This window comes from Ruegeria sp. CF8 (genome assembly GCF_056537285.1).
This window is the reverse complement of record NZ_JBQFRG010000012.1, coordinates 1-56,616: the sequence shown is the minus strand read 5'-3', so window position 1 is coordinate 56,616 and position 56,616 is coordinate 1. Positions and strand designations below refer to the sequence as shown.

General features: G+C 56.7%; 55 protein-coding genes. 30 read left to right on the top strand and 25 right to left on the bottom strand.

What is annotated here, in order from left to right:
* Positions 1-28: 28 nt before the first annotated feature.
* Together ACR0EV_RS21350 and ACR0EV_RS21345 are read left to right on the top strand one after the other, a co-directional pair.
* On the top strand, positions 29-352 hold the full coding sequence (locus ACR0EV_RS21350) for an ArsR/SmtB family transcription factor (protein WP_480801941.1): 324 nt from the start codon (positions 29-31) through the stop codon (positions 350-352).
* A 3-nt stretch (positions 353-355) separates the two neighbouring features.
* On the top strand, positions 356-820 hold the full coding sequence (locus ACR0EV_RS21345) for an SRPBCC domain-containing protein (protein WP_480801940.1): 465 nt from the start codon (positions 356-358) through the stop codon (positions 818-820).
* A 212-nt stretch (positions 821-1,032) separates the two neighbouring features.
* On the opposite strand, the gene ACR0EV_RS21340 is transcribed toward ACR0EV_RS21345, so the two are convergent.
* Positions 1,033-2,283 (bottom strand): adenylate/guanylate cyclase domain-containing protein, encoded by a 1,251-nt coding sequence (locus ACR0EV_RS21340; RefSeq protein ID WP_480801939.1) that lies wholly within the window; start codon positions 2,281-2,283, stop codon positions 1,033-1,035.
* A 60-nt stretch (positions 2,284-2,343) separates the two neighbouring features.
* On the bottom strand, positions 2,344-2,796 hold the full coding sequence (locus tag ACR0EV_RS21335) for a MarR family winged helix-turn-helix transcriptional regulator (protein WP_480801938.1): 453 nt from the start codon (positions 2,794-2,796) through the stop codon (positions 2,344-2,346).
* A 57-nt stretch (positions 2,797-2,853) separates the two neighbouring features.
* Here ACR0EV_RS21335 and hmgA point away from each other — a divergent pair, with 57 nt between their 5' ends.
* The 8 genes from hmgA to ACR0EV_RS21295 all read left to right on the top strand — a co-directional run bounded on the left by hmgA (position 2,854) and on the right by ACR0EV_RS21295 (position 10,162).
* Positions 2,854-4,209 carry a homogentisate 1,2-dioxygenase gene (gene hmgA / locus ACR0EV_RS21330; RefSeq protein WP_480801937.1) on the top strand — a complete coding sequence of 452 codons (1,356 nt, stop codon included), beginning with the start codon at positions 2,854-2,856 and terminating at the stop codon, positions 4,207-4,209.
* Positions 4,206-4,829 (top strand): LysE family translocator, encoded by a 624-nt coding sequence (locus ACR0EV_RS21325; protein WP_480801936.1) that lies wholly within the window; start codon positions 4,206-4,208, stop codon positions 4,827-4,829. Before hmgA ends, ACR0EV_RS21325 begins: the two co-directional genes overlap by 4 nt.
* Positions 4,830-4,850: 21 nt before the next feature.
* Positions 4,851-6,107, top strand: coding sequence for a fumarylacetoacetase (gene fahA, locus ACR0EV_RS21320; RefSeq protein ID WP_480801935.1), 1,257 nt, complete (start codon positions 4,851-4,853; stop codon positions 6,105-6,107).
* An 87-nt stretch (positions 6,108-6,194) separates the two neighbouring features.
* A complete protein-coding gene (locus ACR0EV_RS21315; protein WP_171096234.1) occupies positions 6,195-7,145 on the top strand; it encodes an MBL fold metallo-hydrolase in 951 nt (316 codons plus the stop codon).
* 132 nt (positions 7,146-7,277) lie between these two features.
* The gene (locus ACR0EV_RS21310) at positions 7,278-8,888 is read left to right on the top strand and encodes an FAD-dependent oxidoreductase (protein ID WP_480801934.1); all 1,611 of its coding nucleotides are present in this window, start codon (positions 7,278-7,280) and stop codon (positions 8,886-8,888) included.
* A gap of 5 nt (positions 8,889-8,893) precedes the next feature.
* Positions 8,894-9,091, top strand: a complete 198-nt coding sequence (locus tag ACR0EV_RS21305; RefSeq protein ID WP_480801933.1) for a DUF2783 domain-containing protein — start codon at positions 8,894-8,896, stop codon at positions 9,089-9,091.
* Positions 9,092-9,102: 11 nt separating this feature from the next.
* The gene (gene maiA / locus ACR0EV_RS21300) at positions 9,103-9,741 is read left to right on the top strand and encodes a maleylacetoacetate isomerase (RefSeq protein ID WP_480801932.1); all 639 of its coding nucleotides are present in this window, start codon (positions 9,103-9,105) and stop codon (positions 9,739-9,741) included.
* A gap of 85 nt (positions 9,742-9,826) precedes the next feature.
* Positions 9,827-10,162, top strand: a complete 336-nt coding sequence (locus tag ACR0EV_RS21295; RefSeq protein WP_480801931.1) for a DOPA 4,5-dioxygenase family protein — start codon at positions 9,827-9,829, stop codon at positions 10,160-10,162.
* Here ACR0EV_RS21295 and ACR0EV_RS21290 read toward each other — a convergent pair.
* Complete coding sequence (locus ACR0EV_RS21290; protein ID WP_480801930.1) at positions 10,159-11,787, bottom strand: acyl-CoA synthetase; 1,629 nt, start codon at positions 11,785-11,787, stop codon at positions 10,159-10,161. The two genes, ACR0EV_RS21295 and ACR0EV_RS21290, sit on opposite strands and share 4 nt — an antisense overlap.
* Before the next feature lie 222 nt (positions 11,788-12,009).
* Between ACR0EV_RS21290 and ACR0EV_RS21285 the strand changes: the two genes are divergently transcribed.
* Positions 12,010-13,401: an aminotransferase family protein gene (locus tag ACR0EV_RS21285; protein ID WP_171096246.1), complete on the top strand. Its 1,392-nt coding sequence runs from the start codon at positions 12,010-12,012 to the stop codon at positions 13,399-13,401.
* Positions 13,402-13,795: 394 nt separating this feature from the next.
* Here the strand turns inward: ACR0EV_RS21285 and ACR0EV_RS21280 are convergent, their stop codons facing one another.
* The 7 genes from ACR0EV_RS21280 to pyk all read right to left on the bottom strand — a co-directional run bounded on the left by ACR0EV_RS21280 (position 13,796) and on the right by pyk (position 21,110).
* Positions 13,796-14,893 carry a hypothetical protein gene (locus ACR0EV_RS21280; protein ID WP_480801929.1) on the bottom strand — a complete coding sequence of 366 codons (1,098 nt, stop codon included), beginning with the start codon at positions 14,891-14,893 and terminating at the stop codon, positions 13,796-13,798.
* A gap of 746 nt (positions 14,894-15,639) precedes the next feature.
* Positions 15,640-16,446 (bottom strand): phytanoyl-CoA dioxygenase family protein, encoded by an 807-nt coding sequence (locus tag ACR0EV_RS21275; protein WP_480801928.1) that lies wholly within the window; start codon positions 16,444-16,446, stop codon positions 15,640-15,642.
* A gap of 200 nt (positions 16,447-16,646) precedes the next feature.
* Positions 16,647-17,012 (bottom strand): 50S ribosomal protein L20, encoded by a 366-nt coding sequence (gene rplT, locus ACR0EV_RS21270; RefSeq protein ID WP_008756009.1) that lies wholly within the window; start codon positions 17,010-17,012, stop codon positions 16,647-16,649.
* Between the two features lie 14 nt (positions 17,013-17,026).
* Positions 17,027-17,227: a 50S ribosomal protein L35 gene (gene rpmI / locus ACR0EV_RS21265; protein ID WP_005981143.1), complete on the bottom strand. Its 201-nt coding sequence runs from the start codon at positions 17,225-17,227 to the stop codon at positions 17,027-17,029.
* Between the two features lie 184 nt (positions 17,228-17,411).
* Positions 17,412-18,962, bottom strand: a complete 1,551-nt coding sequence (locus ACR0EV_RS21260; protein WP_480801927.1) for an alanine/glycine:cation symporter family protein — start codon at positions 18,960-18,962, stop codon at positions 17,412-17,414.
* 13 nt (positions 18,963-18,975) lie between these two features.
* The gene (locus tag ACR0EV_RS21255) at positions 18,976-19,413 is read right to left on the bottom strand and encodes a universal stress protein (RefSeq protein WP_171096253.1); all 438 of its coding nucleotides are present in this window, start codon (positions 19,411-19,413) and stop codon (positions 18,976-18,978) included.
* Positions 19,414-19,664: 251 nt separating this feature from the next.
* Positions 19,665-21,110 carry a pyruvate kinase gene (gene pyk, locus ACR0EV_RS21250; RefSeq protein WP_480801926.1) on the bottom strand — a complete coding sequence of 482 codons (1,446 nt, stop codon included), beginning with the start codon at positions 21,108-21,110 and terminating at the stop codon, positions 19,665-19,667.
* A gap of 141 nt (positions 21,111-21,251) precedes the next feature.
* Here pyk and ACR0EV_RS21245 point away from each other — a divergent pair, with 141 nt between their 5' ends.
* The 3 genes from ACR0EV_RS21245 to ACR0EV_RS21235 all read left to right on the top strand — a co-directional run bounded on the left by ACR0EV_RS21245 (position 21,252) and on the right by ACR0EV_RS21235 (position 22,711).
* Positions 21,252-21,989, top strand: coding sequence for an N-formylglutamate amidohydrolase (locus ACR0EV_RS21245; RefSeq protein WP_480801925.1), 738 nt, complete (start codon positions 21,252-21,254; stop codon positions 21,987-21,989).
* An 87-nt stretch (positions 21,990-22,076) separates the two neighbouring features.
* On the top strand, positions 22,077-22,316 hold the full coding sequence (locus ACR0EV_RS21240) for a DUF6868 family protein (RefSeq protein WP_480801924.1): 240 nt from the start codon (positions 22,077-22,079) through the stop codon (positions 22,314-22,316).
* Positions 22,317-22,396: 80 nt separating this feature from the next.
* Positions 22,397-22,711, top strand: coding sequence for a DUF1244 domain-containing protein (locus ACR0EV_RS21235; protein WP_170469595.1), 315 nt, complete (start codon positions 22,397-22,399; stop codon positions 22,709-22,711).
* Between the two features lie 36 nt (positions 22,712-22,747).
* Here ACR0EV_RS21235 and ACR0EV_RS21230 read toward each other — a convergent pair whose 3' ends face one another.
* The 3 genes from ACR0EV_RS21230 to dgcN all read right to left on the bottom strand — a co-directional run bounded on the left by ACR0EV_RS21230 (position 22,748) and on the right by dgcN (position 25,659).
* Complete coding sequence (locus ACR0EV_RS21230) at positions 22,748-23,608, bottom strand: D-amino-acid transaminase (RefSeq protein ID WP_480801923.1); 861 nt, start codon at positions 23,606-23,608, stop codon at positions 22,748-22,750.
* Positions 23,609-23,618: 10 nt separating this feature from the next.
* Complete coding sequence (gene dgcA / locus ACR0EV_RS21225; RefSeq protein ID WP_480801922.1) at positions 23,619-24,584, bottom strand: N-acetyl-D-Glu racemase DgcA; 966 nt, start codon at positions 24,582-24,584, stop codon at positions 23,619-23,621.
* A gap of 73 nt (positions 24,585-24,657) precedes the next feature.
* Positions 24,658-25,659: an N-acetyltransferase DgcN gene (gene dgcN / locus ACR0EV_RS21220; protein ID WP_480801921.1), complete on the bottom strand. Its 1,002-nt coding sequence runs from the start codon at positions 25,657-25,659 to the stop codon at positions 24,658-24,660.
* Between the two features lie 295 nt (positions 25,660-25,954).
* On the opposite strand from dgcN, the gene ACR0EV_RS21215 reads away from it, so the two are divergent.
* Positions 25,955-26,917 carry an L-malyl-CoA/beta-methylmalyl-CoA lyase gene (locus tag ACR0EV_RS21215; protein ID WP_480801920.1) on the top strand — a complete coding sequence of 321 codons (963 nt, stop codon included), beginning with the start codon at positions 25,955-25,957 and terminating at the stop codon, positions 26,915-26,917.
* 41 nt (positions 26,918-26,958) lie between these two features.
* Here the strand turns inward: ACR0EV_RS21215 and ACR0EV_RS21210 are convergent, their stop codons facing one another.
* Together ACR0EV_RS21210 and ACR0EV_RS21205 are read right to left on the bottom strand one after the other, a co-directional pair.
* The gene (locus ACR0EV_RS21210; RefSeq protein ID WP_171188809.1) at positions 26,959-27,537 is read right to left on the bottom strand and encodes a PA14 domain-containing protein; all 579 of its coding nucleotides are present in this window, start codon (positions 27,535-27,537) and stop codon (positions 26,959-26,961) included.
* 119 nt (positions 27,538-27,656) lie between these two features.
* Positions 27,657-28,109 carry an Lrp/AsnC family transcriptional regulator gene (locus tag ACR0EV_RS21205; RefSeq protein WP_480801919.1) on the bottom strand — a complete coding sequence of 151 codons (453 nt, stop codon included), beginning with the start codon at positions 28,107-28,109 and terminating at the stop codon, positions 27,657-27,659.
* 73 nt (positions 28,110-28,182) lie between these two features.
* Between ACR0EV_RS21205 and ACR0EV_RS21200 the strand changes: the two genes are divergently transcribed.
* Positions 28,183-28,779 (top strand): LysE family translocator, encoded by a 597-nt coding sequence (locus ACR0EV_RS21200; RefSeq protein WP_480801918.1) that lies wholly within the window; start codon positions 28,183-28,185, stop codon positions 28,777-28,779.
* A gap of 81 nt (positions 28,780-28,860) precedes the next feature.
* Positions 28,861-30,375, top strand: a complete 1,515-nt coding sequence (locus ACR0EV_RS21195; RefSeq protein ID WP_480801917.1) for a malonate--CoA ligase — start codon at positions 28,861-28,863, stop codon at positions 30,373-30,375.
* A 12-nt stretch (positions 30,376-30,387) separates the two neighbouring features.
* On the opposite strand, the gene ACR0EV_RS21190 is transcribed toward ACR0EV_RS21195, so the two are convergent.
* Genes ACR0EV_RS21190 through ACR0EV_RS21180 form a run of 3 tightly spaced genes read right to left on the bottom strand, consistent with a single transcriptional unit; the run spans position 30,388 to position 32,446 of the window.
* Positions 30,388-31,185 carry an iron chelate uptake ABC transporter family permease subunit gene (locus ACR0EV_RS21190; protein ID WP_480801916.1) on the bottom strand — a complete coding sequence of 266 codons (798 nt, stop codon included), beginning with the start codon at positions 31,183-31,185 and terminating at the stop codon, positions 30,388-30,390.
* Entirely contained in the window at positions 31,185-31,931 is a 747-nt protein-coding gene (locus ACR0EV_RS21185) for a metal ABC transporter ATP-binding protein (protein WP_480801915.1), read from the bottom strand. Before ACR0EV_RS21185 ends, ACR0EV_RS21190 begins: the two co-directional genes overlap by 1 nt.
* 2 nt (positions 31,932-31,933) lie before the next feature.
* A complete protein-coding gene (locus ACR0EV_RS21180; protein ID WP_480801914.1) occupies positions 31,934-32,446 on the bottom strand; it encodes a transcriptional repressor in 513 nt (170 codons plus the stop codon).
* A gap of 57 nt (positions 32,447-32,503) precedes the next feature.
* Between ACR0EV_RS21180 and ACR0EV_RS21175 the strand changes: the two genes are divergently transcribed.
* Positions 32,504-33,718, top strand: coding sequence for a zinc ABC transporter substrate-binding protein (locus ACR0EV_RS21175; RefSeq protein WP_480801913.1), 1,215 nt, complete (start codon positions 32,504-32,506; stop codon positions 33,716-33,718).
* A gap of 182 nt (positions 33,719-33,900) precedes the next feature.
* Here the strand turns inward: ACR0EV_RS21175 and ACR0EV_RS21170 are convergent, their stop codons facing one another.
* Complete coding sequence (locus ACR0EV_RS21170; protein ID WP_480801912.1) at positions 33,901-34,794, bottom strand: LysR substrate-binding domain-containing protein; 894 nt, start codon at positions 34,792-34,794, stop codon at positions 33,901-33,903.
* A gap of 99 nt (positions 34,795-34,893) precedes the next feature.
* On the opposite strand from ACR0EV_RS21170, the gene leuB reads away from it, so the two are divergent.
* The 5 genes from leuB to ACR0EV_RS21145 all read left to right on the top strand — a co-directional run bounded on the left by leuB (position 34,894) and on the right by ACR0EV_RS21145 (position 42,141).
* Positions 34,894-35,979, top strand: coding sequence for a 3-isopropylmalate dehydrogenase (gene leuB, locus ACR0EV_RS21165; RefSeq protein ID WP_480801911.1), 1,086 nt, complete (start codon positions 34,894-34,896; stop codon positions 35,977-35,979).
* Complete coding sequence (locus ACR0EV_RS21160) at positions 35,976-37,628, top strand: GMC family oxidoreductase (protein ID WP_480801910.1); 1,653 nt, start codon at positions 35,976-35,978, stop codon at positions 37,626-37,628. The genes leuB and ACR0EV_RS21160 overlap by 4 nt, the downstream gene beginning before the upstream one ends.
* Positions 37,625-39,106 carry an aldehyde dehydrogenase gene (locus tag ACR0EV_RS21155; RefSeq protein ID WP_480801909.1) on the top strand — a complete coding sequence of 494 codons (1,482 nt, stop codon included), beginning with the start codon at positions 37,625-37,627 and terminating at the stop codon, positions 39,104-39,106. The genes ACR0EV_RS21160 and ACR0EV_RS21155 overlap by 4 nt, the downstream gene beginning before the upstream one ends.
* A 166-nt stretch (positions 39,107-39,272) precedes the next feature.
* The gene (locus ACR0EV_RS21150) at positions 39,273-40,619 is read left to right on the top strand and encodes an MmgE/PrpD family protein (RefSeq protein WP_480801908.1); all 1,347 of its coding nucleotides are present in this window, start codon (positions 39,273-39,275) and stop codon (positions 40,617-40,619) included.
* Positions 40,606-42,141: a trimethylamine methyltransferase family protein gene (locus tag ACR0EV_RS21145; protein ID WP_480801907.1), complete on the top strand. Its 1,536-nt coding sequence runs from the start codon at positions 40,606-40,608 to the stop codon at positions 42,139-42,141. The genes ACR0EV_RS21150 and ACR0EV_RS21145 overlap by 14 nt, the downstream gene beginning before the upstream one ends.
* Before the next feature lie 123 nt (positions 42,142-42,264).
* On the opposite strand, the gene ACR0EV_RS21140 is transcribed toward ACR0EV_RS21145, so the two are convergent.
* Genes ACR0EV_RS21140 through ACR0EV_RS21120 form a run of 5 tightly spaced genes read right to left on the bottom strand, consistent with a single transcriptional unit; the run spans position 42,265 to position 48,023 of the window.
* On the bottom strand, positions 42,265-43,272 hold the full coding sequence (locus ACR0EV_RS21140; RefSeq protein ID WP_480801906.1) for an Ldh family oxidoreductase: 1,008 nt from the start codon (positions 43,270-43,272) through the stop codon (positions 42,265-42,267).
* A 12-nt stretch (positions 43,273-43,284) separates the two neighbouring features.
* Positions 43,285-43,914, bottom strand: a complete 630-nt coding sequence (locus tag ACR0EV_RS21135) for a DUF3726 domain-containing protein (RefSeq protein ID WP_480801905.1) — start codon at positions 43,912-43,914, stop codon at positions 43,285-43,287.
* Positions 43,911-45,599, bottom strand: a complete 1,689-nt coding sequence (locus ACR0EV_RS21130) for a hypothetical protein (RefSeq protein WP_480801904.1) — start codon at positions 45,597-45,599, stop codon at positions 43,911-43,913. Before ACR0EV_RS21130 ends, ACR0EV_RS21135 begins: the two co-directional genes overlap by 4 nt.
* 4 nt (positions 45,600-45,603) lie before the next feature.
* Positions 45,604-46,578, bottom strand: coding sequence for a membrane dipeptidase (locus ACR0EV_RS21125; protein ID WP_480801903.1), 975 nt, complete (start codon positions 46,576-46,578; stop codon positions 45,604-45,606).
* Positions 46,578-48,023 (bottom strand): aldehyde dehydrogenase family protein, encoded by a 1,446-nt coding sequence (locus ACR0EV_RS21120; protein ID WP_480801902.1) that lies wholly within the window; start codon positions 48,021-48,023, stop codon positions 46,578-46,580. The genes ACR0EV_RS21125 and ACR0EV_RS21120 overlap by 1 nt, the downstream gene beginning before the upstream one ends.
* A gap of 99 nt (positions 48,024-48,122) precedes the next feature.
* Between ACR0EV_RS21120 and ACR0EV_RS21115 the strand changes: the two genes are divergently transcribed.
* Entirely contained in the window at positions 48,123-48,995 is an 873-nt protein-coding gene (locus tag ACR0EV_RS21115) for a LysR family transcriptional regulator (RefSeq protein WP_480801901.1), read from the top strand.
* Between the two features lie 31 nt (positions 48,996-49,026).
* On the opposite strand, the gene ACR0EV_RS21110 is transcribed toward ACR0EV_RS21115, so the two are convergent.
* Positions 49,027-49,926 carry a LysR substrate-binding domain-containing protein gene (locus ACR0EV_RS21110; protein ID WP_480801900.1) on the bottom strand — a complete coding sequence of 300 codons (900 nt, stop codon included), beginning with the start codon at positions 49,924-49,926 and terminating at the stop codon, positions 49,027-49,029.
* Positions 49,927-50,060: 134 nt separating this feature from the next.
* Between ACR0EV_RS21110 and ACR0EV_RS21105 the strand changes: the two genes are divergently transcribed.
* The 6 genes from ACR0EV_RS21105 to ACR0EV_RS21080 all read left to right on the top strand — a co-directional run bounded on the left by ACR0EV_RS21105 (position 50,061) and on the right by ACR0EV_RS21080 (position 56,311).
* Positions 50,061-51,149, top strand: coding sequence for an aromatic ring-hydroxylating oxygenase subunit alpha (locus ACR0EV_RS21105; protein ID WP_480801899.1), 1,089 nt, complete (start codon positions 50,061-50,063; stop codon positions 51,147-51,149).
* A complete protein-coding gene (locus ACR0EV_RS21100; RefSeq protein WP_480801898.1) occupies positions 51,149-51,877 on the top strand; it encodes a class II aldolase/adducin family protein in 729 nt (242 codons plus the stop codon). Before ACR0EV_RS21105 ends, ACR0EV_RS21100 begins: the two co-directional genes overlap by 1 nt.
* Positions 51,874-52,518, top strand: coding sequence for an enoyl-CoA hydratase/isomerase family protein (locus tag ACR0EV_RS21095; RefSeq protein WP_480801897.1), 645 nt, complete (start codon positions 51,874-51,876; stop codon positions 52,516-52,518). Before ACR0EV_RS21100 ends, ACR0EV_RS21095 begins: the two co-directional genes overlap by 4 nt.
* Positions 52,518-53,669, top strand: coding sequence for a CaiB/BaiF CoA transferase family protein (locus ACR0EV_RS21090; RefSeq protein WP_480801896.1), 1,152 nt, complete (start codon positions 52,518-52,520; stop codon positions 53,667-53,669). The genes ACR0EV_RS21095 and ACR0EV_RS21090 overlap by 1 nt, the downstream gene beginning before the upstream one ends.
* A gap of 35 nt (positions 53,670-53,704) precedes the next feature.
* Positions 53,705-54,535, top strand: coding sequence for an alpha/beta fold hydrolase (locus ACR0EV_RS21085; protein ID WP_480801895.1), 831 nt, complete (start codon positions 53,705-53,707; stop codon positions 54,533-54,535).
* A gap of 261 nt (positions 54,536-54,796) precedes the next feature.
* Positions 54,797-56,311 carry a sulfatase family protein gene (locus tag ACR0EV_RS21080; protein ID WP_480801894.1) on the top strand — a complete coding sequence of 505 codons (1,515 nt, stop codon included), beginning with the start codon at positions 54,797-54,799 and terminating at the stop codon, positions 56,309-56,311.
* Positions 56,312-56,616 lie beyond the last annotated feature (305 nt).

The window sequence follows — 56,616 nt, the reverse complement described above, 5'->3', positions numbered from 1 at the left end:
AGTGCAGGATGCGTCATAACTTAACCAAATGGATAACCATTTGCATTTGCAGTTCCACGCTCTTGCTGACCCTACCCGATTATCTGTCGTGGAGCGCTTACTGCGGGACCCAGCCAGCGTCAGCGAACTAGCAGAGCCTTTTGACATGGCCCTGCCGGCATTTACAAAACATCTCGGGGTTCTGGAACGATCAGGTCTCATCACGAGCGAAAAAGTCGGCCGAGTGCGAACCTGCTCGATTAACCCGGCAGCGATGGGCCAGCTTGAAAGATGGTTTTCGGATCGCCGCGCGCTTTGGGAAGCGCGCCTCGACAAACTTTCCGAACATCTCACCCACAGCAAAAAGGACTGACCCATGGATATTCACCACGAGACCGTGTCGCTGAAAAAATCGCTGCCAGCATCGCCCGAGGACGTTTTCCGAGCCTACGCGGACCCGAAAGCCCGCGAGAAGTGGTCCGCACCTGACGACACAACCGAAATTCGAATTCTGGAAAGCAACGTCCAAACAGGCGGTTCGGAGACGGGCATATGCGGCACACGCGGTGAGGAACTGAATTGGCGCATGGATGTCGCTTACCACCTCGTTGAAGAAGGAAGGCTTATCACCTTCACCGAGGAGCTTTGGGAGGGCGATAACATGCTGACCATCGCGCTCATCACATTTGACCTGACCAAAGCGTCAGATGGAACCACTATTTTGCATCTTACTGATCAGGTTACGTCGTTTGTAGGAAAGGGCGGCGTCCAAGGTCATCGCGACGGCTATACGAAGGCACTTCAGAATCTGACCTCGATGCTGACTGAAAAGGTCGCATAATTGCGCAGCAGGAGCTTTGTGGCTGCTCATTCTTCCACGCGGCGGAGCTACAATGGGCCATTCGAGCGGCGTGCAGCAATTAGTAGGTCCGGGCTCAATCCGGCCATTGGTTGAAGTCTGAACACAATCGACAACCCGAGCAATCACACCGCTCACGTCCAGCGAAATTAAGTCGTTCCGCAAGGTCTATCAACTTAGGAATAGGCTCAGTTTCAATCGGTTTCTGATGGCCCGTCGGGACTGTACACCGTAAACAGCTCTTTCGGTTCATTCACACCGCGCAGCATATAGCGACCAACCGAAACAAGCTCTTGCGCGCAGGGTTGCGCAGCACGAGCGACGTCGTCCGAGATCAGAATCCTCTGGCCCAGAGAACGGTGCATCCCTGCAATACGGGCGGCCTGGTTGACGGCCGGGCCGATGACTGTGAAATCCAACCGAGTCTCGGAACCGATATTGCCATAGAGAATTTCGCCCGAATGCAGGGCCAACGTGTAATTGGCTACTGGCTGACCTTGCTCCTGTCGTTGGGTGTTCAACGCATCCATACGCGACTGCAACAGAGGCACGGCGCTCAGCGCGGCGCGGGCGTCTTCGTCTATTTCGCCAAGATCGAACATAGCCATCAGTCCGTCGCCCATGAATTTAAGGATGTTTCCGCCCCGGTCATGCACCACGCCCACGGCCACCGCCAGATAGTCGTTCAGCATGTCGATGATCTCATGCCCTGGAAGGTCTTCGGACAATGTGGTGAAACCCTCGAGGTCGAAATTCCAAATCACCGCATCAATCTGCTGCAAAGACCCGCGCTGAATTTCGCCAGACAGAACCCGACGACCAGCATCCCGACCCAGGTAAACCCGCATCAGATCCTTGGTCAGGTTCTGGTTCTTGGCGGACTTGAGCGCCAGTCCCAAATGCGGCAGTACGGTGTGAATTTGGTTCAGATCGCTGTCGTCAAACCCGGTCGGCGCGTCGCTGGTCCAGGACATCAGAACACCATCGCTGACCTTCTTAGCTCCGCTAGGGCGCAACTGCTGGGCCCCTTCAAAAGATAAGCCCGTCGCGTAATAATCTGTCGCTCCGATTTCCCGCAGATCATTGAGCAAGGGAAAGCGACTGGGTTCATTGTGGTCGACCAGTTTGACCCGAATTTCATCCAGATCTTCATGCAACAGGGCATAGAGCGGGCTTTGCTGCCAAACCTCGCTGGGTTCATCGGTATTTTCAAACCGCTCGGACTCACCACCTGTGCCATTGTACCAACTGTAACCCATACCGCCGTAAACTGGGTGCAATGTGGACTGCGCCGCGTGAAACCGCATCAACGGAATGCCCATATCAACCAGCCGGGCGCAAAAGCCTTCCAGCAATTCTTCCTGCCCGGCACCTTCAAGCCCCTTACTGACCAACCAATCGATCAGATCGTGCGTAGGAACCGAGGAAGAATCTAACGAAGTCATATTTGTGTCCGTATCAAGCATGGGTCCAATTTGGGGATCATACACATCAATTGCCAGTGGTCAGTCCAAACCAGCCAATCTTTGCAGCATCTTACGCAGCAGAGCGGCTTCTTCCGCATCGAACAGGCCCGACAGTTTCGCATCATAGTCTGCGGCGACGCCATGCAAGTCACGATACACGGTTTGCCCAGCGGGTGTTAGTGTCAGCCATTCCGCCCGCCGATCCGCTTCGTCGCGCGTTCGTTTCAAATACCGACGCTGTTCCAGCTTGGCGACCGCGCGGCTGATTTTGGTCTTGTGCATTCTGGCACGTTCGCAAATCTCTTTCGCGGTCATCTCGCCAAACAACCCGAGATGAAACAGCACCCGCCATTCGGTTCTGAGCATCCCGTAACGGCCTTTGTAGACGCTCTGAAATTCCAATGACGCCTGTTCAGCCGCCTGGTTCAGCAGGAAGGGCAGAAAATTCTGCAGATCAAACTCATCATTTTTTTTGGATTCTACGTGTGTCATGCTTGTTAGTTACAAAATCAACTATTACCCGACAAGCAGCAAACGGAGGAAACCATCATGAATCGTCCGAGTGATCCGCACATGCTGACACAGGCTGCAACGCCGGTCGGCACACATGCCGGCTATATGCCCGGCTTTGGAAACGACTTTGAGACCGAGGCCCTGCCCGACGCTCTGCCACAGGGCATGAACAGCCCGCAGCGGTGCAACTATGGCCTTTACGGAGAGCAGCTGAGCGGCACCGCCTTCACTGCGAACCCGCCCGAGCGCACCTGGTGCTATCGCATTCGCCCATCAGTAAAGCACTCACACCGCTACGAAAAAATCGACCTCCCCTATTGGAAGTCTGCGCCGTGCATCGACCCGGATGTGATCAGCCTGGGCCAATACCGCTGGGACCCGGTACCGCATTCTGATGAAGGTCTGAACTGGATGACCGGGATGCGGACCATGACCACGGCGGGGGACGTGAACACGCAAGTGGGCATGGCCAGCCACATCTATCTGGTCACCGAATCCATGGTGGATGACTATTTCTTCTCGGCCGATTCCGAGCTGTTGGTTGTTCCGCAGGAAGGACGCCTGCGTTTTGCGACCGAGCTGGGCATCATCGATCTGGAACCGAAGGAAATTGCCATCATTCCACGCGGCCTGCTGTACCGGGTCGAGGTTCTGGAAGGCCCAGCGCGCGGCTTTGTCTGCGAAAACTACGGGCAGAAGTTTGAACTGCCGGGCCGTGGCCCCATCGGAGCAAACTGCATGGCCAACCCGCGCGACTTTAAAGCGCCTGTTGCCGCGTTTGAAGATCGCGAAGCCCCGTCGACCGTGACGATCAAATGGTGCGGCCAGTTCCACACCACCAAGATCGGGCACAGCCCGCTGGATGTGGTTGCATGGCACGGCAACTATGCGCCCTACAAATATGACCTTCGCAATTACTGCCCGGTTGGCGCGATCCTGTTCGACCATCCCGACCCGTCGATCTTTACGGTTCTGACGGCGCCCTCGGGCCAGCCCGGCACGGCCAATATCGACTTTGTTCTGTTCCGCGAACGCTGGATGGTGATGGAGGACACGTTCCGCCCGCCGTGGTACCACAAAAACATCATGTCCGAGCTCATGGGCAACATATACGGCCAGTATGATGCGAAACCTCAGGGCTTCGTGCCCGGTGGCACAAGCCTGCACAACATGATGATCCCGCATGGCCCCGACAGGGAAGCCTTTGACAAGGCATCATACTCCAACCTGGGGCCGGACAAGCTGGACAAAACGATGTCGTTCATGTTCGAAACCCGCTTCCCGCAGCATCTGACGCCATTTGCCGCCACCGAAGCGCCGTTGCAGGATGACTATATCGACTGCTGGACGTCGCTTGAGAAAAAGTTCGACGGAACGCCGGGTAAGAAATGAGCTTGGATATCTGGTTCACCTATGTGGCAACTGTCCTTCTGCTGATGAGCACGCCGGGACCCAGCCAGTTGCTGATGTTGTCGAACTCAGCCACCAACGGGCTTCGGCGCGGGCTGTTCACCGCAGCCGGGGATCTGACGGCAAACTTTCTGCAGATGTTGGCGGCGGGGCTTGGCCTGGCCGCCCTGATTGCCACATCCGCCACCGCGCTGACAGTCATCAAATGGCTGGGTGTGGCTTATCTGGTTTACCTTGGGGTCAAACAGATCCTCAAGGCGCGCGGGTCTGATGCGCAAACCGCGCCCAAGGCAAGTCGCAAATCGCTTTGGATGCAGGGGTTTATTACCTCTGCCGCTAATCCCAAAGCTGTGGTCTTTTTTGCGGCGCTGTTCCCGCTGTTCATTGACGGAGCACTGCCCTTCTGGCCGCAATTCGCCATTCTGTCGGCCACCTATCTGGTCATGGACGGGTTGTTCCTGACCGCATATGGCGGCAGCGCCAGTTGGCTGGCCCGCCGTTTGCAAGGTCCGGCAAAGCTGTGGCTTGACCGCATTGGCGGCAGCTTCATGATCCTGGCTGCTATCTTGTTGGGGCTGAAATCCCTTCGCCCTTCAACTTAATCAACAAAACAGGGACATCGTATGCCTCTAATGACATCCTGGGTGACGTCGGCCAATGACGCGACACATCCGTTCCCACTGAACAATCTGCCTTATGGCGTCTTTTCGACCGAGGGTGATGAGGCCCGGTGCGGCGTAGCCATCGGCGACATGATCCTCGACGTCACCGCCGCCGAAGCCAAAGGGTTGATCACCCTTAGCGATGAGCCTTTGTTCGACGTGCCGTTCTGGAACCCGCTGATGGAAGAAGGCCCTGCTGTCTGGGCCGCCCTGCGAGAACGTCTGATCAGCCTTCTGGCCGAGGGTTCGGACGAGCAGAGCAAGGTTGAACCATTGCTTGTCCAACAAGGCGATGCCGAGATGCACCTGCCCTTTGCGGTCAGCGAATACACCGATTTCTACGCGGGCCGGAACCATGCCTTCAACGTGGGCACGATGTTCCGCGGGCCGGAAAACGCGCTGCCGCCGAACTGGCTGCACATCCCCATTGGCTACAACGGCCGCGCGTCTTCGGTCGTGGTATCAGGTACGGATATTCGCCGCCCCTGGGGGCAACTGAAATCCCCCGATCAGGACCTGCCCGCCTTCTTGCCCAGCCGCCGTTTTGACATCGAGCTTGAGATGGGCGCGATTGTCGGTACCCCTTCGGATGGCCCGATCTCGGTGCAGGAGGCGGACAACAATATCTTTGGCTATGTCTTACTGAACGATTGGTCGGCGCGGGACATCCAGGCTTGGGAATACCAGCCGCTGGGCCCGTTTCAGGCGAAAGCCACCGCAACCTCAATCAGCCCCTGGATTGTCACCAAGGCAGCGCTTGAGCCTTTCCGCTGCGACACGCCAGCCCGTGAGTTCGAGTTGCTGGATCACTTAAAAGACTGCGGCCCGATGCTCTATGATATCGATCTGTCGATCACCATGGCACCGGCCGGGCAGCCTGCCACGACAATTGCACAGACCAACTATAACCAGATGTACTACTCCGCCGCGCAGCAACTGGCCCATCACACCACATCCGGATGCCCGATGAATGCGGGCGACCTGCTGGGATCCGGAACCATTTCCGGGCCAACCAAACCTGAACGCGGTTCGTTGCTGGAACTCAGCTGGGGCGGAAAGGAACCTCTGACACTGGACAGCGGCGAAACCCGCAGCTTCATCGAGGACGGCGACACACTGACCCTGACCGGCGCGGCCAATGGCGACGGCTATATAATCGGCTTCGGTGACTGTGTTGGCACCGTTCTGCCTGCCCTTACTTCCCCTTTCGAACGATGACGCACTGACTTCATCTTTTTTCCAAATACTCCCGCCGGAGGCTTCCAACCGCAGCCTTCCGCGCAAGCGCAAAAGGACAAAACCAATATGGCCAAAGCATTCGCGTCCCAGGGGGACATGTCGGAGAAAAAGATCAGCTTCACTGAAGTGGGCGAAGGGCTCTATGCCTTTACGGCCGAAGGCGACCCGAACTCGGGCGTCATCATCGGCGATGACAGCGTGATGATTGTCGAGGCGCAGGCGACACCGCGTCTTGCCAACAAGGTGATCGAATGCGTCCGCTCGGTCACCGACAAACCGATCACGCATGTTGCCCTGACCCACTACCACGCAGTACGAGTTCTGGGCGCAAGCGCTTTTGGCGCTCAGCAAATCCTGATGTCAGACATGGCGCGCGCCATGGTCGTGGAACGCGGGCAAGAGGATTGGGACAGCGAGTTCCAACGCTTTCCGCGCCTGTTCGAGGGACACGAAAGCATCCCCGGCCTGACCTGGCCCACCACCACGTTCAGCGACACGATGACCGTCTATCTGGGCAACCGTCGTGTGGACCTGATGCATCTGGGCCGCGCACACACCGCCGGGGACATCGTGATTCATGTGCCGGATCAGAACGTGATGTTTACAGGCGACATCGTCGAGTACCACTCGGCCTGCTATTGTGGTGACGGGCATTTCAGCGACTGGGGTGACACGCTGGACGAAATCAAGTGGTTCGACGTGGATGCCATTGCACCAGGTCGGGGTGACGCGCTGGTTGGCAAAGACATGGTAAACGCCGCAATCGAGAACACCCGCGATTTCGTCAGCAGCACCTACCGCCCGGCCGCCAAGGTGGCTGCACGCGGTGGCAGCCTGAAGGAAGCCTGGGACGCCGTACGCGCCGAGTGTGACCCGAAATTCGCTGACTACGCGATCTACGAACACTGCCTGCCGTTCAACGTAGCGCGCGCTTACGACGAAGCGCGCGGTATCGACACGCCGCGTATCTGGACCGCCCAGCGCGACCTTGAGATGTGGGAAGCGCTGCAAGGCTGACAAAAACGACCCGGTTTGATCCAGATCGTTTTACGCGGCGGGATTCGATGAAACCATAAGCCGAGGCCTCCGGCGCCTGCCGCCAGGGGGCATGATATGCAGCACATTGGTGCATCTGCTTTGGGGGAGCCCATGAACAAGATCTTTGAAACACCGCTTTACGGCTATGAACGCAGCCCGGACCAAGACAGCCCCACGCCCGTCAGGCGCAAGGTCATCGTGATTGGCGCCGGTCCGGTTGGTTTGGCCGCTGCCATTGATCTGGCCCAACACGGTGTCGAGGTCGTGGTTTTGGACGAGAATGACAAAGTCAGTTTCGGCAGTCGCGCCATTTGTTTTTCTCAGCGCACATTGGAAATTGCCGACCGTCTGGGATGTGGACACCGCTTGGTCGACAAAGGCGTGTTGTGGGATCGCGGCAAGGTCTTCTTCGACGATCGTCAGGTCTATGACTTCAACCTGCAACCGGATGAAGGCTACGCCAATCCGGCTTTCATCAATCTGCAGCAATACCACTTTGAAAATTACTTTGTTGAGCGTGTGCGCGAGCTTCAGGCTGAAGGCGCACCGATTGAAATTCGTGGGCGTAACAAGGTCGAGGCTATTGGCACGCACGAAGATCACGTTCGGATGGAGGTCGAAACCCCAGAAGGCCCCTATACGCTTGAGGCTGAATGGCTGATCGCTTGCGACGGAGCCACCTCTCCCACCCGCCGGATGCTGGGCATTGATTTCGAAGGGCGTGTGTTCGAAGACAACTTCCTGATCGCGGATGTGATCATGGATGCCGATTTCCCATCAGAACGCTGGTTCTGGTTCGATCCGCCATTCAATCGGGGGCAATCTGCGCTGTTGCACAAGCAGCCTGACAACGTCTGGCGCATCGACCTGCAATTAGGCTGGGACATCGACAAGGAGCGTGAAAAGCGCCCCGAGAATGTCATCCCCCGCCTCAAGGCGATGTTGGGCGAAGACGTCGAGTTCCAGCTGGAATGGGTCTCGATCTATACCTTCCAGTGTCGCCGCATGGAAAGCTTCCGCAAGGGGCGTGTTCTGTTTGCGGGCGACAGTGCGCATCAGGTCAGCCCCTTTGGCGCACGCGGGGCAAATTCGGGCCTTCAAGATACCGACAACCTGTGCTGGAAACTGAAACTGGTGCTCGAGGGCAAAGCGCCTGAAAGCCTGCTGGACAGCTACAATTCCGAACGGGTGCAAGGCGCGGACGAGAACATCCAAAAATCCAGCCGGTCGACCGATTTCATCACACCAAAATCCGAGATGTCGCGGGTTCTGCGCGATGCGGTTCTGGATTTGAGCGAACAGTACGAGTTTGCCCGACCTCTGGTGAACTCGGGCCGGTTAAGCCAGCCCTGCACCTATGACGGGTCCTCGTTGAACTCGGCCGATGCGCTGAACGGCCCGGCCTGCACACGCCCTGGATCGGCCTGCCCGGACGCTCCGCTGGGCGATGAATTCCTGCTGCCCAAGCTGGCCGGCAAGTTCACCTTGCTGACCATTGATGCCGATGCCCCAGACGCTCTGGAAGAGGATGGGGTTGAAGTCACCCGGCTGGCACTGTCGGTCAAAGACGACCTGACGTTGGCGCTCAAACGTCGTTACCTGGGTGATGCAACCAGTGCAGTGTACCTGATCCGCCCGGATCAGCATGTAGCAGCGCGGCGCGACAGTTACGAAGAAAAAAGTTTCCGGCATGCGATCCGCAGAGCCTGTGGCAAGGAGTAAGCGCAATGTCTGACCTGATCCTGACCCCCAATTTCGACAACGCCGACGACTTTTACGCCAACCTTCTGGCGGCGCATGAAGGGCTTGAGAAAGTCGACAGCGACGCTCTAAATGCCCGGCTTGTACTGGTGTTGGCCAATCACATCGGCGACGGCGCGGTTCTGTCCGATGCCATTCGCGCGGCTGCGTTGTCGGACAGTTAACGGGTTCCCACGTGAGCAGTGTTGTCCTCTATGACTACTGGCGGTCCTCGGCCAGCTATCGGGTGCGGATTGCCCTGAATCTGGCAGCCATCGAATACGACGCAGTTGTTGTCGATCTGGTAGGCGGCGAACACAAAGGCGCTGAGCATTTGTCACGCAACCCGCAAGGGTTTGTGCCAGTTCTGGAGATCGACGGGCAACGGCTGACACAATCGCTAGCAATTCTAGAATATCTGGATCAAACGCGGAGTCTGGGCCTCTTGCCTTCCGACCCGGTACAGAGGGCCAGAACACAGGCGCTGGCCTACGCGATTGCGGTGGATATTCACCCGGTCTGCAACCTGTCTGTCGCACGTCACGCGACCTCGCTCAGCACTGACGCCGCCGACATGCCCGGAGATTGGATGCGGCACTTCATCCAGCCAGGCTTGCAAGCATTTGAGACCATGTTGGGCGCGTTTGAACAGACCCCTTATTGTATCGGTGCGCAGCCTGGCCTCGCAGACATCTGCCTGATCCCTCAACTCTACAATGCACGCCGCTGGCAGGTGGATCTGTCTGACATGCCGCGTGTTCTAAGTGTCGAAGCCGCCTGCGCCGATCATCCGGCCTTTGTTGCAGCGCATCCCGACGCGCATGCACCTCAATAACCCTGCACAGAGCCTGTGTGTCTGTGCGCCTAGGCGTCCAGCCTGATCGGACTTAGCTTTGGGCCATCAAAGCAAAGAGGTTCCCATGCCCGAGATCACCGGCTACCACGCCCATGTTTATTTCGATGCCGACACGCAGGATACGGCGCAACAGGTCTGTGAAGAGGCCGCTCGGCTATTCCCGGTTCAGATGGGGCGTATGCATGCCCGCAATGTCGGCCCCCACCCGCGCTGGAGTTGCCAGTTGGGCTTTGCCGCCGATGCTTTTGATCGGGTCATGCCTTGGCTGATGCTGAACCGGCAGGGCCTGACCGTGTTCACCCATCCCGAAACCGGTGAACATCTGGAAGATCACCGAGATCGGGCAATCTGGATGGGTGAGATGCTGGATCTGAACCTTTCGATCTTCGACAAGCTTTAGTCTAGTGCCCTTGCCTGATCCCGCAGGACGAATTTCTGTACCTTGCCCGTAGAAGTTTTCGGCAGGGTGCCGAACACGACAGTCTTTGGTGCTTTGAAATGGGCCATGTTGTCCCGGCAGAAGGCAATCAGCTCTGCTTCGGTCGCGGTTGCATCGGGCTTCAGCTCGACAAAGGCACAGGGCGTTTCGCCCCATTTTTCATCTGGACGCGCGACCACAGCCGCCTCCATCACAGCCGGGTGTTTGTAGAGGATACCCTCGACCTCAACGGACGAGATATTCTCACCGCCTGAAATGATGATGTCCTTGGATCGATCCTTGAGTGCGATATAGCCGTCGGGGTGCATGACACCCAGATCGCCGGAGGCAAACCAACCACCCTTAAAGGCCCCGTCTGTGGCGTCCGGGTTCTTAAGGTATCCTTTCATCACCACGTTGCCCTGCATGAAGATTTCACCCATGGTTTCGCCATCCGCAGGCACGGGTTCCATCGTATCGGGATCGGCGACCATCAGGCCAGAAAGCGCCGTGTACCGCACACCCTGCCGTACTTTCAAAGCGGCGCGGTCTTCCGGACCTTTCTCATTCCATTCGTCTTTCCAGGCACAAACGACCGAGGGCCCGTACGTCTCGGTCAGGCCGTAAACATGGGTGACCTCGACGCCCATCGCCTCCATCGCTTCGATCACGGCCGCAGGCGGCGGGGCACCTGCAGTCATCACCTTGATCTGGTGATCAAAGTCTTTCAGCTCATCCGGCGCATGGGCGAGCATATTCAAAACAATCGGAGCACCGCAGAAATGGGTGACTTTCTCATCGCGGAACGCTGCATAGATCGGCTCGGCCCGAACGGCACGCAGACAGACAGACACACCCGCATTAGCCGCCATGGCCCAAGGGAAACACCAGCCATTGCAGTGAAACATCGGCAATGTCCACAAATAGACGGAATGTTTGGGCATATCCCAATCCAGCAGATCCGACTGTGCGTTCAGGGTGGCTCCCCGGTGATGATAAACAACCCCTTTCGGATTGCCTGTGGTGCCCGAGGTGTAATTCAGGGAAATCGCATCCCATTCATCCTCTGGCAGGGACCAGTTGAACTCTGGGTCGCCTTCATTCAGTAGGGCATCGTATGTCAGACTGCCCAGTGTTTCACCGCCGTCAAAGCTGGGGTCTTCGATATCGATAATCAAAATGTCACGCTCGACCTGTTTCAGCGCCTTTTTCACAACGCCTGAAAATTCCGGGTCGACCAGCAGTGCCTTGGCTTCGGCGTGATTTAGTATGAAAGCGACGATTGGTGCATCCAGGCGTGTGTTGATGGCGTTTAGAACAGCGCCTGCCATTGGCACACCAAAATGAGCCTCATACATTTCGGGAATATTTGCTGCGATGATTGAAACGGTATCGCCTTTGCCGATGCCACGCGCACGCAACGCGCCTGCCAGTCGCCGGCACCGGGCATAGGTTTCAGCCCAGCAATACCGGCGGTCCCCATACACCACCGAAGGGTAACCCGGATAGACCTGCGCCGTTCGCTCAAGGAACGTCAGCGGCGACAAAGGCGTGTAGTTGGCCCGGCTTTTGTCCAAATGACGCTCGTAAATGTTTGTGGCTGTCACCTGCTGATCCTCCCAAATCAAAGTCCGCGCGACTTGAGCATAAACTTGGTGCTCTGACAAATCCGTAGTAATACGATAGCCGCACTTTCTGGCAATATGGGATGGCGCGATCTGGCCCTACTTACAACGGGCCTTTCGCGGTGATCTGAAGCATCTTAAACACAGGCGGGGGTATGGCCTGACCAGAAGCCCCTGAAGCGCATCTCAGTGAAAGGACTTGTCATGGACGGCACGTTCAACGAAAACGATCTTTCCCGCGTGGTCGAGGCCGACCGCGCTCATATCTGGCACCACCTGATTCAGCATAAACCCTTTGAAACCAATGACCCGCGCATCATTGTCGAAGGCAAAGGCATGCGCGTCTGGGACCAGAAGGGCAAAGAACACCTGGATGCTGTTTCCGGTGGAGTGTGGACCGTGAACGTTGGCTATGGCCGCGAATCGATCTGCAAGGCCGTCTATGATCAGTTGATGAAACTGTGCTATTTCGCCAACTCGGCAGGCTCGATCCCCGGCGCGATCTTTGCCGAACAGCTGATCGACAAGATGCCGGGCATGAGCCGCGTTTATTACACCAACTCCGGCTCTGAGGCGAACGAGAAAGCCTTCAAAATGGTCCGTCAAATCGCGCATAAGCGCTATGGCGGCAAGAAGACCAAGATTCTGTACCGCGACCGCGACTACCACGGCTCGACTTTGGCAACCATGTCGGCCGGCGGTCAGGATGAACGGACTGCGCAATACGGACCTTTCGCACCTGATTTCGTCCGCGTGCCGCACTGCATGGAATACCGCAAGCACGAACTGGACGGCGCACCGGAAGAGAATTTCGGCGAATGGGCGGCGGATCAGATCGAAGAGGTCATCCTGCGCGAAGGTCCCGACACAGTAGGAGCCCTGTGCCTTGAACCGGTAACGGCTGGCGGCGGCGTAATCGAAGCACCCGAGGGCTACTGGCAGCGCGTGCAGGAGATCTGCAAGAAATACGACGTGCTGCTGCATATCGACGAGGTTGTCTGCGGTGTTGGCCGGACCGGCACATGGTTCGGATACCAGCAATACGGTATCAAACCCGATTTCGTGACCATGGCCAAGGGTGTGGCCTCGGGCTATGCGGCGATTGCCTGCATGGTCACAACCGAGGAAGTCTTTGACATGTTCAAAGACGACGCGTCGGATCCGCTGAACTATTTCCGCGACATCTCGACCTTTGGCGGCTGCACGGCCGGACCGGCAGCAGCGATTGAGAACATGCGCATCATCGAAGATGAGAACTTGCTGGGCAATTGCACCGACATGGGCGACCGCATGATGGGCAACCTACAAGCGCTGATGGAAAAGCACAAAGTCATCGGCGATGTGCGCGGCAAGGGTCTGTTCCTGGGGGCCGAACTGGTCACTGATCGGGCGACCAAAGACCCGATGGACGAAAAGCGGGTTCAAGCCGTTGTCGCCGATTGTATGGCGCAAGGCGTGATCATCGGTGCCACCAACCGCTCGATCCCCAGCCGCAACAACACCTTGTGCTTCTCGCCCGCGCTGATCGCCACGGCAGATGACATTGACCAGATCACCGATGCGGTCGATGGCGCGCTGGGGCGTGTTTTCGGGTAAATTATTTTAAGAAACACCAAGGAAAACCGGCGCTGAATAAGCCGGTTTTTTTTCGTCCAGCGGACCTCTATGCGGACAAGGCCGCCGTTCGATCTTTTCGAACGAAGGTCCGCTTCCCGTCTATCTTCGATCCTCTAAACCTACGATGAGCCAGAAACCCTCCGCTACGCAACAGGTCTAAACCGTCCCAAAGAAGCTAACGCCAGACAAGCAGCACCACTTCAAATACCGCCGCACTAGGGATATCGGATTTTGTCGGAACTCCTAATCCGAAGCGTTTCGGGCTTAAGTTGCGGCACGTATTCCCACTAGTGCTTTCGGTGGCTTTGGGTATACGTGTCGCAGAAAAATTCAATCAAACCCTGAAACGGCCTTGGTGTAGATAGAAGAACCTTCAAAAGAACATTTTCTCAAACAGCTTGATGAAATCCACTTGCCCAGACTTTAAGGCTGCCTTCTGAAGAGCGGGGAACTCATCTGGATTGTTGTTAGTTAGTTCCTTCAAAAACCTAAAACACGAACTTCCATCCTGAACCCTGCCTAGCTGAAGGGCACGCACAAAATACTCATCGTAAGAAAAAAAGTAAGGCAGCACCAGGTGGCGTGGTTGATACGATGAAAAGAGGTTTTCGTCAGCGATCCTGCAATAAGCTTCCAATATTTTGGGGTCGTCCCCGAAGTTAATGAGTGAGGTCACCACATCTGAATATTGAATGCTTGCCTCGTTGGGTAGTTGGCTCCGCAGCGCGGGCTTGACGAGATTTGAAGCGGTGGTTCCATAGTCTACGTCAAAATCAACATTGGCCGCGCTTTTTACCAATCGATCTAAATTGAACCTTGAACTGGTTGGTGAGTTCGATGTCACTGCTTGGGGAACCAGTCCTTTCAAGATATACAGCTGCAAGATACCTGGATGCCCGTCGTTTCCAGTTGAGTTCAAATCGACTTTGTTCTTCTCAAGCCACTTGATGTCCTCTGCTTTTTCGATACCCAAATAGGAGATTTCTAGTAGGCCGCAGTTTGCTGGAAATCTCTCAATGGTTTCTCTCGAAGCACTCAGGAAATCTTGGCCGAGAACGCCTCGCGCGCGCTTCACACATGGAAGGTCCTGCCTCGACAGATCGAGCCGTCTAATTTTCCAAAGACCCGTCTTTACAATATTTGCACGCTCGAAGAAATCAAACTCCGCTGGAGCTACCTTGACACAACTTGCGCCAACACAATCGGCGGAGGAAGCTTTACCCGGTGGTTGGGATAGAACGACGAATGCCGCTTCCCAATCAAAATCCACCGGCAACAAACCGTTGTCGATGTAATATTCGGCCTCAGAAAGGTCAATATTCCAATAATCGGAAACACTTGTGCTATTCAGTGCATTGTCAAAGGCAATTAAGAAACCGTCGACGAACTCTTCTTCGTCTGCCTGCGCTACACTTAGATTGGAAAACAGCGAAATAGTCGCAAGGGCAACTGCACCCAAAAGTATTTTCACGTTTGCATCCTTCTTCAATCGACTAAGATACTTTGTCGACTATCACTGATAATTGCTAGGGGTGTTCTGACGGAGAATTGTACCACCCTCATTTCTACTGCATGGATTACGAGGGGTCGGCGTGGCTGTCATCGTGCTTTAGTACGGCGTACCCCACTTAACTGGTTCACCGGTATGCTCAAGAAACGGAGTACCAAGAATGGCAAACAAGCGAACGAAGCTGAAAAAAATTTTGAAATTACGGGGATTAAGGTGTTGAGCAATGCGACCGAAAGCGGCGCTGACACCTGCGACGCTTGACCTATTGTCTCCTCGCCTTGATCGCGTGGGAGGTTTCGACGACCTTGGAAATCAGCCCTGTCTTTGGAGGCCAGTTCAGCCTGAATGACGGGAATGTCACCTTCCCATTCTGGCTGATCAAATGGTAGCTGACCGACGGGCTGACATTCAGCACAGGATCGGGTTTTGCCCGAATTCGCGCTGGCGGCGAATGGCAGGTTCGACGAGCTGCAACGAGACCCTATGTTAGATGTTGGCTTTTGGCGTACCGCACCAGTTCAGTTAAGATGCAGCATTTCAGAGGTATGGGCTCTAAGCCAACACTCTCTACGTTCAAAGCCAAAAAGCCGCTCCAATCGGGACGGCCTTGAACTCGCAATCTCTCGAAAGAGGATCAGGCAGTGAGAGCGGCCAGCGTTTGGCCCGCTCTCTGTTGTGCATTTTGCCCAAAGCGGTTCGTCAATGCCTCAGGCTGTTCCTGCTATTTCAACATGTCGCTGTTCCAGCTCGATTTGCCTCTTCACCGCCACAGGATCAAGATCGCTTTCAGCGGGCGTGTCGATTCCAAAATGGCCGAAATTGTCTTCTCCGCGCACCAGCATTGCCGTATCGAGATCATGTTTGGTCTGACGTACATGCGCCGCAAGATACTGGATATTCAACCCAATTCGACGATCCTTACTTTTGTTCGGCATCGAGGCATGAAGCGTCCAACCATGGTGAAAACTCGCCTCGCCCGGACGCAGCGGACAAAGCTTGGCCTGGCTCTCATCAACACCAAGAACAGTCTGCCCCTGCAAAAGAACGTTATCGTCGTCTTCCGTTGTTTCATGGCTCATCACACCGTTCGCGTGACTTCCCGGTAGCATTCGCATGCAACCGCTTTCCTCGTCCGCTGGCGACAAGGCGAGCCAAGCGGATACCTGGTCGTCGTGGCTTAGGCCCCAATACGTCAGATCCTGATGCCAACTGACATGCGAGGTCGAGCCAGGTTCTTTGATGATATAGGTAACATTGTACAACAGAATGTCGGGCCCGATCAGCGCTTCGATAAGATCGAGCATCAAGGGGTGCGTAGCAAGCTTGTACGGCGAAGTTAAAATTGTGTGCGCTTTGGACTTATAATGCATGGACGCGCCCAGCTGGCGCTCGGCCCATTCCATTGCGGCCCGGTGTTCTTGCGCTTCGACTTCAGTCAGGATCGGAACACCACCTACATAACCGTCCCGATTGTAAGCGTTCGCCCAAGTTCTTACCCTTTGGTCGATTCCCATAGTCGCCTCCCAAGAAATGACTAAGCAATCGTTAGTGGAAAAACATGACCTGCCAAGCCTGTTTCGGTTTTGGTTTGCGTCGGCGCTAATGAAAATTGAAACATACCGTACCGAATGCGCGCTTGGGGCTTTCCAACCCATGATGCAAAAAAGCCGCCCCAAGCGGGACGGCCTTTCATTCACTGTCTCTATTCAGAGGATCAGGCAGCCAGAGCGGCCTGAGCTTTGGCGACGATCGCGCCGAACGCTTCCGGTTCGTGCACGGCCAAGTCAGCCAGAACTTTGCGGTCCACTTCGATACCGGCCAGGTTCAGGCCGTTGATGAAGCGGGAATATGTCAGAGCTTCGTCATGCGAACGGACAGCAGCGTTGATACGCTGGATCCACAGCGCGCGGAAGTTGCGCTTGCGGTTCTTACGGTCGCGGGTTGCATACTGGTTGGCCTTGTCGACGGCCTGACGGGCAACCTTGAAGGTGCTCTTGCGGCGGCCATAGTAACCTTTGGCAGCCTTGATGACCTTCTTGTGACGGGCGTGAGTTACGGTTCCACCTTTAACGCGGGACATCTCTTAATCTCCTCTTAGCGGTCGTAGGGCATGTAGCCCTTGACGATCTTGGCGTCGGGGGCGGACAGGGTGGTGGTGCCACGGGCGTCGCGGATGAACTTCTTGGTCCGCTTGATCATGCCGTGCCGCTTGCCGGCCTGGCCTGCCATGACCTTACCGGTCGCAGTCACCTTGAAGCGCTTTTTAGCGCTCGATTTGGTCTTCATCTTAGGCATTTCCGTCTCCTTTTTCGGGTTCGGTTTCAAACGCGACTCGGCATGCCATCTCGGCCGGTCACGCGATCAGAAGCGCCATTTACGCAAGTTCCGTCATACTGGCAAGGGGGATTCGACCAGAATCTGCGCTTTGTGCGTGGCTGGTCCGACACCGGGGCGACTGTCGCCGCCCCGGTGGATTGGGTTAGTGGCCGAACTTGCGGATTTCACCGCTTTTCAGCCGTTCTGCATAAGACGCCAGTTCCTGACGCACCACTTTCATCAGGAAATAGAGCGCAAAGACGTTCACCACAGCCATCGCAAAGATCGCCGCATCCGAGAAGTCGATGACAGGACCAAGGTTAGCCGCCGCACCGATGACCACGAAGACGCAGAAGATGATCTTGAACACCAGCTCTTTGGTGTGACCTTCGCCGAACAGGTAAGTCCAGGCTTTAAGGCCGTAGTAGGACCAGCTGATCATGGTCGAGAAGGCAAACAGAACAACGGCAATCGCCAGGATGAAGGGGAACCAGCTGAACGCGCTGCCAAAGGCGGCAGAGGTCAGGCTGACGCCGGAATTGCCATCAACGGTGGCAATGGCGTTACCCGCCTCGTTCAGCATGTAGTTGCCCGTCGCCGGATCGACGATCAGCTGCTGTGTGATAATGATCACCAGCGCCGTCATGGTACAGATCACAACGGTGTCGATGAACGGTTCTAGCAACGATACGAAGCCTTCGGTGATCGGTTCCTTGGTCCGAACAGCCGAGTGTGCAATTGCGGCCGAGCCCACACCCGCTTCGTTCGAAAACGCCGCACGGCGGAAACCCTGGATCAGCGCGCCAACCATGCCGCCTGCAACACCGAGCCCCGTGAAGGCACCCGCGAAGATCTGACCAAAGGCCCAGCCGATCTGATCAGCGTGCATGATGATGATCACCAGCGCCGCCAGCACATACATCACGCCCATGAAGGGTACGACCTTCTCAGTCACACGCGCGATCGACTTCAGACCACCTACGATCACCGCAAAGACAATGGCTGCAAAGACCAGACCCGTGATCCAACCGGGGTAATCCCCCACGATACCTGCGATCTGCTGATGCGCCTGATTGGCCTGGAACATGTTGCCCCCGCCCAGCGCGCCCAGGATACAGAAGATCGAGAACAGAACCGCGAGGATCTTACCCCCGGGCAAACCCAGTTCGGCAAAGCCTTTGGACATATAGTACATCGGGCCGCCAGAGACGGTGCCGTCCTCGTATTCGTTGCGGTATTTCACGCCCAGCGTACATTCGGTAAATTTTGACGCCATGCCCAACAGGCCCGCGACGATCATCCAGAACGTGGCCCCCGGCCCACCAATCCCGATGGCAACCGCCACACCGGCAATGTTACCCAGACCAACAGTACCAGACAGCGCCGTGGCCAGAGCCTGAAAGTGACTGACCTCACCGGCGTCATTCGGGTCGGAATAGTCGCCTTTGACAAGGCTGATCGAGTGCCCAAAGAAGCGGAATTGGACGAACGCGAAATACAGCGTGAAAACAGTGGCCGCGACCACCAGCCAACCCACGATCCACGGAAATCCGGTTCCCGGAAACGGAGCGAAGATAAAGCTGACAAAGGGTCCGGTTGCGTCTGCAAAGGCCTGGTTGATCTTGTCATCCAGGCCCGGAGCCTCTTGTGCCGAAGCCGCGGTGGCCATGAAAGCGGCAATCGCCGCAAGATACAGGTGTTGTAGCGTTTTCATTTTCCTGCCCACCTCAATTTACTACTGTGACCGGGACGTCGGCATGCATCACAAGGTTCTGCGTCGAACTGCCGAAGATGCGTTTCTTGATACCATCCGCCGAAGCCCGACCCACAACGATCTGGGAGCCGCCATTTTCAACCGTGATAGCATTCAGTGTTTCCGCCACATCGCCATGTCGAACGACGCCATGCGCCTCGAATCCAGCTGCTTTGAGGGCATCAACGGCAGGTGTCACGATACGTGACGATGCCAAAGCGACCTCTTCCTCGCGCCGTTTGTGGCGCAAAGCGTTTTCTTCCGGTGTTTGGAATGTGTAAGGGGACCATTCTATCACATAGGCGACCAGCAGTTCGCATGTTCCGATCAACTTTGCTAGATCTTTGGCAAAGGCAATCGCGCGCTCACCGGTCTCTGTCCCGTCGAGTCCTATGACAATCTTTGTTGTCATCTTGTTCCTCCGTTATTTTTGTTCAGTCCGGGGCCCGTGCCCCCGGCAGGACAGCCGGAACTTGGAACTTTGGCTAAGACTGCCCTTAGGTCATTTATCTGGAAATTCTACCCACGAATGAAGCCCATTGTGCCAAATTCGCCTGCACGGGTCAAATTTCGCTTATAAATCAAGTTTTTCGCGCACAAAAAAAAGATACGGCCGCTTCGCCAGCGGCCGTAAGTCGCTTTCCGCAACGCCTCGGGAAAGGCCTACTCAGGATCGGTGCTGTAGATGAGGCGCTCGTCGCAGGGGGCCACGCGAAGGATGTTGGTGGTGCCCGGAACGTTGAAAGGCACGCCCGCCGTGACCACAATCTGATCCGCCTCGGACGCAAACCCCCCGGCACGTGCGGCGCGGGCTGCGTTGACCACAGCGCCCTTGAAGCGTTGCAGTTCGGGCGTCATCACGCAATTGCAGCCCCAGCTCAGACACAACCGGCGCGCCGTGCCGCGTTGCGAGGTCATGGCAATGATCGGGACGCCGGGACGCTCTCGTGCGGTTAGAGAGGCTGTTGTACCGCTTTGAGTGAAACAGCAGATGGCCTTGATGTCTGTCTTTTCTGCGATCTCACGGGCTGCTGCGACAATACCATCAGCCACGGTGCTGCCTTTGGCAGTGCGCGAGGCGGAGATGATCTGGGTATAAGTCGGGTCGGCCTCAACCTCGATGGCGACCTTGTTCATGGTTTGCACGGCTTCGACCGGATACGCTCCAGCTGCCGATTCCGCGCTAAGCATGATGGCGTCCGTGCCTTCATAGATCGCCGTCGCCACATCCGATACCTCGGCGCGGGTGGGCATCGGACTTTCAATCATGCTTTCCAACATCTGGGTCGCCACAATGACCGGTTTGGCCGCGCCTCGACACCTGCGGACCAGACGTTTCTGGATTGGCGGCACAGCAGAGACCGGCAGTTCCACGCCCAGATCACCCCGCGCCACCATGATCCCGTCCGACGCATCAAGGATGTCGTCAAACGCCTCAACCGCAGCAGGCTTTTCAATCTTCGACAGGATCGCAGCACGACCGTCAGCCAAAGCCCGGGCTTCGAACACGTCCTTGGCACGCTGCACAAAGCTCAGCGCCAACCAATCGACACCCAGCTGGCAGACAAACTCCAGATCATCCCGGTCCTTGGCCGACAACGCCGCCAGCGGCAGTACGACATCCGGGACATTCACACCCTTGCGGTTTGAGATGGTGCCGCCAACTTCGACCGTGCAATTGGCAAAATCCTGACCGCAGTCTCGAACCGTCAGGCGGATCTTTCCATCGTTCACCAAAAGGCGCGCACCGGGTTCAAGCGCCGCAAAAATCTCGGGATGCGGCAGGCATACCCTGTTTATGTCTCCGGCGGCGGGATCAAGATCAAGGCGGAAGGCCGCACCTTCTTCCAACTCTTCCGCCTCATTGGCAAAGACGCCAACGCGCAGCTTTGGCCCCTGAAGGTCAGCCAGAATGGCAATCGGACTGTCCAGATCCTTTTCGACCTGCCGAATAATCTTGTGCCGTTCGCGGATCTCATCATGGCTGCCGTGGCTCATGTTCAGTCGAAACACATCGGCCCCGGCCTCGTGCAAAGCACGAATGGTGTCATAGTCACTCGACGCCGGTCCCAGCGTCGCCACGATTTTTACATTTCTCAGGCGTCGCATTGGTCTTGGTCTCCTTACGTCGTCTTACTTGCAGGTCAGGGTGCAGCAAAATGTTACCGCAAACATCTGCTGAGTGCTTATTGCGCAATTCCCTTTTCAAAGCAACTGCCCTACACCTGCGACAAACTAGATGACAGGCTCATGACATACACCCCATTTTTCGTCCATGGCGCGGATCGCCCGTCCCGCTGGCTGATTACATGCGACCACGCGACCAATACCGTCCCACCAGAAGTGAACGGAGGCGACCTTGGTTTGCCGCGTGAAGATATGGAACGTCACATTGCCTATGATGTCGGCGCTTATGAGGTCTCCAAACATCTGGGTGAGATTTTGGACGCGCCGGTGATTGCCGCCAATTTCTCACGCCTCGTGATCGATCCCAACCGTGGCGAAGACGATCCGACCCTGTTGATGAAGCTCTATGACGGTTCGATCATCCCCGGCAATCGCCACGCGGATGTGGCCGAGCGCGAACGGCGGCTGAACATGTGCTATCGTCCCTATCACGAGGCGCTGGCGCAGATGGCCGCCCTGCCCCACGCGGTAATTATCTCGATGCACTCCTTCACCCGCCAACTGCGCGGGCGCGAGCCACGACCCTGGCACATCGGTGTATTGCACACGCCGGATGAACGGTTCTCGCGCCCACTGATCGAGCGGCTACAGGCCGAAGATGACCTGTGCGTTGGCGTCAATCAACCCTATACCGGCGTGCTGCCCGGAGATGCGATTGACAAGCACTGTTCGGCGTTTGGTCGACCCAATGCCCTGATCGAGCTGCGCAATGACCTGATCGGCGACCACGAGGGGCAGCGAGAATGGGCCGAGCGTTTGGCGGTTTTCTTGCAGGACGCGCTGGATTCCAGCGACCTTTGAAGACGAAGGTCGTGGTCTGCGATCCTCACCCCACGCCATTGTGAGCACACCGTCTGATCCCCATATAATGAAAGAAAGGGGATCGTCGTGACACATGAGTTTCTGACAACGTTTTTCGGCTGGATGGCCGCCCTCAATATCACGGTTCTTCTGTTCACCACTGTCATGGTCCTGCTGTTACAGGATTGGATTGCGGGCATTCATGGCAAGCTGTTCCAAATGGAGCAGCCAGACGTGAAACGTGCGTATTTCAGGTATCTTGCCAACTATAAAATCCTGACTCTGGTCTTTTGCATTGTGCCCTGGCTGGCATTGAAACTGATGTAGGCGGGCCAGCCGGCTTATTGTAACAAGGCTGCGGGGTTGTTAGGTCAATCACAGCACACAAAGCCACCCGGAGCAGCCTTATGGACAAGCAAACCGAAATCGAACTTCAGGCCGCCGCGTTTCGTCGGTTGCAAAAACACCTGATGGAAGACCGCACCGACGTTCAGAACATCGACATGATGAATCTGGCCGGTTTCTGTCGCAACTGCCTGTCGCGCTGGTATCAGGAAGCAGCCAATGAAAAAGGCATCGAAATGGGCAAGGACGAAGCCCGCGAGGTGTTCTACGGCATGACCATGGATGAGTGGAAAGCCAACTATCAGACCGATGCCAGCCCTGAGAAACAGGCGGCTTTCAAAGTCGCTTTCGAAGAAAATGTAACGAAAAAGGGCTGAGCCAAAAAAAAGCCCGCCAATCGGCGGGCCTTTTCTTTAGATCGCCGCCTTGCGGCTTTCGTCCAAATAGATTTCACGAAGGCGTTTGGCGATTGGCCCCGGCGTACCATCGCCCAGCGCAACCCCGTCAATCTCGACCACCGGCATCACAAAAGCACTGGCCGAGGTGGTGAAGGCTTCATCCGCGTCTTTGGCCTCATCAATTGTGAACAGACGTTCTTCGATTTCCATCTGTGCTTCTGCAGCCATACGCAAAACTGCCTTGCGGGTGATTCCGTGCAAGATATCGTTGGACAGCGGGCGGGTGACAATCTTGCCGTTTTTGACGAAATAAGCGTTGTTGCTGGTGCCCTCGGTCACATAACCGTCTTCGACCATCCAGGCATCGTCGCAGCCTGCTTTTTTGGCCATCATCTTACCCATTGACGGATAGAGCAACTGCACGGTTTTGATGTCGCGGCGGCCCCAGCGGATATCCTCGATCGAGATGATTTTGGCCCCTTTCTGTGCAGCCGGACTATCAGCCAGCCCGGGCTTGTTTTGCGTAAACAGAACAAGGCTGGGTTTAGTATTTGCGGATGGGAAAACAAAATCCCGGTCGCCATCGCTTCCGCGCGAAACCTGCAGGTAAATCAACCCTTCTTCGATGCCGTTCAGCTCAACCAGCTTGCGGTGGATCTCAAGCAATTCATCCTTGGTGCATGGCTCGGCCATCTGCAACTCGTCCAGCGAACGCTTCAGGCGAACCGCGTGGCCTTCGAAATCGATCAGCTTGCCATCCAAAACGCTGGTGACTTCGTAAACCGCGTCTGCAAACAGAAAGCCACGGTCAAAGATCGACACCTTGGCTTCGGTCTCGGGCAGGTATTCGCCATTTACGTAAACGGTTCGGGTCATGTTTGTCTCCTCAGCCCCAGAGCGCGGACACCGGCGGGTGTACTCCGGCGTCGTCAAAAATCAGCGGGGTGTCGCGGTCTTCGGCCAACAGAAGCGGCCCGTCAAGGTCTGTAACCATCGCACCCTGCGCCAGCAATGTCGCAGGGGCCATGGCAAGTGAGCTGCCGACCATACAACCCACCATGATGTCATAGCCTTCGGAGATTGCGGCCTTGCGCAGTTCCAGCGCTTCGGTAAGGCCGCCGGTTTTGTCGAGCTTGATGTTGATGACATCATATTTGCCCTTCAACTTGGGCAGGCTGGCGCGATCATGGCAGGATTCGTCCGCGCAAACCGGCACAGGACGGTCCATACCAATCAGCGCATCGTCGTCCCCCGCGGGCAAAGGTTGCTCGACCAGTGCCACGCCCAAACGTACCAGATGTGGGGCGAGGTCGGCGTAAACCTCAGCAGACCACCCTTCGTTCGCGTCCACAATGATCTTTGATTTAGGCGCGCCAGCCCGCACGGCCTCAAGCCGGGGCATGTCGTCAGGCGTACCCAGTTTGATCTTCAACAGCGGACGATGCGCGTTTTCGGCGGCTTGTGCCTGCATCGCTTCAGGCGTATCCAGCGACAATGTGTAGGCCGTGATCTCGGGGCCGGGCACCGGCAGGCCTGCAAGATCCCAAGCACGTTTGCCAGCGCGTTTGCATTCCAGATCCCACAACGCGCAGTCTACAGCGTTTCGGGCAGCACCCGCTGGCAGCAGATCCCTCAGCGACTGTCGGGTAAAGTCTGCGGGCAGACCGGCAATCTCGGCTTCAACCGACTCGAGCGTTTCATCATATCGCGCGTAAGGAACACACTCGCCCCAGCCTTGATGCGTTCCGTCCGAAACCCGAACCGTCAGCACCTTTGCTTCGGTTCGCGACCCACGCGAGATGGTGAAGACTTGCGCCAGCCGAAACACATCACGAGAGACTTCTATCTGCACGAAATCGCCCCTTCATCTTTTTCCAAATACTCCCGCCGGAGGCGGAAAACCCGCCACCGGCACGTGTCTCAGATCACATCGCAGCCAAGGCGTCCACCAACTTGCCGGATCCAAAGCGGAACGGGTCTGTTGCAGGCAGGCCCATATCGGCCTCGATCTTGGCCAGATAAGCCGTCGCGTCCTCTTCAGACATATGCTGAGTGTTCACCGAAACGCCAACAACCTGACAATCCGGGTTCGCGACCTTGGCCAACGCCAGCGCAGTGTCACGCAGGGTTTCCAGAGATGGTTGCTGATAGGTCGGCAAACCACGCATGTGTTCGCGGGTTGGTTCGTGGCTCAGGATCAGGGCGTCCGGCTGACCACCATGGATCAGTGCCATCGTCACGCCGGAATAAGACACGTGGAACAGCGAACCCTGCCCTTCGATCAGGTCCCAGTGGTCCTCATCGTTGTCGGGCGTCAGCCATTCGATCGAACCCGCCATGAAATCCGCAATCACCGCGTCAAGCGGAACGCCATCGCCGGTGATCAGGATGCCGGTCTGACCGGTCGCACGGAACGTCGACTTCATACCACGCTTGCGCATTTCGGCATCCATCGCCATGGCAGTGTACATCTTACCAACCGAGCAATCGGTGCCTACAGCCAGGCAACGCTTACCTTTGCGCTTGATTCCGTTGGCAATCGGGTAATCCACCTCGGGTACACGCACGTCGTGCAGCTTTTGACCGGTTGCTTCGGCGACGGCCACCAGATCGGGTTCGTCGCGCAACAGATTGTGCAGGCCCGAGGCCAGGTCGAATCCTTCCTCCAGCGCCATGACCAGAACCTTCTTCCAGTCCTGGCTGATGACACCGCCACGGTTGGCCACGCCGATAACCAGTGTCTTGGCACCGGCTTCTTTTGCCTCGGTCAGGGTCATATCCGTCAGACCCAGGTCAGCCTTGCACCCCTCCATGCGGTATTGGCCGACGGCGTTTTCAGGGCGCCAATCTTTGATGCCCACAGCCACTTTGGCCGCCAATTGGTCGGGCGCATCGCCCAAAAACAGCAGGTACGGTGTCTCGATCATTGCGGTCACTCCTTTGATTCCGGCCTAAGCTAGAGAAGCGGTAGAACGAGCGTTTCGCGTTTTTATCCGCCCAGATTGTTTAGTGCGCGATTTTCTTGCACAAGTTTGCCAAGCAGCGCAAAAATCTTCGAAGTTTTCAAAGTGACTAAACTTTAATCACCTTCTTCCGTGTGCTCCATTGTTGCATTCTGCAACCGCATTGCCGCAGATGCACAATCGCTCTTGCGCCGCCATGCGCAATTTAATACCTCAGTGAGCAGGAAAATCGCAATTTCATTACTCACACGAGGTCCAGATGAGCTTTCGCATCCAACCTGCCGCACCAGCGCGCCCAAACCGTTGTCAGCTTTTTGGCCCCGGGTCGAACACCAAGCTGTTCCCCAAAATGGCCGCTTCGGCTGCGGATGTGATCAATCTTGACCTCGAGGATTCGGTTGCGCCTTCGGACAAAGATGTTGCGCGCGCCAATGTCATTGAGGCGCTGAACACCGTTGATTGGGGCAATAAATATATGTCCGTCCGGATCAACGGGTTGGATACGCCCTATTGGTACCGCGATGTCGTCGACGTGCTTGAGCAGGCAGGCGACCGTCTTGACCAGATCATGATCCCCAAGGTCGGTTGTGCAGCAGACGTATACGCAGTCGATGCTCTGGTCACGGCCATCGAACGTGCCAAGGGCCGCACAAAACCGATCAGCTTCGAGGTCATCATCGAATCTTCTGCCGGCATCGCGCATGTTGAAGAAATCGCAGCTTCATCCCCCCGCCTGCAAGCCATGAGCCTTGGGGCAGCAGATTTCGCTGCCTCGATGGGAATGCAAACCACCGGCATCGGCGGCACGCAGGAAAACTACTATATGCTGCGCGACGGTGAAAAACACTGGTCTGACCCGTGGCACTGGGCGCAAGCTGCCATCGTGGCCGCCTGCCGCACCCATGGCGTATTGCCGGTGGATGGGCCATTCGGTGATTTCAGCGACGACGAAGGCTATATCGCGCAGGCCAAACGTTCAGCGACTTTGGGCATGGTCGGTAAATGGGCGATCCATCCCAAGCAAATCGCACTGGCCAATCAGGTCTTTACCCCATCGGACGAAGCCGTTTCCGAGGCGCGCGAAATTCTTGCGGCCATGGAGCAGGCCAAGGCAAATGGCGAAGGCGCCACCGTCTATAAGGGGCGTTTGGTCGACATCGCCTCAATCAAGCAGGCTGAAGTCATTGTGGCGCAGGCCGAACTGATTGCGGCAGGCAGCTAAGTCAAAAAAGGGCGCTCAATCGAGCGCCTTTTTTTGTTGTTTCAACGACCAAATACCTCGTTGGGCGTCCATGTGAAGCGTTCACCTTTCTTTCCTGACTTCATCATCAGGCAAGAGGTTCCCAGCTTCTGGAAGTAAACGATCTTCAACGGATACCAACCCGCCTTGGGCACTTCCACTTCGGTACGCTGATTGGCTTCGCAGCCTTGAATGCCGGATACACGGCCAATCTGTTGGCCTCCTACCCAAGCCTCGATCCCGTCATTGGACCACGTTTCCAACTCGTAAACCCCCGGCGAGTTGAACCGCATATAGCCCGTCACTTCGGCGGCAACATTGTAAGCCTGGTCGAACGTCATAACGTCTTCGCCCTTGCTTGTGTCCCTGTAATCCAACCCCCGCAATGGTTGTCCGGGCTTCGCTTTGGACAATAGGCTTTTCGCCTGACTCAGATCTCGGATCTTCTTGTGCTGGTTGCCCGTACCAAAGTACTTCACGTTCAACCCTGCCTTCGGGCTGGGTTGCGGACTGGCAGGTTGCAGTTTCAGCGGTGCAGACCAAGCGGCCCCGGCAACCACCGACACGGCAATTGCGGCTGCCAATGTTTGAACAAGTTTCATCGTTATCTCCCTGTTTGCGTGCCGTTTTGGCTAGGCTTATCCCCTGGCAACGTCATTACAGTGACACTAGGCCCTGAATTTTTACCCTGCAAGAGAGTGAAGCTTCACAATTTCAGACGTTACGCGCGCAAGTCCTTGGGCGATCCCATAACCACATACGACGTGATCGACGTAACATGGGGCAGTGTTCCCAACACCTCGGTATGAAAAGTTTTGTAGGACGGCAGGTCGGCGCATTCGACCCGAAGCAGGTATTCGATAGTGCCCGTGATGTTGTGGCATTCGACAACCTCGGGGGCTTGTTGCAGGGCGCGTTCAAACCCCTCTTGCGCGGCTTTTGTGTGCTCACCCAAGCCAACACCGATATAGGCAACAAAGCCCACCCCCATGGCAGCTGGGTCCAGAACGGCGCGATACCCAGTGATAACCCCAGCCTTTTCAAGCTCTTGCACGCGGCGCAGACAGGCCGAGGGCGACAGACCGACGCGTTCGGCCAATTCGAGGTTACTGATCCGCCCATCACGCGTTAACTCGCGCAATATCTGGCGGTTTATCTGATCATTCTTCGTCATAAGTTGCAAACTTACCGAAAAGACGCACGAAAAAGCAATTTCATTTTTTCAAACCCGGGCAATACTGCGCGCCATGACCTATGACATCCTGATGGCCCTGATCGTCTTTGCCTTCGTGACCTCGATCACGCCGGGGCCAAATAACCTGATGCTGATGGCGTCGGGCGCAAATTTTGGTTTTCGACGCTCAATCCCGCATATGTTGGGCATTGGCCTGGGGTTCACGGTCATGGTGTTGCTGGTGGGTGCAGGGTTGGTACAGGTGTTCGACAGGTACCCGATCAGCCACACCGCATTGAAAATCGTTTCCGTCGTCTATCTGCTGTATCTGGCTTGGAAGATTGCACATGCCGCACCGGCCAAAGGGTCCGAGGCGTCGGGTGTCCCCATGACATTCCTGCAAGCGGCCGCCTTTCAATGGGTGAATCCCAAGGCGTGGGCCATGGCCCTGACAGCAACGACGGCATATGCCCCCAATCAGACGCTGCACGCGATCCTGCTGGTGGCCCTTGTTTTTGGCGCGGTCAATCTACCCTCGGTCAGCACCTGGACGGTCCTTGGGCAGCAGATGGCACGCGTGCTGACAAATCCGCGCAGGCTGGTGACCTTCAACTGGACGATGGCTGCGCTGCTTATTGCCTCGCTCTACCCTGTTCTTTGGCCGCATTGAGTGATGATGACAAGCCGTGGTTCTTAAGCTATTCCGCATAACATCTGACACGCTATGCGGCATGCAAGAAAGGTACCCCTGATGGCCAACCCACTCTATGATGGTTTGTTCGGCGTTCACGCAGGAAAAGACACATCTTTTTTGTATTTGCCTGATGGTGAAACGCTCAGTTATCAGGCGTTTTTGAACACCGCGGCTCAGATCGCGCATGTATCGGCAAAGCTGGGTCTGAAACCCGGGGATCGCGTGGCCGCACAGATCGAAAAATCGCCCGAGGCGTTGGCACTTTTTGCCGCCTGTGCGCAGGCTGGCCTTGTGTTCCTACCGCTCAACACTGCCTATACTGTCGATGAGCTCACGTATTTCATAGAAAACAGCGGCGCGTCTCTTGTCGTTTGTGATCACTCCGTTCTCGAAAAGCTAAGGCCCGTAGCGGCCCGGCTTGACGCACAGGTTGAAACCCTGAACGCCGATGGTTCGGGCTCTTTGATGGATCACGCAAAAGATATGCCCGTGCATTTCCAGACTGTTGACCGCGACGGAGAGGACTTGGCCGCATTCCTCTACACATCCGGAACCACGGGACGGTCGAAGGGGGCGATGCTATCGCAGAACAACTTGTTGTCCAATGCGCAAACATTGGTCGAGGAATGGCGCTTCACCTCTGACGATGTGTTGCTGCACGCCTTGCCGATCTTTCATACTCATGGGCTGTTTGTGGCAACTAACGTCATGCTTGCAGTGGGGGGCAGCATGATCTGGCTGCCCAAATTTGATCTGGACCAGATCATCGATTGGATGCCGCGCGCCACGTCGATGATGGGCGTTCCAACTTTCTACACCCGACTGCTGGGAGACACGCGTTTCACCAAGGACCTGTCGGCCCATATGCGGTTGTTCGTGTCCGGCTCGGCGCCTTTGTTGGCAGACACCCATGTGCAGTTCGAAGAACGCACCGGCCACCGTATCCTGGAACGCTACGGCATGACCGAAACAAATATGAACACGTCAAACCCCTATGACGGAGAGCGCCGCGCCGGAACAGTCGGATATCCTTTGCCCGATGTCGAGTTGAAGGTTTGCGGCCCCGACGGCAACACCCTCCCGCAAGGAGAAATCGGTGTCCTTGAGGTGCGCGGCCCCAATGTCTTCAAAGGCTATTGGCAGATGCCCGAGAAGACCGCTGCGGAACTGCGCGCGGACGGGTTCTTCATCACCGGTGATCTGGGGCGCATTGATGAGGATGGGTATGTCCATATCGTCGGGCGCAACAAAGACCTGATCATCTCGGGCGGCTACAACATCTACCCCAAAGAGATCGAATTGGTTCTGGATGACCAGCCCGGCGTTCTGGAAAGCGCGGTGATCGGTGTGCCGCACCCTGATTTCGGCGAAACCGTCCTGGGTGTGGTCGTGGCCGAGCCCGGCGCGAGCCCCGATTTGGACCAGATACAAGCTTCAGTGTGCGAAAGCCTCGCGCGGTTCAAACATCCGCGCAAATTGATCGTGATGGATGAGCTGCCCCGGAACACCATGGGCAAAGTTCAGAAAAACATCTTGCGTGATCAGTACAGGGACATGTTCACAAACGCCTAAGACCGCGCGCATTTACGCCCTACCCTGGGATTTCCAGCCTAGGATACTGAGGCAGGCAAACAAAACTGCCGCCACACAGACAATCGATGGTCCCGCAGGGGTGTCAAAAACATAAGCCGCTCTTAGCCCTGCAACGGCTGAAAACGCGCCGATCCCGGCGGCAATCAGAGCCATGGACTCGGGTGAACGCGCCAAGTTGCGGGCCGCTGCGGCCGGAATGATTAGCATGGCCGCAATCAGCAGAACGCCCACGACTTTTATCGCCACAGCCACGGTGACAGCCAAAGACAGTGTCAGGATCAACTGCTCTCGCTTAGGATCAAAGCCGCTGGCATAGGCCAGTTCCTCGTTCAGCGTTGCCGTCAACAGCTGCGACCAACGCCACGTGATCAGCGCGACAACCAGCGCGGCACCGCCCCAGATCACGATGAGGTCCGAGCGGGAGACCGCAAGAATGTCACCGAACAGATAGGCCATCAAATCGATGCGCACGCCGGACAAGAACGACACAGCCACCAAACCAAACGCCAAGGCAGAATGCGCCAGAACGCCCAACAGGGTATCCATCGCATAGCCGCGACCGGCCAACAGGGTCACGGTCAGCGCCATGATCAACGCAACGGCCAGTGCCCCGGTGAAGATCGACATCTGAAAGGTCAGCGACAATGCCACGCCCAGAATCGCGGCGTGTGCCGTTGCATCCCCGAAATAAGCCATGCGCCGCCACACGACGAAACACCCAAGAGGGGCCGCTGCAAAGGCCACGCCGACACCGGCAAGCGTCGCGCGCGTCATGAAATCATCAAGCATTATTCAGCCGCTTCCTTGGGTGGGTGGTCATGATCATTATCATGATTGTGGTCATGCTCGTGCCGGTACAGCGCCAGCGCACCACCGGTGCCTGTGCCAAACAGTGCCCGGTATTCTGGCGCCGACGCCACAACCGCCGGAGAGCCTTCGCAACAGACATGCCCATTCAGACAAATCACCCTGTCCGAGGCGCTCATGACCACGTGCAATTCGTGGCTGATCATCAGGATGGCACATCCGGTTTCACGGCGCACCGCCTCAATCTGTTGATAGAAACTGGCCGACCCGCGTTGGTCGAGCCCTTGAGTCGCCTCATCCAGCAACAAAACGTCAGGCCGGTTGATCAACGCCCGCGCCAGCAGCACCCTTTGGAACTGTCCACCAGACAACTGCGACATCTGGCGGCGCAACAAGTCCGGCACACCCGCAGTTTCCAGCGCTGCAACGCACTGCTTGCGCGACACACGATCGGTCAGGCGCATGAAGCGCTCAACTGAAATGGGAAGCGTCGGGTCGACATGCAGTTTCTGAGGCACATAGCCGATCTTCAGGCCGGACTTACGGGACACTCGTCCCGCGGATGGCCGGGTCGCCCCTATAATGGCCCGCAGAAGGCTGGTCTTACCTGATCCGTTTGGACCAACGATGGTGACGATCTCACCCGGTTCAACTGCCATATCAACATGGCTCAGCACGGTATGCGCCCCATAGCGCACGCTGAGGTTCTCAACGGTGATCAAGGCCATCTTTATGCCTTTTCGGTGCAGTCGGGGCAGAGACCCTCGGCTTCTACAACCGTACGTTCTATCTCGAAACCCGCCGCGCGTGCGGCAGCACCCAGAACACCTTTGGCGGGGGCTGATTGCGCTTCGGCAACGGCATCACATTTTCTACAGATCATGAATGCCGGAGAATGCGACTGCCCCGGATGTGAGCAAGCCACAAACGCATTCAACCGCTCGATCTTGTGGACAAATCCGTTCTGCACCAGAAAATCCAACGCGCGATACGCAACAGGCGGTTGTGAACCAAACCCTTCAGCGCGAAGCCTGTCCAGAATTGCGTAAGCGCCAATCGCGCGATGCTCTTGCAGCAGCATTTCAAGAACTTTGCGGCGCACCGGCGTCAGGCGCAGCCCTTCAGCCGCACACCGGTCTTCAGCCGAGGCCAGGGCCGTCTCGACGCATGTCTGATGGTCATGTTCCTGAAACCCCACCGGAGCCGTATCTTCGGCCGGCACAGGGCGTGCATCACTTGTCATGTTATTTCATATCATGTATTGCCACTCGCAACGTTATAAAATCACACAGAGGGTCTGATGTCCAGAAAGCTTCTTCCATTGTCGATCACGGCTGCATTGATGGGTGGAACGGCCCTTGCGGACGCGCCAAATGTTGCAGTTGACATTGCACCGGTCCATTCGCTGGTCGCCCGTGTTATGGACGGCGTCGGAACCCCGGACCTGATCGTTGCGCCGGGCGCATCGCCGCATGAATACAACCTGCGCCCGTCCGAGGCCGCTGCGCTGCAAGAGGCTGATCTGGTGTTCTGGATGGGCGAAGATCTGACGCCATGGATGGAGAACGCGATCGATACGCTGGCTGACGGCGCAACCGTCACATCCATGCTGGAGGCCGATGGCACTGTTCTTCTTGATTTCCGCGAAAACGCTCTGTTCGAGGCGCATGATCACGGGGACGAAGACGAACATGACCATGACGACCACGCGGAAGACAAGGATCACGACGATCACGACCACGGCGATGATCACGACCATGAGGACCACGCCAAAGATGATCATGACGGACATGACGAGCACGATCATGACGATCATGCCAAAGACGACGACCATGATCACGAAGAACATGCGGACCATGATGGGCATGATGATCACGACGATCACGACCACGAAGATCATGCCAAAGAAGATGGACATGATCATGAGGAGCACGCTCATGACGATCACGCCAAGGATGACCATGATGATCACGACGATCATGGCCACGAAGGGCATGCCCATGGCGACCATGACCCCCATGCCTGGCTTTCACCGGCAAACGCAGAAACCTGGCTGAATGTGATCGCGGCGCAGCTGTCCTCGGCTGACCCCGACAACGCAGGTGCCTATTTTGCCAATGCCGCCGCCGCGCGCGAGGAAATGGCTGCGCTGTCTGCAGAAGTGGCTGAAACACTGGACCCAATACGCGGTGGCAGCTTCATCGTGTTCCACGATGCCTACCAGTATTTTGAGGATGCCTTCGATTTCCCAGCCGCTGGCGCAATATCGATTGGCGACGCATCCGACCCCAGCCCGGCGCGTATCGCCGAGATTCAGGGGCGTATCCGCGACGAAGGTATTGACTGCGTTTTGACAGAACCGCAGTTCAACCCAGGCATCGTTGAAAGCGTCATGGGTGGCGTAGAAGCGAAGACCAGCGTGATTGACCCCCTTGGGTCCGATCTGGAACCCGGTGTGGACCTCTACCCAAACGTCATTCGTAATCTTGCAAAATCCCTGGCCGAGTGCCTTTGAATCTGTCGTTTCAGCCCGACCACGGTCGGGCTGTTTGCAACCCGGGGTAACGCTTTTTGCGAGTATTTCAGTTGGGTGACAGCGTTACTCCGGGCGCTCAAACAATCACGTCAACATGTGGTTTAATGAAGACACGCCATCAATCTTGGTTGGCGTTTATAGCAACTCAAACCACGCAACGCTCAGCTTGTGTTGCGATCCGATTGTACAATCCAGTCCAAAAACTGCGCGGCCCCAGCCTTGCCAGAGCCCGATGGGGTAACCGAACAAAAGTACCCTCGTGGCGTCTCGCGCTCATGATCGCAAGCGCGTACCAGCGATCCATTTGCAAGGTATTCTCGCATCAACGGGTACCAGCCGATTCCAACGCCGAGCCCGTTCAAAATTGCGCGCAGGTAAACCATGTAACTGACATACGTGTCATGAGGTGGCGGTTGCGAAATAACAAACCCAGTTCCGGCGAAGAAACGATTCCAGTCGCCACGATGATCTGCGCTGTTGAGGTGCAGTAGTTTCTGTTCCGACAGCGATTGCAAATCGAAGGGCGCGCGGTTGTCCAACAGATCAGGATGGCACACGGCGATCATGCTTTCCTTGAAAATCAAACCGCTTACGGTTTGCGCCAGCCCCCCTTCCCCGAACAGAATAACGACATCGCAGGCGTTTGGGTCAAAATCGTCGTTCTGATCTCGCGTCATGACCTGAAGTTTGACTTCCGGAAAGATGGCCTGAAACTCGGCTAACCTTGGCAGCAGATAGTGGCTAGTGAAGCCGATACTTGCACTGACCTTTAAGGTGTCAACCGCGTGACGGCTCTGCAACGCTTCAAACCCGTCTCGGATCGCCTCGAAACCTGCGCCTACGGCTTTGGCCAGAAGGGCTCCGTCCTCGGTTAACGTCAGTTTCGGCTTACTTCGAAGGAATAGCTGCGTACCCAGCTCTGCTTCAAGGGCGGCAATTTGACGGCTGATCGCTGGCTGCTGGACGTTCAGTTCCCGCGCGGCCCGCGAAAAACTCAAATGTCGCGCTGATGCATCGAATGCATTGATCTGGTGAAGAGGGATCGGCCGCGTCACAATCATTCCTCAGGTGAATGTATTCCATTCATCGTTTCCGTCTTTCCTCAAATTTTCAACCGCGAAATGATGCTGGGGACAACGCGAGGGGAACAAGGTTTGCAGAAACGTATTCTGGCGCTTGGTGGAGACGGCATTGGCCCGGAAATCCTGACCTACGGGTTGCAGACCGTTCAGCAGCTTGCAGCCCTTGCCGGGATCGAGGTTGAGGTCACACACGGGCTGCTTCACGGCGCGGCGTGGGAATCGCATCAGACATTTTGTACCGACGACGTTCTACAGCAGGCCCGGCTATCTGACGCTGTTCTGGTCGGCGCTGTTGGTGGACCTGAATGGGACAACATCCGCGTCACCGGAGGCGCCGAATGCCAGGACGGGCTCATGTACTTACGTCATCATTTGCAAACCTATCTGGGTTTGCGCCCGGCACGTGCGTGGGCACCTTTGATCGACAGAACGCCGTTTCGCGAAAATCTGGCACACCAGACCGATGTCCTGATCCTGCGTGAAATGTGTGGCGGCGCCATGTTTGCAACCGAACGTGGACGACGCGACGTAGGGGGTCTGCGGCAAGGCTATGACCTGACCGCCTATGACGAGGCCGAGGTGGCTCGCTTCGCCCATGGGGGATTTCAGCTTGCCCGGCAAAGGCGCGGCAGACTTGTCAGCTGCGACAAATCCAACGTCATGGAAAGCTACAAACTCTGGCGCGAGGTTGTGGCAGAAGTATCCCGCGACTATCCGGATGTCGTGTTCGAGAACATGTTCGCGGACAATTGCGCCTATCAGCTGATGATGCGACCACATGATTTCGACGTGATCCTGAGCTGCAACCAACTGGGCGACATTCTCAGCGACCTATCGGCGGTTTATGCCGGTTCGTTGGGTATGCTGCCCTCTGCCTGCCTGTCAGCCAACCCGGATCAAGGACTGGTCTTTGGAATTTACGAAAGCACCGCCGGATCAGCCCCTGATATAGCAGGCCAAGGCATCGCAAACCCAATAGGAACAATCTTGTCCGTCGCGATGATGTTCACCTACAGTTTTGGACTTCCTGAATTCGAAACCAAAGTGGAAGCGGCAATAGACGCCACCCTGAAAGACGGCATCAGGACACCCGATATTGGCGGTTCCGCCACTGGGTCCGAGGTGACGCGAGCGATCCTTGAAAGGCTCACCGGATGAGCGCGTTCGACTATGTGATCGCCGGGGGAGGTTCGGCCGGGTGCGTGCTGGCTGCGCGACTGGCCGAAGAGCGCGACGTGTCGGTCTGTCTGGTCGAGGCAGGCGGTCGCGGACGTGATCTTTTTATTCAAATGCCCGCAGGAAACGGGTTTGTCTTTGGCAATCCCAAACTCGATTGGGGATATGTGTCAATTCCCCAGGCGGGTTTGAATGGGCGGGCAATTTACTATCCACGCGGCAAAGCGCTTGGCGGGTCGTCGATTGTTAACGGCATGATCTATATGCGTGGTGTTGCCGCCGATTATGACGCCTGGCAACAACCCGGTTGGAGTTTCGCCGAGGTTCTTCCTTATTTTCGTCGGTCCGAAGGGTCACGTGACAGGCGTGATGCCTGGCATGGCACAAATGGGCCTCTCAAGACCGAACCGGCCCGCAATTTTGGTCCGATGGACAAAGCCTTTATCGACGCCGCGATCTGCGCGGGGCACCGTGAAACCAGTGACTTCAACGGGTCTGAAAGGACTGGTGTAGCCCGGAATGACAGCACGGTCAGCAACGGCGTCAGGCAATCTGCAGCTATATCCTACCTTCGAAAAACACCACCAAACCTGACTATTCGAACGGGAACCCATATCGCGCGGATCGTGACGCGAGGCGGCAGGGCAACAGGGGTTGAAACGCTTGCGGGTGAAGTAATTGAAGCCGAACGCGAAGTGATCTGTTGTCAGGGCGCTTTTGGGACACCGCAGCTTTTGATGCTGTCGGGGATCGGTCCGGCAGATCACTTGCGCTCTCACGGGATCAAGGTGGTGGCCGACCTGCCTTCGGTTGGTGCGCATTTGTCTGACCACCCAGATGTTTCAATGCAATGGGGATCAACGCGGCACGACCTGAGCCACGCCAGGTATCAACGCCTCGATCATGCTATGAAACTGATGCTCCACTGGCTGGTGAATGGCGGCGGCCCCGGAGGTGGTGCGTTTTTCTCGACGGTTTTGTTCCACGCTTTTGAGGATCCGAGGTTACCCGAGCTCGAGGTTTTCATGACGCCAATGGTTGTTGAAGAAAACCTGGGAAACGGCGCACGGGAAGATGTGCCCTTGCTGCAACGCTTGGGGCGCAGGTTGTTGGTACGGGGGCGCAAAATGGCGCGGCCCGGCGTTCAGATCGACATCAATCTCGAACGTCCGCGATCAGAAGGATCTGTTCGATTGGCCTGTGCGGATCCGCGGAAACACCCGCTGATTGACCCCAACTATTTTTCCGACCCCCACGATATCGACGTCCTGCGGCGGGGCGTTGAGGTCATGCGCGAGATCATGGGGCGAAACCCGATTGCCAAACTCGTAACAGAAGAGCTCGGCGTCTGGAAAAACGCCAGAACCGATGCCGAGATCGAACAGGCCATTCGAAACACCGCTTACACAGGCCACCACCCTGCCTGCACATCCCGAATGGGTGAGGTTTTAGACAATGAGCTGCGCGTGCACGGGATCGAGGGGCTGCGTGTCTGCGATGCCTCAGCCATGCCGCTCCAGATCACAGGCAATCTTTATGCAACGGTCGTTATGATGGCCGAGAAAGCCGCCGACATGATCCTTGGTCGCCCCCCACTTACGGCCGAATACCCGATGGAGCACGACACATGAGTGACATCCGAACCTTCAAATTCTTTGCTGGCAATACTTGGCATGAACCTTTCGGTGGCACCTATATCGACAGCGAAAACCCGGCCAATGGCAAGGTCTGGGCCAGAATACCCGATTGTCGTCAGATGGATATAGAGCTTGCGGTCGCCGCCGCGAAATCGGCTTTTTACGATGGGCCTTGGGGACGGATGCAACCTGCAGAGCGAGGTCGCATTTTACGGAGAATGGGAGACGTGATTTCCCGCCATGCCGACAGGTTGGGTCAGGTCGAAACCCGCGACAACGGCAAATTGCCTTCGATGATCACGCCCGGTTTACGAGAAGGCGCGTGGCTGGTGGACAGTTTCCACTACTACGCCGGTATGTGCGACAAATTCGAGGGTCGCGTCATCCCGGCCGAGGCTTCGAACATCCACAACTATGTAAAACATGAGCCCTTCGGTGTCGTGGCGCAGGTGCTGCCCTGGAATTCGCCTCTGGGCACTCTTTTCTGGAAACTCGCCCCGTGTCTGGCGGCAGGCAATACGGTGGTGATGAAGCCATCCGAGCAATCCAGTTGCTCGACCCTGGAATTGATGGCGGTTTTACTGGAAGCGGATTTGCCGCCCGGCGTGTTGAATGTTGTCACAGGGTATGGTGCGACAACGGCCCAACCTATGATTGAACATCCCGACGTGCGCATGGTCAGCTTTACAGGCGGCACAGCCGGAGGGCGCGCAGCCGCCGTTGCCGCAGCCAAAAGCGTTAAACCCGTGGTGATGGAATTGGGGGGAAAGTCACCTCAGATCGTGTTGCCGGATGCTGATCTTGATCTTACCGTCAATGGGGTGGCTGCGGGGATTTTCCCACCGGCGGGGCAAAGCTGTATAGCAGGATCACGCCTTCTGGTGCATCGGGACATCATTGATGTGTTCTCGGAAAAGCTAGTTAAAACGGTCGCAAAAGCCCGTGTCGGCGACCCGCTGGACCTAGCCACACAGATCGGCCCCATAGCCAACAGGCCGCACTACCAGCGCGTCCTGCAGCACATAGCAGACGCTGAAATCGCCGGGCACAGGCTGTTGCTTGACGGCAGAACGGCCTGTCGATCCGAAGGCTACTACATCGGCCCAACCATTTTTGCCGACGTACCGAACGACGCAAAACTTGCGCAGTCCGAGGTATTTGGACCCGTCGTCAGCACCGAGAGCTGGGAGAACGAAAAAGATGTGATCCAAACCGCCAACGATACGCCCTACGGTCTTGCTGCGGGCATCTGGACCCGTGACGTGGCCAAAGCAATACGGATGGCCGACCGGATCGAAGCCGGCACTGTGTACATCAACAACTACTTCAATGCGGCGACCCAATCTCCTGTCGGGGGGTACAAACAGTCCGGCTATGGGCGCGAAAACGGCTGGGACGGGATGCGGTGCTTCTTACAAACCAAATCCGTCTGGCTCTCCACGGACCCCAATCAGCCTGACCCGTTTGCATGAACGGTAGAATTGCGCAGCAGAGGAAAAATGACATGAACGGCACTTTCGGCGACGGCGGCAGATCAACACAACATATCCGTGCCGCTGCGGCTCTTCGGCCGCTGCTCACCATGCGGATACGTGCGGGGGAAAGGGTCAGGTTCCACGCAACTCTGGGTACGGTTTCATGACCGCAATTTCCCGGCTGGCGCAGTTTGCAGCCCATGCAGTTCCCCCAACTGATCTGCGCGAAGTGATTGCCCCGGCAATCGCCGACTGCTTTGGATGCATCCTCGCCGGGTCGACAAGCGAAGTTGCCATGCGCGCGACCCGGGCCTTGGCTGGGTTTGGCGCAGGCCCCTGCCCGTTATTTGGCACGAACCTGACCCTGAGCGCGCTCTTTGCCGCTCAGATCAATGCGATCGCTGGTCATGCTTGGGATTTGGATGACTGGGAGGAGCCGGGCAACACGCATCCTACCGTGGTGTTGCTGCCCACCCTTCTCGCGGCCAGCACGTTACGCCGCACCACCGGGGCAGAACTGTTGGCGGCTTATGCAGTCGGCACCGAAATCATCATGCGCCTGGGCGAAGCAGTGACCTTGGATCATTATGCGCGTGGGTTCCATTCCACGGCTACACTAGGCACGATCGGCGTTGCCGGGGCGGTATCGCGCCTGTTGGCCTTACCGGCGGATCAGGCTGCGCACGCCCTTTCATTGGCAACCTCGACAGCGTCGGGCTACACGCTGCAATTCGGGTCAAACGCAAAACCGTTGCAAGCCGGATGGGCGGCACGGAATGGTCTGGAGGCAGCTTTCTTGGCTGCGCAAGGCGCCACGGGTCAACCGCACGTTCTTGATCACGCACGAGGCTTTGCCGGGCTGCAAGGAAACTACGATACGCCTGTATTAAACGCTGCTATGGGTAAGTTGGGATCGCCTTGGGCTTTGGGTGAATATGGCCTTGTCCTTAAACCCTGGCCCTCTTGCGGGTATACACATCGGCTGATGACCGCTGCGGCAAACCTGCGCCCGATGGTCAACGGAAGGCTTAGGGACATCACCGCGATTGATACCCGCTTGCCCGACTTCCACGCCGAGATTTTGCCGTTCAATCACCCCACGTCACGCGCGGAAGCCTTGTTTTCAATTCCAGCTTGCGTTGGTCAAATTCTGGCCTCTGGCAACCTTACGCTTTCAGACAGCGAAGACGCATTCTGGAAAACACCTGCGGTTTCAAGATTGATCCAATTGACGCAAGTGACAGCCGAACCCGCACGAAACCCGAGCCTCAATTATGACCCCGATCAGCCCGATCTGCTGCGCATAGAGTTTAATGACGGGAGCGCGGTTTCGGAAGCCTGCCCTTTCCCACTTGGCGCATCGCATAACCCGATGACCCACGTGCAACTGGCCGCAAAATACACCGCGCTCACAGGACAGCCGGAACGCGCATTCAACGACCTTCTTACATGGCCTGAAGCACAGGACAGTGCCACGTTCTTCAAGGGATATTCAAATGAACCAGCGTAGACGATCAGGTGGCCGTGCGGCGCGACACCAAGCGAGAAACGATGGGGCCGGGTCCGGACCGACACGCGCGATCTGGCCTGGAATTGAGGGCGGGCAATATGCGCCCCTCACTCAGGCCGAGATTGAAATGGTTGATCACACAGCCATGCGTATTCTCGAGGAAATTGGCGTGAAAGGCGCGACACCGCGGTGCATCGAAACACTGTGTTCAGCCGGTGGGTCCCTGACAGATGACGGGCGTTTGTTGTTTCCTGAGGCAATGGTTCGAAAGACCCTTCAGATCGCAGGTCGTGGCTTCAAACTCTGCGGTCTGGATCCCGCAAATGACATCGACCCCTCTTCGTCGCGCACGCATTTCGGCACATCGGGTGCTGCCGTCCACATCATCGACAGTCAAACAGGCAAAATACGCGACACAACGCTTCGCGACCTGTTCGACATGGCACGCTTGGCCGAACAACTGCCGAACATCCATATGTTCCAACGCACTGTTGTCGCGCGTGACATTACGGACCCGCGTGAAATGGACCTCAATACGCTCTACGCCTGTCTGAAAGGAACAAGCAAACCCACAGGAACGTCTTTTGGATCGCCGGACGTCATGGAAGAAGCTGTCCGAATGCTTGTCATGCTCATGGGCGGGCCCGATGCCTTGCGTGCACGACCGCCGGTATGCGTGTCGACCTGCTTTATCGTCCCACCGCTGACATTCGCCGAAGAAGCACTTGGCGTCATCGAATGTGCGGCGCGACACGGTATTCCGCTCAAGCTTGTCTCGGCCGGTCAGGCTGGTGCGACCAGTCCAGCGCCATTGGCCGGGGCTGTGGCGCAACAAACCGCCGAGGTCCTGGCCGGGATTGTTTATGTCAACCTGCTGAACCCCGGTCACCCGGCCACGTTCGGAGCGCTGCCATTCGTCAGTGATCTGCGGACAGGGGCCATGTCCGGGGGGTCTGCCGAGCAAGGTTTGCTGATGGCCGCCTGCGCTCAAATGGCGCGCCATTATGATATCCCATGCGCTGTCAGCGCCGGCATGACCGACAGCAAACTGCCCGATTTTCAAGCTGGGTACGAAAAGGGATACACCGAACTTCTGGCCTCACTTGCTGGCGCAAATCTGGTCTATGAAGCAGCAGGAATGTACGGTTCGCTTCTTGGCGCATCGCTCGAAAGTTTCGTATTGGACAATGACCTCATTGGTTCAGTGATGCGGGCGACCCGCGGGTTCGAGGTATCGGAAGACACATTGTCACTTGAAACCATCCGCGATGTTTGCGTCGGAGGACCGGGGCACTTTTTGGGTCACGCGCAAACCATAAACCGAATGGAAAGCGACTATTTCTACCCGGCAATGGCGGACCGCAGAACGCCGCAGGAGTGGTCTGAGGCACCTGATAAAGATGTCCTCGAACGGGCCCGACTGCGCACGCAAGAACTGCTTGCCAATCCAAGCCCTACGCATATCCCCAAAGACATAGACAAGGAGATACGGCAACATTTTCCCATAAGGGACCTGCGGTAACGTTGGTGAAACTCTTAGGCCTAACTTAAAGGTCGAGGTATTTGCAGCGCTATATCAAACGCGGTTGAAACGCGGCGCATCTGATTTAAGAAAGCCGCGCCACAGGGGCCGTTCGACCGCACGTCACAGAAATTTTGATATCTTGTCGAGCGTGGCTTTGCTGACTGCGACACCCGATTTGCGCGCGATCTGGCGCTTTGCACTACGGCCATCTCCGGGCAAATGCGCAGCTTCTTGAGTACGGATCGCGCCAACCAATTCGGCAACCCCAGTCTCAAACCCACTCGACGCCGTCGCGCTTGGATCAATCGCAATGAAGAACTGACCTGTCTTCGGGGGGCCGCCCACAGTTCCTGAAAACGGTGATGCGTTGATGCCTAAAGTGGCACCTGTCAGAGCCGCTGCCAAAAGTTCTACCATCAAAGCCACACCAACACCCTTGTAACCACCTGACGGTGCCATGGACCCCTTCAATCCAACCTCAGGATCGGTTGTTGGATTGCCGTCTGCGTCCAAGGCCCATCCCACCGGTATTGGCTTGCCTTCACGCGCATGTTTCATCACTTCGCTTTTGGCGATGGTACTGGCGCTCTGATCGATCAGCAGGGCGGGTTCACCATCGGGACCAGGCGCGGCAATGGAAAAAGGATTGGTGCCCACCACAGGCTTTGACCCGCCGGACGGCGCGATCGAGGCGGGGGCGTTGGTGAACCCCAGCCCCACCAGCCCGGCCTGGGCCAGCCGATAGGTGTGGTAGCCCAAAACGCCACAGTTGTAGCTGTTTTTGATGGCCAGCACTGCAACACCCTGTTCTTGGGCCGCTGCGATCAGGGCCTCGAACCCTGTGTCGATGGCCGAATGCGCAAAGCCGGTTGCGGCGTCAACGGCCACCACGCCGGGTTTGGGGCGCGACAGAACAGGAACCGCCAAACCATCGACCTTGCCGCATTGCACATGCTCGCAATAGATCGGGATATAGGCCAGCCCGTGACTTGCAACGCCATCAGCTTCGGTTGCTGCCGTGGCTTGCGCCAGCGGGCGGGCGTTTTGTTCGGATGTCCCAGCCGCAACGAGCGCGCGGAAGGACAGGTCTTCGATCTCAGCAAGGGTCAGAGTTTGTGTGTCGGTCACTTTGGCGTCTCTTCAATCATTGTCAGAAAGCCCGGACCCTGCACCCAGCAGGCGGGATTCCTCGGTTGCGGGGGCATAAGTGCGGTGGGCATAGCGGTTCAGAATGTCCCAATCCTGTGGGTCAGGATAGGCGCGCGTCTGTTGTTCACGCAGTGTAGTCGGCGTGCCGCCTCGGGAAACCACGACTTTGTTGGCCGCTTCGGGCAAATCGTCCGGGGCCATGAGCCAATCTTTACCTACAACACTCTGCACAGTGTCGATCTCAATCGTCAGCGCCTCATTCAAAGTGCGTGCAGCGTGGCAAGCAAATGGCAGCATCAGAGCGGGCGCTGTGACACTCCGCATTTCGATTGGACCTGTCTTCAGTAGGTGGGCGGCATCAGACAACAAAGGCCCTACAGATAGTGGGCACAACGCACCTTCACCTTGCAAGAGGCGATCAATCTGCTCGGGCCGATGCGCCGCCGGGTCTGAAGCCATCCCTTGCTCCAACAGCTGGGCCAAAGCCCCTGCCCCATCCAGCCCCTGCGCACACAGCCAGCGGGTCGCCTTCGACGCCTCTTCAGCTTGCCCCCAGGAATAGCCCGCGCCACGGGTGGCCCGTTTGGCGGTTGCTTCCATCTCGTTGAGCGAAAAATTCATGTTGGTTCCTGCGGGTAAACCCAAAGATCCGCGTTTTCAGAAGTCAGTTCTCCCGGGTAAGGCGCACCGGAATACATACAGATACGCACCCACCGATCCGAACGGGGGTCAAAATGGGTTGCCCCAAAGAATGACAGCTTTGCCCGCAGCATGTCGATGGGCAGCACCTTTGACCCAATCGTGTTGTCCCGGATTTCACCATAGGGCGCGGATGGGGTCATTTGAACGCGTCGGATCGTGTGGCGATGTTCCGGGTGGCGCAACAGAAATTCGGCCACGGGCTTGGTGTTTTCCCACCCGCCCAGCGCGTCATAGGCGGATGCCGCATCGCGCGCCGGGGCAAGAGGTTGCTCGTAGTCTGCGATCGGTTCATCAAACCGTTCCCCCATGCGGGGTTCCAGCTTTTCTTCAGAAACATACCACGCCCGCGCGCAATTCTCGCGGACGTCCCAGTCCAGATGCAAAGCCCAGGCATATGTTTCCCGGATAAGATAACGGACTGCCCCGATAGGCATGGTTCCATCAATCACAAACGCCTGCGAGCGGATGTCTGCCATGCACGAGGCTAGCCCGTCCACCAAATCGCCATAAGGCTCCAGGATCAGCGACGCCAGCAACTCCTGACCTTCCTCGCTCAACACGGTTTCTGACCAGTCCACCAGTCGATTCCACGGTCGATCTGCGGTCAAATTATCTTGGCTCAGATACTCGGAGATCAACAACAGGTCAGCCTTCAACGCCTCGAGCTTTTTGACCTGTATCGGATGATCAGACCGCCACCACGAGACCGACAGCCGGCTGCGGTCGAAAACATCGCGGAACCGCGCGATCTCGGCCTCGCTGGCCACTTCCACAGACCGAACCCGCGCTATCGCCTCTTCCCGTACCATGATCCAGTTGTTGAACAGAACAGGGTGGTTGACGATGAACGGTGCCATGCCAAGCCCGGTGGAGTTGCCAATCCCCAGCCAGCGGGCAATCTCTGGGTCCAAAGTTGCGGCCTGATCGCCGCCTCGGACATTCGCCATATGCTGCACCAGATCCCGCACAAATGCCCGAGTCAAAAAGACCGAGAGCATTTCAACCTGGAACGGGGCCTGTGTCTCAGACCGGTCGGCAACTTTTTCCCGATCCGCCGCGCCAAATTTACCCGAGCCATACACGGCAGTTGTCCGCATCAGGTATCCGACCTGATAAATCTGCTCCACATCCGGCTGCTGGCCTGCGGCCAAAGACTCCACAACGTGGTCCCAAAGGCGAACCGAGCGATTGGCACGAGACAAGGACAGCTCACTCTCGCTTACCCGTCCGGCCTCTTGCAGGGGGACATTTTGAGAAAGGCGTTCGATGTCGGCCTCGGTCGGGATGCCGTCGAACAAAGCAAAGGTGGCATCCCACGCTTCGGCAATCACCCGATCTGACCGTTGTTCCGGCGGCAAGTCATGAGCAAAGGCCACAAGTGAATACGCCCGGTCCGGCCCTTGAGCAGTATAAACCGCCCGACCAACCCCATTGGCGTCAATGTTGAAGACAGGCCGTGTGAACGACCAGTCTTCCCGCGCCATCCGGCGGGTCAACTGCCGCATGAAACTCAGGCGACACTGGTGCAACGACCCCAAGCGCGACAGCCGCATAACGGTGGTGGGGTCTCGTCTTTCGATCTGTGTCTGCGCCTGAGTGTCCATTCAACTACCCCTGAGCCCCGAAATTCTCGGCAAAGAACCTGTACCAGTTTTCACCCATGATACTGGCCACTTCTTCATCGTTCAGACCGGTCGCACGCAACCCGGCTTCGATGTTTCCAAAGTCCCGATTGTCCTGAAACCAGGACGGCATCGGGGGGAACCCGGGGTTGCTGGCCGACCCCTCACCATAATCGATCTGCTTCGACCAGCGGCCAACCCGCATCCATTCAACAACGCTGTCGGGCTGATCCTGACAAAGATCCGTACCGATCCCGAGATGTTCCGCTCCGTATTTCTCAGCCGTCCGCGCGATCATCTCGCAGAAGCTTTCAAGAGTGCAGTCCGACTTGTCCTTCAAGTGATGAGGATAGACCGAAAATCCCAACATCCCACCGTTTTCAGTCACCGCACGTATCACTTCGTCGCGTTTGTTGCGCAGGGCCGGGGCCCAATCAAACGGGTTTGCGTGGGTGATCGCAATCGGACGCTCGGACAGTTCTGCCGCCTCGATCGTGGACCGGTCGGCTGAATGGCTCATGTCAACGACAAGCCCGACCCGGTTCATTTCCTTGATCACCTGACGCCCCATGCGGGTGATCCCGGTGTCTTCGGCTTCGTAGCAACCCGTCGCCAACAGCGATTGGTTGTTGTAGGTCAGCTGCATGAATCGCGCGCCCAGTGTATGCACGATTTCGACCAAGCCGATGTCATCTTCTATGGGCGACGGGTTCTGAAACCCGAAGAACACTGCCGTGCGCCCGGTTTCCCGCGCTTTGTCAATGTCGCTGGCCCATTGACCTTTCATGATCAGGTCCGGGTATTGTTCGAACCAGCGGTTCCACTTTTCAAAATTCAGAACGGTTTCGCGGAAGTTTTCATGATAGGCGATGGTGACGTGGATCGCGTCTACGCCCCCTTCGCGCAATTGCCGAAAGATCTTTTCGGACCAGTTGGCGTATTGCAGCCCATCGATCCGCATCAGATCGGCTTTCCGGCACTGATATATGCGGTTTTGACCGTCGTGTAGAACTCGGCCGCAGCCTTGCCCTGTTCACGTGGACCATAAGAGCTGTCACCGCGCCCGCCGAAAGGCACGTGATAATCTGTGCCCGCTGTTGGCAGGTTCACGGTCACAACCCCTGTGCGTGCATTGCGCCGGAAATGTGTTGCTCGGGCCAGATTTTGCGTGACGATGCCCGAAGTCAGTCCGAAATTGGTGTTGTTGACCGTGGTCAGAGCCTCATCATAGCTGTCGACTTTGATGACCGAGGTCAGCGGCGCGAACATCTCTTCCCGGTTGATGCGCATGTCGTTGGTGGTGTTCAGGAACACGCCGGGGCTCATGTAATACCCATCATGCGGCATGTCCAAACGCTGTCCACCGCAAGCCAGTTCAGCCCCTTCGGATTTGCCCAGATCGACATAGGCCAGGTTCTCGGCCAGTTGCTGGGCGCTGACGACAGGGCCCATCTGAGTCCCCTCTTCCAGCGCGTGCCCGACTTTCATCGCCTGTGCTCCGGACACCAGTTTTTCAACAAACGCGTCATGTACGGCGGCATGAACCACCAGTCGCGACGACGCCGTACATTTCTGACCGGTTCCCCCAAACGCACCGCCCAACGCCAGCGAAACGGCAAGGTCTAGGTCAGCGTCGTCCATCACGGCCAGCGCATTTTTCGAACCCATCTCCATTTGTACCTTGGTCAGGTTCTGGATGGCCGCCGTCGCGATCCCCTTGCCCACCGGAACCGACCCCGTGAACGAGATGGCATTCACCTTGGGACTTTCCACCAGCCGTTGTCCGATGGACCGCCCCGAGCCCATGACAAGGCTGAACAGACCCTTGGGAATATCCTGACGGTTGATGATCTCGGTCAGGGCCACGGCAGAGGCAGGCGTGATGTTAGCGGGTTTCCAGACCACTGCGTTGCCGTAACACAGCGCCGGAGCGATCTTCCACGAGGCTGTCGCGGTCGGGAAGTTCCACGGGCTGATGACGGCCACAACGCCAACCGCCTCGCGGCGCACGTCTATCTCGATGTCAGGACGCACGGAATCGGCGTTCTCGCCGATCTGACGCAGGCATTCAGCTGCGTAATAGGTAAAGAACTGCCCGGCGCGATAGACCTCGCCCTTCCCTTCTACAAAGGGTTTGCCTTCTTCGCGGCTGAGCAAGGTGCCAAGCTCTTCGGCGCGCGCCATCAGCTCATTACCGATGTTCATCAATACGGCCTGCTTGCGTTCGAGCCCGTAAGCGGCCCATTCGGCTTGTGCGACGCGCGCCTGATCCAGTGTCGCCTCAAGCTGATCCGCACTGGCTTGTGCGAAATGGCCGATCAGGTCGCTCAGGTCCGACGGATTGCGGTTTTCGATTTCACTTTCACCGGCAAGCCATTCGCCAGCGATGAGGTTCAGGTTGGTCACGACGGGCCTCAAGTTCCAGAAAGTTTGCCCGAGAATGGACTTTTGGAGGCATATCAGTCAAATTCAAATAAATTTACCAAACTTCAGGAAAACTGAAATTTGACAATCAAGATTGAAATGCTGCGTTGCTTTTGCGTTGTCGCGCAAACGGGTAACTTGTCCGAGGCTGCCGACCGGCTGGGACGTACCCAATCCGCTGTCTCGATGACCCTCAAGCAATTTGAAGATCACCTGGGGAAAAAGCTGTTTGTCGGCGAACGTAAAAACCACCTGTCCGCTTTGGGTGAGCAGGTGTTTGAGTTATCCCTCAAACAAGTTCGCCAGTTTGATGAGACAGTCCAATCCATCGAAGCTGCTGCCCACGCTGCCAATGGGTTGATCCGAATAGCGTCCGTTCCCTCGGTCGCCGCGTTGATTTTCCCTTCCGTACTTGAACACATGACACAATGCTTTCCCGGAGTGAAAGTTGAACTTCGGGATGCAGATACGCGACAGGTTCTGGATGCACTTGCAGAAGGTAAAGCCGACATTGGAATTGCGTCTGGCTTTCATCCAGTCAAGGGCGTCAATGCGTATCCCTTTTTCGAAGATCAATTCGGTCTGGTCTGCTCAGCTGACCATCCGCTGAACAAAATGGCCGATCCGCCGACCGTGGATGAGGTGGTAACACCCACATTTGTTCGAAATGCCCTGTGTGATCTTATTGAAGCACAGGAATATGTTGAAGCGCTGGAAGGGACCAACGTTACGATTCACAACACCCAGTCACTGATAGCAATGGTGGCAACTGGAAAGTGGATCACCATTCTTCCCCAAACAGTCGCGCGTATTATCCCCAAAAGCATGGCCTTTCGCACATTGTCCGATCTACCCGACAGGCGACAGGTCTATCTGTATGCAAAGGAAAAGCCCCGCTTCAAAGCATTGGCGGACGCGTGTAGCACGTTTATTCTCTCCAGCAACCTATCCTGAAGGCTGCAAATTTTCACCTCAGTGCCAACCCTTAGCCGTTCTGACCCGCTTCTTGCACAATCCAATCCCGAAAAGCTTTTAGCTGCGGCCGTTCAATTGCATCGGATGGGTAGACCAGATGGTAGGATCTTGAAGGTGCAAAATCATTGTCGAACGGTCGGATCAACTGCCCGGATTGTATTTCAACTTCGATCAGAGGAAGCAAGCCAAGGGATACACCCTGACCCGACAACACCGCTCTGAGAAGGACACTGGAATCGTCGATAGTCACACCGGGAAGGTGGTCGCCGGTTTCCACCTCGTGTGCATCGAACCATTCCAGCCAGTCGACTTGATCCTTCCAGTGCAACAGAGGTAAGCGCAGCAGATCCGCAGGCTTCAAAGGGCGCGCACTCTCGGCGATCAGAGTTGGGCTGATGACGGGCGACGTTGGAAATTGCAGCAGCGGTTCCGATGTCAGTCCCGGCCAATCTCCGTCCCCCCATGCCAACATCATGTCGGTCTGACCATCCGAAAACTCCACCCCGCCTGGGGAATACTGAAGATGCAGGCCAGTTTCGGGGAAACGTTGCCAAAAGCTGAACAGGCGGCGGGACAACCATTGCGACCCGATCAGCGCGCCGACGCCGACCGTTATTGACGATCTATTCGCAGTCTGGCGCGCGTCCTGCACAGCCCGGTCAAGCCGCGCAAACACCGCTTCACAAGCTTCGGAAAACTGCCGCCCGGCGTTGTTTAGAACAACTGACTGCGCGTGGCGCTCGAACAAGGTGCAGCCCAGATGAGCCTCGAGCGATTTGATCTGCGAACTCACGGCTGTGGGCGTCACGCCCAGCTCTGTCGCTGCGCGTTTGAAGTTTCTATACCGTGCGGCAATCCAAAAGACACGGACCGCCCCGAGCGGTGGAACATCAAAAGCGCTTTGCGTCATGAGGTCAATCTGAAGTTACCCTAGATGTAAAGATTCTATATCTGTGCAAAGGGGTCAGTGCAATGCAGGCTAATGCTGAACAACATCCCCGCGATGCGGCGCCACTTGGGCAAGCCAGCCAGGAGAGACCTCAGATGCCACGAGATTTGCCTTTGCAGGCCAAATATTACACTCAGCCGGACTGGTTCGAAGTTGATAAGGAAAAAATCTTCTTCCGAAGCTGGCAATGCGTGTGTCATGTGTCCGAAATCGCTGAGCCGGGCGATTTCAAGACGTTTACCATTGTGGATGAGGACATCTTTGTCATTCGCGCGCAGGATGGTGGTATCAATGCGTATTACAATATCTGTCGCCACCGGGGTCACCCATTGGTCGAAGGGTCAGGCAAGGGCAAGAGGGTGTTGGTCTGCCCGTATCACGCGTGGACGTATGAAATTAACGGCCGACTGCGCCGCGCACCCGGCTCGGTCGAAAGTGACGGCCTAAGCTGCGACCAAATCAATCTGCGTAAAATCCGGGTCGAAGAGTTTTGCGGGTTTATCTTTGTCAATCTGGACGAAAACGCCGAACCCATGGGCCCCGATCTAGAAGAATACCGCCAGAACCTGCTGAGCTTTCACCCCGACCCCAGCCAGCTGAAATTCGTTTGCGAAACCGAGATTGCACACGACAGCAACTGGAAGCTTTCGGTGGAAAACTACAACGAATGTTACCATTGCCCGACCGTGCATGCGAGCTCTTTGACCCATGGCGTGCTTGAGATGGACGGGTACACAACAGTCCCGCACGGCAAGACAATCTGGCATGATGGCAAGGCACAGACGAAGAACGAAAAGCAGTATGACTACGATCTGAACGCCAGCCCACGCGCAGATGATTATGGTGCTTATTGGATCTTTCCCAATGTATCGATGTGCTGTTACCCCGGAGGGTACTTTACGATCCGTCAATTTTTACCTTTAGCCTGGAACAAGACGATCTATCGTTACCGGTGGTTCTCGAGCGGCGATATCGCGGACGAGGATGTGATTGCATTGATGCACAAGCACAAGGAAACAACCGGGGCCGAAGACGAAGTGGTTGTGTCGAAGATCCAGAAAGGCATGCAAAGCCGCGCATTCGAGCCAGGGCCCTATGTTATCGGTGACGGCTGCGGCGCGATGAGTGAGGTCGGGCTGCGCCATTTCCACAATTTGTACCGCGAAGCGTTGGGAGAGGCGTGATGAGTGACGTGATCCGTCAGGACTTGGCCGCGCTTTACCGCCTTGCTCATTATTACGGCTGGACCGACCTGACATCGACCCATATCTCGGCGCGTCTGCCAGAAGACCCTGACCATTACCTGTTGAACTCACATGATTTGATGTTCGACGAAATCACAGCGTCGAACCTGACCCGCATGTCGTTCGACGGGCGGGCCGTGGATGACGGGCCGAACAGCGGTAAGATCGTCAATCTGGCCGGGCACATCATCCACTCTGGCATTCTGTCGGCCCGGCCTGATGTGAATTACGTGATCCACAGCCACACGCGCGCTGGCGTTGCCGTTTCGGCCATGCCCAATGGGTTGTTGGCTTTGTCCCAACACGCGGGATTTGTCCTGGGTACGCTGTCGAGCCATCCTTATCAGGACTCCACAGCGGTTGAGGACGAAGGTGCCCTATTGGCGCGCGACCTTGGCAACAACTTTGCCATGTTGTTACAGAACCACGGGCTATTGGTGGTCGGGCGCACGGCGGCAGAAGCCTTTATTTATCACTACTACCTTGAGATGGCCTGCAAAATTCAGGTCGATATTCTGAGTGCGACGGACAAGCCCATCACGATCACAGCCGATGCGATGGATGCCTTGCACGACTGGGGCGCACCGCAAAACGGACCACATGGGGGCGTCCAGTGGCCAGCACTGATGCGTATGCTGGATCGAAGCGTGCCGGAGTTCCGGTCATGAGGGACAACGACCTGATCCTGGCCCAACGCGATGGTGCCTGTCTGACTGTCACGATCAACAGACCAGCGAAGGCTAACTCACTGACACCCCCGATGCTGGTGCGTCTGCGTGACATTTTCCTTCAAGCCGCCAATGATACAGAGCTGCGGGCCGTGATCATTACTGGCGCGGGCGGGCGCGTTTTCTGCGCTGGTGCGGATCTCAACACACTTTCTACTGACGTGAACGGTCCAGACCCCTGGGACGAAATGGCCCAAGCGCTCAGAGCCATCCCGGTACTGACCTTGGCTGCCATTAACGGGCCTTGCATCGGCGGGGGTATGACACTGGCCCTTGCGTGCGATATCCGGGTTTGCGTACCCCAAGCACGGTTTTCTTACCCGGTGCTCAAGAACAATGTTTTGCCCGGTCAATACGATGTAAACAGGCTGCAAGCCCTGATTGGCCCGGGTCGGAGCGCAGCGATCCTTTTGGGGGGCGACGCCGTCAGCGCAGAAGATGCAGCCATGTGGGGTCTGGTCGACCGAATGGTGACGCAAGAGGTTTTGTCAGACACCTGCCAAGCGTTGTGTGCCCCTGCCATCGCCTCTACCGACGGGCATCTGAAAACCCTGAAATCCATGCTCGGAAGGAGTTCTTGATGAAAGGTATCCGAATTGTCGACATGACATCCGTCTTGTCCGGGCCGTTCTGCACGTGGTTGATGGCCAGTCTGGGTGCCGACGTCATCAAAGTGGAAAACCCGGCCGGCGACCTTGCACGCACAACTCCGCCGTTCGAGAATGACATCAGCCTCTACTTTGCATCCCTGAACCGCAACAAGCGCTCGGTCGTTCTGGACCTGAAAACTGAACAGGGCAAGGAAGCCCTGCACAAACTGCTGGCCACGGCAGATGTGTTTGTCGAGAACATGCGGCCCGGTGTGCGCGACCGGTTGGGATGCAGCGACGCCGATCTGAAACGGATCAACCCACGCCTGATTTCCGCCTCGATCAGCGGGTTTGGGCAAACCGGAAGCCTTTCGCACCGCCCGGCCTATGACATCGTTGTCCAGGCAATGAGCGGTATGATGAGCATAAACGGAGAGTTGGACGGAGACCCCACCCGCGTCGGCTTTTCGATAGGCGACATCTCGGCCGCCCTGTTCACCACCATCGGCATTCTACAACGTCTGTACGAGCGCGACGCAAAAGGGATTCAAGATACCAGCCATCTGGATGTGTCTATGCTGGCCTGTCAGTGGGTTTGTCTGGAAAACGCGTTTGCCCGCTATCTCAATGCCGGAATCGTTCCAAAACCCATCGGCTCACGCCACCCGTCCATGACCCCTTTTGAGCCCTATCCGACAGCGGACCGGGATATCGTCATAGGTCTGGGCAGCGACAAGGACTGGCCCCGGTTCTGCGAGGCCATTGGGTATCTTGACCTGCTGGACGACCCGCGTTTTCAGGGGGATGAGGCCCGGCTGGCCAATCGCGATGCCTTGGATCAGGTCTTGGGCGCACACCTGAGACAGCACACGGCATCTCATTGGATACAGATTTTGATCGACAACAGCATTCCATGCTCGGTGGTCGAGAACATCCAAACCATTGCAGTCAATCCTATCGCAGAAGAATACGCCGCCTTTTCCACCGTAAGCGCTGAGGGGAAAGATATGCGTTTTGCGCGCAACCCCATTGCTGATCGCGGCCTTCAGGAAAGCCCGGCACCCAGCCTTGGACAGCATACGAACGAGGTTCTGTCAGAACTGGGGTATGACGATGCTGCCATCGCGGCTTTGACGCGCTGAACTCAAAACCCTCCGACGAAGACAGGACCATTCGAATGCCCGTGTTTCAAACGCCAGACGGCACAACGCTGTACTACGAGGTGACCGGGACAGGCGACCCGATCGTTTTTGTTCACGAATTCGGAGGCGACTATCGCAGCTGGTATCGGCAGATATCAGAACTGTCGCGGTCTTTTTGCTGCATCACATATTCGGCGCGCGGGTTTCTTCCGTCTGAAATCCCTTCGGACCGTTCCCAGTATGGGCAAGAGCAATCGACCGGCGATCTCTTGGCTCTGCTCGATCATCTGGACATGGAAGCCGCGCATCTTGTGGGAACGTCAATGGGCAGCTTCACCAGTCTGGATTTTTCGCTGAACCATCCCGATCGCGTACTGAGCGTGACGCTGGTTGGCAACAGCTCGGGCCCCCGGGACGCGGACGAGCGGGAAAACTATCGGAAAACCTGGGTCGGGCACGAAATCCAACTGCGCAAAGACCGGGGCGGCGATGGAGCCGTTGCTGTGCTGGAGGATGACCCCGCCTACCAAAGCTTTCAGAAAGAAGACCCCGAAGGGTGGTCAACATATGCTGCAAACCTGCGCGATCAGTCCTCCGAAGGGGCGGTGCATGTGCTGTCCACGTTGCATTGGAACCGGCGTTCGTTGTTTGACGACGTTGCTCGGCTGGAAGCTTTCGACAAGCCCGTCATGCTCGTGACTGGGGATGACGACTATTATCTGGTCGGCGAAACAAACTCTTTTTTGAACGACATCCTTCCCGATGTCAGATGGCATCGCTTTCCAGCAACCGGTCATTTGGTCAACATCGAACGGGCCGAGGCATTCAACAGCCAACTGGCCGGGTTTGTTGGGAAACAGGAATAGAGGACCTCAACCCCTCTGGGGTTCCAACGTACAATCTAAGCCCATATCGACTATGTGGGCTTGGGTCATCTGGGTGGCAATTGTGTTGAGATATGAGAAACGGCCAGTACACAAAAGCACCGGCAAACTCGGCCATTCATTCGTTGAGAGCGCTCAGAGCTACCCTCGTTGAAACTGCGGTCAGCGGCAGTGGGATAACCTTGACCGAATTGACGTTTTGAACGACCGTCCGATGTGACACGTTGCAGGAAGGGGTGCCCCATGAGCAATCAACCCAACGAGGCAGACAAAACACTTCACCGCGATGGATCGAACATTCTGATCATCATCTCTGACGAGCATCGCAGGGACGCGATGGGATGCATGGGGCACCCAATCGTCAAGACGCCAAACCTGGACGCTTTGGCTGCACGAGGTACGCTTTTCACCAATGCCTACACGCCATCGCCCATGTGTGTGCCAACCCGCGCGGCAATCGCAACCGGTGATCACGTTCACAAAACCCGACATTGGGACAGCGCCTCGCCCTATGATGGACGGATCCGAAGCTGGATGCGTCACTTACGCGATCAGGGGGTTCAAACTGTGTCCATCGGCAAGCTTCACTTTCGGTCGACCGAGGACGACAACGGTTTTTCCGAAGAAATCTTGCCAATGCACGTCGTGGGCGGGGTCGGATGGCCCATCGGCCTGCTTCGCGAAACCCCTCAACCTTATGACGCGGCAGTCGAATTGGCCGCCGACGTGGGCGTTGGGAATAGCACTTATACTGACTACGACCGAGACATCACCAAAGCCGCCGAAGCGTGGCTGCACAAACAAACAGGCTCGGATCAACCTTGGGCCGCGTTCGTGTCACTGGTTAGCCCTCATTATCCGCTCACGTGCCCGGAGGCGTATTTTGCCATGTATGATCCCGCACAGATCGACCTGCCGGTTGGTTACGAGGATCATTTCCGGCCTGAGCACACCGAGCTGCGCAATGTCGCCGAGTTTTTCAATTACGAGAAGTACTTTGATGAGCAAAAAATGCGTGAAGCGAAAGCCGCCTACTATGGCCTGACCAGTTTCATGGATGATTGCGTCGGCCGCATCCTGAGCGCTCTGGAGAAAAGCGGTCAGGCAGACGACACGGTGGTCATTTATGTTTCGGACCATGGGGACATGATGGGTGATCAAGGGTTTTGGACCAAACAGGTGATGTACGAACAATCCGCCGGTGTGCCCATGATCCTGGCGGGGCCCGGTGTTCCTGAAAAGCGCAAGGTAGCCACGGGGGCTTCATTGGTGGATCTAGCCGCGACTGCGGTAGACGTCACTGGTGTTTTTCATGACGAAAGAAGTCGCGCTTTGCCAGGTATTTCTCTGCGCGAACTGGCCCGTAGTGAAGACAACCCGGACCGCACAATCCTGAGCGAATACCACGATGGCGGATCCACCACGGGGACGTTCATGATACGGTGGCAAAATTGGAAATACGTTCACTATGTCGGCCATGAACCGCAGCTTTTCGATCTTGCAAAAGATCCCAACGAGCTGCGGGATCTTGTTGCCTTGCGCGCGGATGACCCGCAGACATTGGCTGCACTAGCAGAAGGCGAATATCGTTTGCGAAAGATCTGCGACCCCGAGACCGTTAACGCTTTGTGCTTCGCGGACCAGAAGGCGCGCATAGCCGAACTGGGCGGAGTGGAAGCCTGCTTGACAGCCTATTGCTTCAATCACACGCCCACGCCGGCCGAGCAGGACAAGATGCGTGAAGCGAGCGCTTTGTAAGATTGGCTTTTGGAGAATTCGCAACTGAATCGGACCGCCGCTGAACCCAAGAAAAAGAATATGCGATGGTCAAACGCGCTAAAGAACCACCAAGGGAAAACAGTTATTTAAGCTGTGGATAGACAAACTTTCGGAGCGCTAAAGACAATTCGGATTGACCGAGCTTTCCCGATTTTGGTTGCGGGGAGAGGATTTGAACCTCTGGCCTTCAGGTTATGAGCCTGACGAGGTGAAGACGTTAAGCAATTGATCCGGGGGATCAATTGTAGTCTGAACGGGCTGCTGTGGATTTTCCGACCTGGTTG

What these genes read in the sequence shown, in the direction of transcription:
- ACR0EV_RS21095 (WP_480801897.1), top strand. Translation starts at nt 51,874, where the DNA reads ATGAGGGACAACGACCTGATCCTGGCCCAACGCGATGGTGCCTGTCTG.
- fahA (WP_480801935.1), top strand. Translation starts at nt 4,851, where the DNA reads ATGCCTCTAATGACATCCTGGGTGACGTCGGCCAATGACGCGACACAT.
- ACR0EV_RS21275 (WP_480801928.1), bottom strand. Translation starts at nt 16,446, where the DNA reads ATGGGAATCGACCAAAGGGTAAGAACTTGGGCGAACGCTTACAATCGG.
- ACR0EV_RS21245 (WP_480801925.1), top strand. Translation starts at nt 21,252, where the DNA reads ATGACATACACCCCATTTTTCGTCCATGGCGCGGATCGCCCGTCCCGC.
- ACR0EV_RS21325 (WP_480801936.1), top strand. Translation starts at nt 4,206, where the DNA reads ATGAGCTTGGATATCTGGTTCACCTATGTGGCAACTGTCCTTCTGCTG.
- ACR0EV_RS21190 (WP_480801916.1), bottom strand. Translation starts at nt 31,185, where the DNA reads ATGCTTGATGATTTCATGACGCGCGCGACGCTTGCCGGTGTCGGCGTG.
- ACR0EV_RS21100 (WP_480801898.1), top strand. Translation starts at nt 51,149, where the DNA reads ATGAGTGACGTGATCCGTCAGGACTTGGCCGCGCTTTACCGCCTTGCT.
- ACR0EV_RS21130 (WP_480801904.1), bottom strand. Translation starts at nt 45,599, where the DNA reads ATGGACACTCAGGCGCAGACACAGATCGAAAGACGAGACCCCACCACC.
- ACR0EV_RS21335 (WP_480801938.1), bottom strand. Translation starts at nt 2,796, where the DNA reads ATGACACACGTAGAATCCAAAAAAAATGATGAGTTTGATCTGCAGAAT.
- ACR0EV_RS21200 (WP_480801918.1), top strand. Translation starts at nt 28,183, where the DNA reads ATGACCTATGACATCCTGATGGCCCTGATCGTCTTTGCCTTCGTGACC.
- ACR0EV_RS21090 (WP_480801896.1), top strand. Translation starts at nt 52,518, where the DNA reads ATGAAAGGTATCCGAATTGTCGACATGACATCCGTCTTGTCCGGGCCG.
- pyk (WP_480801926.1), bottom strand. Translation starts at nt 21,110, where the DNA reads ATGCGACGCCTGAGAAATGTAAAAATCGTGGCGACGCTGGGACCGGCG.
- hmgA (WP_480801937.1), top strand. Translation starts at nt 2,854, where the DNA reads ATGAATCGTCCGAGTGATCCGCACATGCTGACACAGGCTGCAACGCCG.
- ACR0EV_RS21080 (WP_480801894.1), top strand. Translation starts at nt 54,797, where the DNA reads ATGAGCAATCAACCCAACGAGGCAGACAAAACACTTCACCGCGATGGA.
- ACR0EV_RS21350 (WP_480801941.1), top strand. Translation starts at nt 29, where the DNA reads ATGGATAACCATTTGCATTTGCAGTTCCACGCTCTTGCTGACCCTACC.
- ACR0EV_RS21175 (WP_480801913.1), top strand. Translation starts at nt 32,504, where the DNA reads ATGTCCAGAAAGCTTCTTCCATTGTCGATCACGGCTGCATTGATGGGT.
- ACR0EV_RS21295 (WP_480801931.1), top strand. Translation starts at nt 9,827, where the DNA reads ATGCCCGAGATCACCGGCTACCACGCCCATGTTTATTTCGATGCCGAC.
- ACR0EV_RS21310 (WP_480801934.1), top strand. Translation starts at nt 7,278, where the DNA reads ATGAACAAGATCTTTGAAACACCGCTTTACGGCTATGAACGCAGCCCG.
- ACR0EV_RS21160 (WP_480801910.1), top strand. Translation starts at nt 35,976, where the DNA reads ATGAGCGCGTTCGACTATGTGATCGCCGGGGGAGGTTCGGCCGGGTGC.
- ACR0EV_RS21260 (WP_480801927.1), bottom strand. Translation starts at nt 18,962, where the DNA reads ATGAAAACGCTACAACACCTGTATCTTGCGGCGATTGCCGCTTTCATG.
- ACR0EV_RS21305 (WP_480801933.1), top strand. Translation starts at nt 8,894, where the DNA reads ATGTCTGACCTGATCCTGACCCCCAATTTCGACAACGCCGACGACTTT.
- ACR0EV_RS21135 (WP_480801905.1), bottom strand. Translation starts at nt 43,914, where the DNA reads ATGAATTTTTCGCTCAACGAGATGGAAGCAACCGCCAAACGGGCCACC.
- ACR0EV_RS21155 (WP_480801909.1), top strand. Translation starts at nt 37,625, where the DNA reads ATGAGTGACATCCGAACCTTCAAATTCTTTGCTGGCAATACTTGGCAT.
- ACR0EV_RS21195 (WP_480801917.1), top strand. Translation starts at nt 28,861, where the DNA reads ATGGCCAACCCACTCTATGATGGTTTGTTCGGCGTTCACGCAGGAAAA.
- ACR0EV_RS21210 (WP_171188809.1), bottom strand. Translation starts at nt 27,537, where the DNA reads ATGAAACTTGTTCAAACATTGGCAGCCGCAATTGCCGTGTCGGTGGTT.
- ACR0EV_RS21180 (WP_480801914.1), bottom strand. Translation starts at nt 32,446, where the DNA reads ATGACAAGTGATGCACGCCCTGTGCCGGCCGAAGATACGGCTCCGGTG.
- ACR0EV_RS21345 (WP_480801940.1), top strand. Translation starts at nt 356, where the DNA reads ATGGATATTCACCACGAGACCGTGTCGCTGAAAAAATCGCTGCCAGCA.
- ACR0EV_RS21145 (WP_480801907.1), top strand. Translation starts at nt 40,606, where the DNA reads ATGAACCAGCGTAGACGATCAGGTGGCCGTGCGGCGCGACACCAAGCG.
- ACR0EV_RS21255 (WP_171096253.1), bottom strand. Translation starts at nt 19,413, where the DNA reads ATGACAACAAAGATTGTCATAGGACTCGACGGGACAGAGACCGGTGAG.
- ACR0EV_RS21185 (WP_480801915.1), bottom strand. Translation starts at nt 31,931, where the DNA reads ATGGCCTTGATCACCGTTGAGAACCTCAGCGTGCGCTATGGGGCGCAT.
- ACR0EV_RS21085 (WP_480801895.1), top strand. Translation starts at nt 53,705, where the DNA reads ATGCCCGTGTTTCAAACGCCAGACGGCACAACGCTGTACTACGAGGTG.
- ACR0EV_RS21105 (WP_480801899.1), top strand. Translation starts at nt 50,061, where the DNA reads ATGCCACGAGATTTGCCTTTGCAGGCCAAATATTACACTCAGCCGGAC.
- ACR0EV_RS21340 (WP_480801939.1), bottom strand. Translation starts at nt 2,283, where the DNA reads ATGACTTCGTTAGATTCTTCCTCGGTTCCTACGCACGATCTGATCGAT.
- ACR0EV_RS21235 (WP_170469595.1), top strand. Translation starts at nt 22,397, where the DNA reads ATGGACAAGCAAACCGAAATCGAACTTCAGGCCGCCGCGTTTCGTCGG.
- ACR0EV_RS21315 (WP_171096234.1), top strand. Translation starts at nt 6,195, where the DNA reads ATGGCCAAAGCATTCGCGTCCCAGGGGGACATGTCGGAGAAAAAGATC.
- ACR0EV_RS21125 (WP_480801903.1), bottom strand. Translation starts at nt 46,578, where the DNA reads ATGCGGATCGATGGGCTGCAATACGCCAACTGGTCCGAAAAGATCTTT.
- ACR0EV_RS21215 (WP_480801920.1), top strand. Translation starts at nt 25,955, where the DNA reads ATGAGCTTTCGCATCCAACCTGCCGCACCAGCGCGCCCAAACCGTTGT.
- ACR0EV_RS21285 (WP_171096246.1), top strand. Translation starts at nt 12,010, where the DNA reads ATGGACGGCACGTTCAACGAAAACGATCTTTCCCGCGTGGTCGAGGCC.
- ACR0EV_RS21230 (WP_480801923.1), bottom strand. Translation starts at nt 23,608, where the DNA reads ATGACCCGAACCGTTTACGTAAATGGCGAATACCTGCCCGAGACCGAA.
- rpmI (WP_005981143.1), bottom strand. Translation starts at nt 17,227, where the DNA reads ATGCCTAAGATGAAGACCAAATCGAGCGCTAAAAAGCGCTTCAAGGTG.
- ACR0EV_RS21205 (WP_480801919.1), bottom strand. Translation starts at nt 28,109, where the DNA reads ATGACGAAGAATGATCAGATAAACCGCCAGATATTGCGCGAGTTAACG.
- ACR0EV_RS21110 (WP_480801900.1), bottom strand. Translation starts at nt 49,926, where the DNA reads ATGACGCAAAGCGCTTTTGATGTTCCACCGCTCGGGGCGGTCCGTGTC.
- ACR0EV_RS21150 (WP_480801908.1), top strand. Translation starts at nt 39,273, where the DNA reads ATGACCGCAATTTCCCGGCTGGCGCAGTTTGCAGCCCATGCAGTTCCC.
- rplT (WP_008756009.1), bottom strand. Translation starts at nt 17,012, where the DNA reads ATGTCCCGCGTTAAAGGTGGAACCGTAACTCACGCCCGTCACAAGAAG.
- dgcN (WP_480801921.1), bottom strand. Translation starts at nt 25,659, where the DNA reads ATGATCGAGACACCGTACCTGCTGTTTTTGGGCGATGCGCCCGACCAA.